The sequence below is a fragment of the Ramlibacter monticola genome (assembly GCF_016722785.1).
In the GTDB taxonomy this organism is placed as follows: Bacteria; Pseudomonadota; Gammaproteobacteria; order Burkholderiales; family Burkholderiaceae_C; genus Ramlibacter; species Ramlibacter monticola.
In genome coordinates, this window is sequence record NZ_JAEQNE010000006.1 from 292,232 (window position 1) to 349,902 (window position 57,671).

The 57,671-nt window shown below is 70.3% G+C and carries 45 protein-coding genes (2 of these 45 running past the window's edge); 24 read left to right on the forward strand and 21 right to left on the reverse strand.

Annotated features, from left to right (window positions below; translation table 11 throughout):
- The 16 genes from JJ685_RS22100 to JJ685_RS22175 form a co-directional block, all read left to right on the forward strand.
- On the forward strand, positions 1-757 hold the 3' portion of the coding sequence (locus JJ685_RS22100; protein ID WP_330901819.1) for a hypothetical protein. It extends 353 nt beyond the left edge of the window; the window shows 757 of its 1,110 coding nt (coding positions 354-1,110); its start codon lies off the left edge, out of view; its stop codon occupies positions 755-757.
- Positions 754-1,944, forward strand: a complete 1,191-nt coding sequence (locus JJ685_RS22105) for an NnrS family protein (protein WP_201676498.1) — start codon at positions 754-756, stop codon at positions 1,942-1,944. The genes JJ685_RS22100 and JJ685_RS22105 overlap by 4 nt, the downstream gene beginning before the upstream one ends.
- A 742-nt stretch (positions 1,945-2,686) precedes the next feature.
- On the forward strand, positions 2,687-3,199 hold the full coding sequence (gene nrfH / locus JJ685_RS22110; RefSeq protein WP_201676499.1) for a cytochrome c nitrite reductase small subunit: 513 nt from the start codon (positions 2,687-2,689) through the stop codon (positions 3,197-3,199).
- Between the two features lie 17 nt (positions 3,200-3,216).
- The gene (locus JJ685_RS22115; RefSeq protein WP_201676500.1) at positions 3,217-4,680 is read left to right on the forward strand and encodes an ammonia-forming cytochrome c nitrite reductase subunit c552; all 1,464 of its coding nucleotides are present in this window, start codon (positions 3,217-3,219) and stop codon (positions 4,678-4,680) included.
- A gap of 371 nt (positions 4,681-5,051) precedes the next feature.
- Entirely contained in the window at positions 5,052-6,278 is a 1,227-nt protein-coding gene (locus tag JJ685_RS22120) for an MFS transporter (protein WP_330901821.1), read from the forward strand.
- A gap of 16 nt (positions 6,279-6,294) precedes the next feature.
- Positions 6,295-7,713, forward strand: coding sequence for a NarK family nitrate/nitrite MFS transporter (locus JJ685_RS22125; RefSeq protein ID WP_201676501.1), 1,419 nt, complete (start codon positions 6,295-6,297; stop codon positions 7,711-7,713).
- Positions 7,714-7,732: 19 nt separating this feature from the next.
- Positions 7,733-11,515 carry a nitrate reductase subunit alpha gene (locus JJ685_RS22130; protein WP_201676502.1) on the forward strand — a complete coding sequence of 1,261 codons (3,783 nt, stop codon included), beginning with the start codon at positions 7,733-7,735 and terminating at the stop codon, positions 11,513-11,515.
- A complete protein-coding gene (gene narH, locus JJ685_RS22135; RefSeq protein WP_201676503.1) occupies positions 11,512-13,047 on the forward strand; it encodes a nitrate reductase subunit beta in 1,536 nt (511 codons plus the stop codon). Before JJ685_RS22130 ends, narH begins: the two co-directional genes overlap by 4 nt.
- Positions 13,044-13,721 (forward strand): nitrate reductase molybdenum cofactor assembly chaperone, encoded by a 678-nt coding sequence (gene narJ / locus JJ685_RS22140; RefSeq protein ID WP_201676504.1) that lies wholly within the window; start codon positions 13,044-13,046, stop codon positions 13,719-13,721. The genes narH and narJ overlap by 4 nt, the downstream gene beginning before the upstream one ends.
- Positions 13,718-14,491, forward strand: coding sequence for a respiratory nitrate reductase subunit gamma (narI, locus tag JJ685_RS22145; RefSeq protein ID WP_201676505.1), 774 nt, complete (start codon positions 13,718-13,720; stop codon positions 14,489-14,491). Before narJ ends, narI begins: the two co-directional genes overlap by 4 nt.
- Positions 14,488-15,288 carry a peptidylprolyl isomerase gene (locus JJ685_RS22150; protein ID WP_201676506.1) on the forward strand — a complete coding sequence of 267 codons (801 nt, stop codon included), beginning with the start codon at positions 14,488-14,490 and terminating at the stop codon, positions 15,286-15,288. Before narI ends, JJ685_RS22150 begins: the two co-directional genes overlap by 4 nt.
- Before the next feature lie 94 nt (positions 15,289-15,382).
- On the forward strand, positions 15,383-16,057 hold the full coding sequence (locus JJ685_RS22155) for a carbonic anhydrase (protein WP_201676507.1): 675 nt from the start codon (positions 15,383-15,385) through the stop codon (positions 16,055-16,057).
- Positions 16,058-16,161: 104 nt separating this feature from the next.
- Positions 16,162-17,376: an NAD(P)H-dependent flavin oxidoreductase gene (locus tag JJ685_RS22160; RefSeq protein ID WP_201676508.1), complete on the forward strand. Its 1,215-nt coding sequence runs from the start codon at positions 16,162-16,164 to the stop codon at positions 17,374-17,376.
- Entirely contained in the window at positions 17,373-19,787 is a 2,415-nt protein-coding gene (locus tag JJ685_RS22165; RefSeq protein WP_201676509.1) for an adenosylcobalamin-dependent ribonucleoside-diphosphate reductase, read from the forward strand. The genes JJ685_RS22160 and JJ685_RS22165 overlap by 4 nt, the downstream gene beginning before the upstream one ends.
- Positions 19,788-19,881: 94 nt before the next feature.
- Entirely contained in the window at positions 19,882-20,484 is a 603-nt protein-coding gene (locus tag JJ685_RS22170) for a nitroreductase family protein (RefSeq protein WP_201676510.1), read from the forward strand.
- Positions 20,481-21,029, forward strand: a complete 549-nt coding sequence (locus JJ685_RS22175; RefSeq protein WP_201676511.1) for a hemerythrin domain-containing protein — start codon at positions 20,481-20,483, stop codon at positions 21,027-21,029. The genes JJ685_RS22170 and JJ685_RS22175 overlap by 4 nt, the downstream gene beginning before the upstream one ends.
- 56 nt (positions 21,030-21,085) lie before the next feature.
- Here JJ685_RS22175 and JJ685_RS22180 read toward each other — a convergent pair whose 3' ends face one another.
- Together JJ685_RS22180 and JJ685_RS22185 are read right to left on the reverse strand one after the other, a co-directional pair.
- A complete protein-coding gene (locus tag JJ685_RS22180) occupies positions 21,086-21,916 on the reverse strand; it encodes a hypothetical protein (RefSeq protein ID WP_201676512.1) in 831 nt (276 codons plus the stop codon).
- Entirely contained in the window at positions 21,913-23,190 is a 1,278-nt protein-coding gene (locus tag JJ685_RS22185) for an acyl-CoA dehydrogenase family protein (protein WP_201676616.1), read from the reverse strand. The genes JJ685_RS22180 and JJ685_RS22185 overlap by 4 nt, the downstream gene beginning before the upstream one ends.
- A gap of 182 nt (positions 23,191-23,372) precedes the next feature.
- On the opposite strand from JJ685_RS22185, the gene JJ685_RS22190 reads away from it, so the two are divergent.
- Positions 23,373-23,933 carry a hypothetical protein gene (locus JJ685_RS22190; RefSeq protein ID WP_201676513.1) on the forward strand — a complete coding sequence of 187 codons (561 nt, stop codon included), beginning with the start codon at positions 23,373-23,375 and terminating at the stop codon, positions 23,931-23,933.
- On the opposite strand, the gene JJ685_RS22195 is transcribed toward JJ685_RS22190, so the two are convergent.
- The 13 genes from JJ685_RS22195 to JJ685_RS22255 all read right to left on the reverse strand — a co-directional run bounded on the left by JJ685_RS22195 (position 23,934) and on the right by JJ685_RS22255 (position 42,651).
- Positions 23,934-24,566, reverse strand: coding sequence for a DUF4130 domain-containing protein (locus JJ685_RS22195; protein ID WP_201676514.1), 633 nt, complete (start codon positions 24,564-24,566; stop codon positions 23,934-23,936). It abuts the gene before it with no gap.
- A gap of 134 nt (positions 24,567-24,700) precedes the next feature.
- Entirely contained in the window at positions 24,701-25,621 is a 921-nt protein-coding gene (cysK, locus tag JJ685_RS22200) for a cysteine synthase A (RefSeq protein WP_201676515.1), read from the reverse strand.
- A 36-nt stretch (positions 25,622-25,657) separates the two neighbouring features.
- Positions 25,658-30,115, reverse strand: coding sequence for a chemotaxis protein CheB (locus JJ685_RS22205; protein WP_201676516.1), 4,458 nt, complete (start codon positions 30,113-30,115; stop codon positions 25,658-25,660).
- 75 nt (positions 30,116-30,190) lie between these two features.
- Positions 30,191-33,430, reverse strand: a complete 3,240-nt coding sequence (locus JJ685_RS22210) for a CheR family methyltransferase (protein WP_201676517.1) — start codon at positions 33,428-33,430, stop codon at positions 30,191-30,193.
- Between the two features lie 69 nt (positions 33,431-33,499).
- The gene (locus JJ685_RS22215; protein ID WP_201676518.1) at positions 33,500-34,498 is read right to left on the reverse strand and encodes a chemotaxis protein CheB; all 999 of its coding nucleotides are present in this window, start codon (positions 34,496-34,498) and stop codon (positions 33,500-33,502) included.
- Positions 34,499-34,540: 42 nt separating this feature from the next.
- Positions 34,541-34,906, reverse strand: a complete 366-nt coding sequence (locus tag JJ685_RS22220; protein ID WP_201676519.1) for a hypothetical protein — start codon at positions 34,904-34,906, stop codon at positions 34,541-34,543.
- A gap of 126 nt (positions 34,907-35,032) precedes the next feature.
- Entirely contained in the window at positions 35,033-36,562 is a 1,530-nt protein-coding gene (locus JJ685_RS22225) for a malonate--CoA ligase (protein WP_201676520.1), read from the reverse strand.
- A gap of 38 nt (positions 36,563-36,600) precedes the next feature.
- Entirely contained in the window at positions 36,601-37,380 is a 780-nt protein-coding gene (locus JJ685_RS22230; protein WP_201676521.1) for an enoyl-CoA hydratase/isomerase family protein, read from the reverse strand.
- Positions 37,381-37,386: 6 nt separating this feature from the next.
- On the reverse strand, positions 37,387-38,382 hold the full coding sequence (locus tag JJ685_RS22235; RefSeq protein WP_201676522.1) for a Bug family tripartite tricarboxylate transporter substrate binding protein: 996 nt from the start codon (positions 38,380-38,382) through the stop codon (positions 37,387-37,389).
- Between the two features lie 61 nt (positions 38,383-38,443).
- Positions 38,444-39,850 carry a malonyl-CoA decarboxylase gene (locus tag JJ685_RS22240; protein WP_201676523.1) on the reverse strand — a complete coding sequence of 469 codons (1,407 nt, stop codon included), beginning with the start codon at positions 39,848-39,850 and terminating at the stop codon, positions 38,444-38,446.
- 46 nt (positions 39,851-39,896) lie between these two features.
- Positions 39,897-40,562: a GntR family transcriptional regulator gene (locus JJ685_RS22245; RefSeq protein WP_201676524.1), complete on the reverse strand. Its 666-nt coding sequence runs from the start codon at positions 40,560-40,562 to the stop codon at positions 39,897-39,899.
- 172 nt (positions 40,563-40,734) lie between these two features.
- On the reverse strand, positions 40,735-41,568 hold the full coding sequence (gene lgt / locus JJ685_RS22250) for a prolipoprotein diacylglyceryl transferase (RefSeq protein ID WP_201676525.1): 834 nt from the start codon (positions 41,566-41,568) through the stop codon (positions 40,735-40,737).
- A gap of 183 nt (positions 41,569-41,751) precedes the next feature.
- Entirely contained in the window at positions 41,752-42,651 is a 900-nt protein-coding gene (locus JJ685_RS22255; RefSeq protein WP_201676526.1) for a LysR family transcriptional regulator, read from the reverse strand.
- A 96-nt stretch (positions 42,652-42,747) separates the two neighbouring features.
- Between JJ685_RS22255 and ilvD the strand changes: the two genes are divergently transcribed.
- Positions 42,748-44,442 carry a dihydroxy-acid dehydratase gene (gene ilvD, locus JJ685_RS22260; protein WP_201676527.1) on the forward strand — a complete coding sequence of 565 codons (1,695 nt, stop codon included), beginning with the start codon at positions 42,748-42,750 and terminating at the stop codon, positions 44,440-44,442.
- A 650-nt stretch (positions 44,443-45,092) separates the two neighbouring features.
- On the opposite strand, the gene JJ685_RS22265 is transcribed toward ilvD, so the two are convergent.
- The 5 genes from JJ685_RS22265 to JJ685_RS22285 form a co-directional block, all read right to left on the reverse strand.
- Positions 45,093-46,073 carry a WD40/YVTN/BNR-like repeat-containing protein gene (locus JJ685_RS22265; protein ID WP_201676528.1) on the reverse strand — a complete coding sequence of 327 codons (981 nt, stop codon included), beginning with the start codon at positions 46,071-46,073 and terminating at the stop codon, positions 45,093-45,095.
- Between the two features lie 8 nt (positions 46,074-46,081).
- Entirely contained in the window at positions 46,082-48,373 is a 2,292-nt protein-coding gene (locus JJ685_RS22270; RefSeq protein ID WP_201676617.1) for an efflux RND transporter permease subunit, read from the reverse strand.
- A 106-nt stretch (positions 48,374-48,479) separates the two neighbouring features.
- Positions 48,480-50,129, reverse strand: coding sequence for a DUF1302 domain-containing protein (locus JJ685_RS22275; RefSeq protein ID WP_201676529.1), 1,650 nt, complete (start codon positions 50,127-50,129; stop codon positions 48,480-48,482).
- A 37-nt stretch (positions 50,130-50,166) separates the two neighbouring features.
- Positions 50,167-51,558 carry a DUF1329 domain-containing protein gene (locus JJ685_RS22280; protein WP_201676530.1) on the reverse strand — a complete coding sequence of 464 codons (1,392 nt, stop codon included), beginning with the start codon at positions 51,556-51,558 and terminating at the stop codon, positions 50,167-50,169.
- Between the two features lie 38 nt (positions 51,559-51,596).
- The gene (locus JJ685_RS22285) at positions 51,597-53,027 is read right to left on the reverse strand and encodes an aldehyde dehydrogenase family protein (RefSeq protein ID WP_201676531.1); all 1,431 of its coding nucleotides are present in this window, start codon (positions 53,025-53,027) and stop codon (positions 51,597-51,599) included.
- A gap of 218 nt (positions 53,028-53,245) precedes the next feature.
- Here JJ685_RS22285 and JJ685_RS22290 point away from each other — a divergent pair, with 218 nt between their 5' ends.
- Genes JJ685_RS22290 through JJ685_RS22315 form a run of 6 tightly spaced genes read left to right on the forward strand, consistent with a single transcriptional unit; the run spans position 53,246 to position 56,975 of the window.
- A complete protein-coding gene (locus tag JJ685_RS22290) occupies positions 53,246-54,397 on the forward strand; it encodes an amine dehydrogenase large subunit (RefSeq protein ID WP_201676532.1) in 1,152 nt (383 codons plus the stop codon).
- Entirely contained in the window at positions 54,397-54,942 is a 546-nt protein-coding gene (locus JJ685_RS22295; protein ID WP_201676533.1) for a MauE/DoxX family redox-associated membrane protein, read from the forward strand. Before JJ685_RS22290 ends, JJ685_RS22295 begins: the two co-directional genes overlap by 1 nt.
- Positions 54,942-55,544: a methylamine dehydrogenase accessory protein MauD gene (gene mauD, locus JJ685_RS22300; protein ID WP_201676618.1), complete on the forward strand. Its 603-nt coding sequence runs from the start codon at positions 54,942-54,944 to the stop codon at positions 55,542-55,544. The genes JJ685_RS22295 and mauD overlap by 1 nt, the downstream gene beginning before the upstream one ends.
- Positions 55,541-56,089 carry a methylamine dehydrogenase light chain gene (locus JJ685_RS22305; protein WP_201676534.1) on the forward strand — a complete coding sequence of 183 codons (549 nt, stop codon included), beginning with the start codon at positions 55,541-55,543 and terminating at the stop codon, positions 56,087-56,089. Before mauD ends, JJ685_RS22305 begins: the two co-directional genes overlap by 4 nt.
- Positions 56,086-56,541 (forward strand): c-type cytochrome, encoded by a 456-nt coding sequence (locus JJ685_RS22310; RefSeq protein WP_201676535.1) that lies wholly within the window; start codon positions 56,086-56,088, stop codon positions 56,539-56,541. The genes JJ685_RS22305 and JJ685_RS22310 overlap by 4 nt, the downstream gene beginning before the upstream one ends.
- A 2-nt stretch (positions 56,542-56,543) precedes the next feature.
- Complete coding sequence (locus JJ685_RS22315; protein WP_201676536.1) at positions 56,544-56,975, forward strand: c-type cytochrome; 432 nt, start codon at positions 56,544-56,546, stop codon at positions 56,973-56,975.
- 3 nt (positions 56,976-56,978) lie between these two features.
- On the opposite strand, the gene JJ685_RS22320 is transcribed toward JJ685_RS22315, so the two are convergent.
- Positions 56,979-57,671: the 3' portion of a helix-turn-helix transcriptional regulator gene (locus tag JJ685_RS22320; protein ID WP_201676537.1), read on the reverse strand. It continues 150 nt past the right edge of the window; only the last 693 of its 843 coding nucleotides appear in the window; the start codon falls outside the window, past its right edge — the gene reads right to left on this strand; the stop codon is at positions 56,979-56,981.

Genomic DNA, 57,671 nt, shown 5'->3' on the forward strand with positions numbered 1-57,671 from the left:
CCGCCAGCCCGCGGCCCACACCGCCCTGCTGCTCGCCAGCGCCGTCGCCTGGTTCACCGGCAACGTGCTGCTGGCCGTGGGCGCCAGCAGCAGCACCGTGCTGCCCTGGTGGTTCGCCTTCCTGGTGGTGACCATCGCCGCCGAACGCCTCGAGATGACCCGCCTGATGCGGCGCCGCCGCGGCGCCCAGCCCGCGCTGCACCTCGTGCTGGCCGCGCTGGCCTGGGGCGCCGCCTGTTCCGGCCTCGAGCCGCGCTTCGGCGGCGTGCTGTTCGGCGCCGCGCTGTGCGGCCTGGCCGCCTGGCTGCTCGCCTTCGACATCGCGCGGCGCACGGTGCGCGCCGAAGGCCTGTCGCGCTACATGGCCGTGTGCCTGCTCGGGGGCTACGTGTGGCTCGCCATCGGCGGCGTCGCCTGGGGCGCCACGGCCCTCGGCTATCCGGTGCGCGACATCGCCCTGCACGCGCTCGGGCTCGGCTTCATCGTCAGCATGATCATGGGCCACGCGCCGGTGATCCTGCCCGCCGTCACCCGCGTGAAGCTGCAGTTCGGCAACTTCTTCTACCTGCCCCTGCTCGCGCTGCACCTGTCGCTCGCCCTGCGCCTGGCCGGCGGCGCGGTGGACTTCCACCTCCGCGCCCAGGGGGCCCTTTTCAACGCACTGGCCATCGCGCTGTTCGCCGCCACCGCCGGCGGCTCCGCGCTGGCCTGGCGGCAGCGGCAGGGGCCGCGCCGCGTTTCCGACCCGAGACCATGAGCAGCTTCTTCCAGATCGAGGAACCGCCGCGCGCCGCCCCGCGTGGCTTCGCCCTGTGGCAACTGGGCTTCCGGCCCTTCTACCTGCTGGCCAGCGCCTTCGCCGCCGTGTCCATCCTGCTGTGGGGCCTGCAGTTCACCGGCCACCTCGCCGCGCCCTACCTGCCGGGCGCGCTGTGGCACGCGCACGAGATGCTGTTCGGATTCGCGCTGGCGGTGATCGTGGGCTTCCTGTTCACGGCGGGACGCAACTGGACCGGCCTGCCCACGCCCACCGGCGGCAAGCTCGCCGCGCTGGCCGTCCTCTGGCTGCTCGCGCGGGTGCTGGTGCTCACGCCCTGGGGCTGGCTCTCCGCCGTCGCCAACACCGCCTTCCCGCTCGCGGCGGCCGTCGCGCTGGGCATTCCCTTCGTGAAGGCGGGCAACCGCCGCAACTACTTCTTCGTCGGCGTGCTCACGCTGCTGGGGCTGGGGTCCCTCGCCGTGCACCTGAACCAGCTGGGCGTGGTGGCCCTGCCGGCCTGGGCCGGCATCCAGCTCGGGCTGGACGCGGTGCTGTTCGTCCTGTGCGTGATGGGCGGACGGGTGATCCCCATGTTCACGATCAACGGCGTGCCCGGCGCGGCGTCGCGGCGCCATCCCCGGGTGGAGCAGGTGGCACTGGGCTCGGTGCTCGCGCTGTTCGCGGCCGACGCCCTGCAGGCGCCGCCGCTGGTGCTGGGCGCCGTCGCGGCCGTCGCCGCCCTCGCCCACCTGGCGCGCTGGGTGCTGTGGCAGCCGTGGGTCACGCTGCGCACGCCACTGGTGTGGGTGCTGCATCTCGCGTACGCCTGGATCCCGGTGCACCTCGCGCTGCGCGCCCTGGCCGCCGCCGGCTGGGTCGCGCCTTCCGCTGCCATCCATTCGCTGACCGTCGGCGCCATCGGCGGCCTGGTGATCGGAATGATGACCCGCACCGCCCGCGGCCACACGGCCCGTCCGCTGCGCGCCGACCGGCGCGACGTCGCCTGCTACCTGCTGGTCGCCAGCGCCGCCTTCGTGCGCGTGCTGGTGCCGCTCGCCGCGCCCGCCTTCACCATGGAGGCCGTGCTGTGCGCCGCCACGCTGTGGTCGGCCGGCTTCGCGCTGTACTTCGTGAGCTACTGGAACGTGCTGACCCGCCCACGCCTGGACGGCCGTCCCGGCTGACGCGCATGCCCTGAATTCATTTCAGCCCTCTTGGTCCCGCACGGGTTCGCCCCTGCGGGATTTTTTTTTGGTCCTTCGCCGATTTGCGGGAAACGGGTGAATTCGCGTTCGGCGGGGAGCGCACCGTGGTTCGAATTGGCGCGGTCCTGCGCTGGTTCGATTCGTTGCCAGTGGGCCGGACCAGGACGGGCCTGTCCGCCTCTGCGACTGTCCCCCGGCGCGGATGAGAGCCCAGGCCCGTAAGCTCGCCGCGCCCGCGCCTCCTCCTTTATGTCGCCGAGCCGGACAGGCCCGCCCTGGTCCTACGCAGCGCGCGGATCAGGCAGCTTCCCTCGCGCACCTGCTTCTCGCGGTGCACCACTTGCGGTACGCGTCAACGAAGCCGCTGCGCCCGAACCCGGCGCGGCGCAGGACCAGAGCGGGGCTGTCCGGCTCGGCGACATAAAGGAGGAGGCGCGGGCGCCGCGCTCACCCGGGGTGCGGTTCTCACCCGCGCCGGGGGACAGTCGCAGAGACGGACAGCCCCGCTCTGGTCCGGCAAGAAGGCCGCTGCGCGCACCCGAGGATGCCCTCATCCGGCAGAAGTGAACCCTGGCCAGCAGCCCTGGAGATTGGCGAATAACTTTCAGCGGCTGTCACTGCGACAGCCCGGACGCCCCCCAGGCGACCGCACTTCCACCTTGATGCCCATCAACGTAGATCCCGCCCCCCGACCTATCAATGAAGGAACGGGGGAGCACACATGGGCACCGCTCTGGAAAGGCCGCAACGCGGCATCGGAGGCAGCTCGCCGCTGCTGCTCGCACTGGCTGTCCTGGTGGGCGCGGTGGCCGGCATCGGAGGCTACACGCTGTTCTACGCGGAAGGCTTCTCGTACCTGAGCTCCGAGCCGAAGGTGTGCGCGAACTGCCACGTGATGCAGGCGCAGTACGACGCCTGGCAGAAATCGAGCCACCACCACGTCGCCACCTGCAACGACTGCCACCTGCCGCGTGGCTTCGTCGCACCGTACTTCGCGAAGCTGGTCAACGGCTGGAACCATTCCAAGGCGTACACGCTGCAGGACTTCGCCGAGCCGATCGCGATCAAGCCGTTCAACAGCGAGATCCTGCAGGCCAGCTGCCTGGCCTGCCACCGCGACCTGGTGCACGACGCCGTGATGGCGCGCGGCCCCACGGAGGAAGCGAGCTGCGTGCACTGCCACGCGACCGCGGGCCACGGCGAGCGCACCGGACTCGGCGGACCGCGCACCTGAACCACGGAGGGACTCTCATGAAATCCGCATCCCGTCGGCGCGCCCAGCGCGGCCTCTCGAAAATCCCGGTCCTGTCGGCGGCCGCGCTGGCCGCCATCTTCGCCGCGGGCCTGGCAGCCCTGCTGGTGAACATCGCCGAGCGCAAGCAGGAGGCGAAGGTCACGACGACCCGGCTGGTCGAAGTGACGCAGGACACCACCGACCCGGCCAAGTGGGGCGTGAACTGGCCCAAGCAGTACGACGCGTACAAGCTCACCGCCCAGCCCACGCGCACGCGCTTCGGCGGCCACGGCGGCAGCGAGGCGCTGCCGCAGGAGAAGATCGACCGCGATCCGTGGCTCAAGCGCATGTTCCTCGGCTACGCCTTCTCGATCGACTACCGCGACCGGCGCGGCCACGCGTACATGCTGGTGGACCAGGAGAACACGCAGCGGCAGACCAAGCCGCAGACCGGCTCCTGCCTGCACTGCCACGGCTCCGTGATCCCGCTGTACCGCGAGCTCGGGGGCGGCGACGTGATCAAGGGCTTCGAGACGACCTACAAGATCCCCTACAAGGAGCTGAACAAGAAGCTGCACGACATGGGCCATGCCCAGACCGTGAGCTGCCCGGACTGCCACGATGCCCAGACCATGAAGCTGATCGTGACGCGGCCGGCCTTCCTGATCGGCATCCAGAAGCTGGCCGCCAGCCAGGCCTCCACGCCGTTCGCGCCCTCCATCGAGCGCTGGCGCGCCACGGACAAGTCCAGGCCCTACGACCCGAACGCGGACGCGACGCGCAACGAGATGCGCACCTTCGTCTGCGCCCAGTGCCACATCGAGTACTACTGCTCCTCCGCGATGCCGCTCACGGCGCCCTGGGGCAAGGGCCTGAACGTGGACCAGATCGAGATGTTCTGGAACGAGACGAAGATGCCCGACGGCGGCCGCTTCTTCGACTACAAGCACGCCGAAACGGGCGCGCCCATCCTGAAGGCGCAGCACCCCGAGTTCGAGCTCTGGAGCCAGGGCGTGCATGCGCGCAGCGGCGTCGCCTGCGCCGACTGCCACATGCCCTATGCCCGCGACGGCGCGACCAAGGTGTCCGACCACTGGGTGCGCAGCCCGCTGCTGAACATCAGCCGCGCCTGCCAGCCCTGCCACCGCATGTCCGAGGACGAGATCAAGACGCGCGTCGACCTGATCCAGACCAGGAACAACGAGCTGCTGCAGCGGGGCGGCGTGGCGATCACCGCGCTGATGGACGCCGTGCTGGCCGCGAAGCAGGACGGCGCGAGCGACGCGCAGCTCGCCCCGGCGCTGGAGCTGCAGCGCAAGGCCCAGTGGCGGCTGGACTTCATCGCCGCCGAGAACTCGATGGGCTTCCACGCGCCGCAGGAAGCGGCCCGCGCGCTGGCCGAAGCGATCGACTACGCGCGCCAGGGCGAGCTGGCGGCGCTGCGGCGCGGCGCGGCCAAGGTGGCGGAGGCCCGGAACTGAAGACCCAAATGAGAGAGCGGCCTGGGGCCGCTCTCTTTCCCGCCTGAAGCGGGGTGACGCTCGATGCGTCAGGGATCTCGCCGGGATCTGTGGCGAGTGAAGACAGGTTACGCCCGCCCCACCCCGGATTTCTTGCCCCAGATCAAGGTCGCCGCGGGACTACTCCCACGGAACTATCGAGGCTCGTTCTTCCGCCGCGCGCGGCTGGTCCACGGAGGGATGTTCCGAGTCGCCCTGCGCGACCACAGTGATGGTGTCGACAAGCACAACCAACGGAGCCCATCTTGTCCAGCGCAACCCTCTCCGCCGACGCACCTGCCGTCGTCTCGCGCGCGGCGCCCTCGGCCACCCGCCAGGCGTGGTCGGTCCTCGTGGTCAGCACCCTGTCCTTCACCGTGTGCTTCATGGTGTGGATGATGTTCGGCGTCATCGGCATCCCGATCAAGAAGGCGCTGAACCTCAGCGCCACCGAGTTCGGCCTGCTCACCGCCACTCCCGTGCTCACCGGCTCGCTGATCCGCGTGCCGCTGGGCATCTGGACCGACCGCTTCGGCGGCCGCATCGTGCTGGCCGCCCTGATGGCCCTCACCGTGCCGGCGATCTGGCTGATGGCCTACGCCACCCAGTTCTGGCACTTCCTGGCGATCGGCCTGTTCGTCGGCCTCGCCGGCGGCTCCTTCTCGGTCGGAACGCCCTACGTCGCGCGCTGGTTCCCGAAGAGCCGCCAGGGCTTCGCGATGGGCGTGTACGGCGCGGGCAACTCCGGCGCCGCGGTCAACAAGTTCGTCGCCCCGGCGCTGCTCGTCGCGTTCGGCTGGCAGGCGGTGCCGCAGGTCTATGCGGCCGTGATGCTGGGCATGGTGGTCCTGTTCTGCATGTTCAGCTTCAGCAACCCGCAGCACCTGGTGCCCAGCACCGTCACCTTCCGCGACCAGCTGCGCGCGCTGAAGGACCCGAAGGTGCTGCGCTACTGCCAGTACTACAGCATCGTGTTCGGCGGCTACGTGGCCCTGTCGCTGTGGATGGTGCAGTACTACGTCGGCGAGTTCGGCCTCGACATCCGCGTCGCCGCCCTGCTGGCGGCCTGCTTCTCGCTGCCCGGCGGCGTGCTGCGCGCCATCGGCGGCTGGCTGTCCGACAAGTACGGCGCGCACCAGATGACCTGGTGGGTCATGTGGGTCAGCTGGATCTGCCTGTTCTTGCTGTCGTATCCGCAGACCGACCTGACCATCTTCACCGTCGAAGGCGCGAAGAGCTTCCACATCGGCCTGAACGTCTACGGATTCACCGCGCTGATGTTCGTCCTGGGCATCGCCTGGGCGTTCGGCAAGGCCAGCGTCTTCAAGTACATCAGCGACGACTACCCGCACAACATCGGCGCCATCTCCGGCATCGTCGGCCTGGCCGGCGGCCTGGGCGGATTCCTGCTGCCGATCATGTTCGGCGCCCTCATGGACCTCACCGGCGTGCGCTCCAGCGCCTTCATGCTGATGTACGGCGTCGTGTGGGTCTCCCTGATCTGGATGTACTTCACCGAGGTGCGCAAGACCGAGGTGCTGGGCGAGCACGCGCCCGCTTCCCCTTCCTTCCATCACTGACTCCAGGAGCCTGTCCATGGCATTCGGCACCACCACCGTCCCGCTCTCGCGGCCGGGACGCACCCTGACCATCTGGACTCCCGAGGACAAGGCGTTCTGGGAGCGCGAGGGCGAGGCCATCGCCAAGATCAACCTGTGGATCAGCGTGCCCGCGCTGTTCCTCGCCTTCGCCGTCTGGCAGGTCTGGAGCGTCGTCGCCGTCGGCCTGCCGGCCCTGGGCTTCAAGTATTCGACCAACCAGCTGTTCTGGCTGGCCGCGGCGCCCGCGCTCTCCGGCGCCACGCTGCGCATCTTCTACTCCTTCATCGTGCCGCTGGTGGGCGGGCGGCGCTGGACGGCGATCTCCACCGCCTCGCTGCTGATCCCCGCCATCGGCATCGGCATGGCGGTGCAGGACAGCAGCACCAGCTATCCCACGATGCTGACGCTCGCGCTGCTGTGCGGCCTGGGCGGCGGCAACTTCAGCTCCAGCATGGCCAACATCAGCTTCTTCTTCCCGAAGGAGCGCAAGGGCTCGGCGCTGGGCGTGAACGCCGGCCTCGGCAACCTGGGCGTCTCGGTGGTGCAGTTCCTCAGCCCGCTCGTGATCACGGCCGGCGTGTTCGGCATCTTCGGCGGCGACGCGCAGACGATCGTCAAGAACGGCGAGACCGTGAAGGTGTGGACGCAGAACGCCGCCTTCATCTGGGTGCCCTTCATCCTGCTGGCCTCGGTGACGGCGTGGTTCGGCATGAACGACATCGCCGACGCCAAGGCCTCCTTCGCCACCCAGGCCACCATCTTCGGCCGCAAGCACACGTGGCTGATGTGCGTGCTGTACCTCGGGACCTTCGGCTCCTTCATCGGCTACGCCGCCGGCTTCCCGCTCCTGATCAAGAGCCAGTTCCCGGGCGTCAACCCGCTCGCCTACGCCTGGATGGGCCCCCTGGTCGGCGCCGTGATCCGCCCCTTCGGCGGCTGGCTGTCCGACAAGCTCGGCGGCGCCCGCGTGACCCTCTGGAACTTCGTCGTGATGGCCTGCGCGGTGGTCGGCGTGCTGTACTTCCTGCCGGTGAACGGCCAGGGCGGCAACTTCGCCGGCTTCTTCGTCATGTTCCTGCTGCTGTTCCTCACCACGGGCATCGGCAACGGCTCCACCTTCCGCATGATCCCGGTGATCTTCCTGAGCCAGGCGCTGCGCGGCGTGAACCGGTACGACCGCGACGCCGTCGCCCGCGCCACCAAGGAAGGCAACACCGAAGGCGCCGCCACCCTGGGCTTCACCGCGGCCTTCGCGGCCTACGGCGGCTTCTTCATCCCCAAGAGCTACGGCACCTCCATCACGCTGACCGGCGGCCCGGAAGCGGCCCTGATGGTGTTCGTGGGCTTCTACCTCCTGTGCATCGCCGTCACCTGGTGGTACTACGCGCGCAAGGGCGCCGAGATGCCTTGCTGATCAACCTGGGAAGACAAAAATGAGCCATTTCCTCGACCGCCTCACCTGGTTCGCGCAACCGCGCGAACCCTTCGCGGAGGGCCACGGCCAGACCACCAACGAAGATCGCAGCTGGGAGCAGGCCTACCGGGACCGCTGGGCCCACGACAAGATCGTGCGCAGCACCCACGGCGTGAACTGCACGGGCTCCTGCTCGTGGAAGATCTACGTGAAGGGAGGCATCGTCACCTGGGAGACCCAGCAGACGGACTATCCCCGCACCCGCTGGGACATGCCCAACCACGAGCCGCGCGGTTGCGCCCGCGGCGCCAGCTACAGCTGGTACCTCTATTCCGCCAACCGCGTGAAGTACCCGCTGGTGCGCGGCCGCCTGCTGAAGCTGTGGCGCGAGGCGCGCCGCACGCTGCCGCCGGTGGCGGCCTGGGCCCGGATCGTCGGCGACGACAGCGCGCGCCGCAGCTGGCAGCAGGTGCGCGGCCTCGGCGGCTTCGTGCGTTCGAGCTGGGACGAAGTCAACGAGCTCATTGCGGCGGCCAACATCCACACGATCGGCCGCCACGGGCCGGACCGCATCATCGGCTTCTCGCCGATCCCGGCGATGTCCATGGTCAGCTACGCCGCCGGCTCGCGCTACCTGTCGCTGATCGGCGGGGTGTGCATGTCCTTCTACGACTGGTACTGCGACCTGCCGCCCTCCTCGCCGCAGATCTGGGGCGAACAGACCGACGTGCCGGAATCGGCCGACTGGTACAACAGCAACTACATCATCGCCTGGGGCTCCAACGTCCCGCAGACCCGCACGCCCGACGCCCACTTCTTCACCGAGGTCCGCTACAAGGGCACCAAGACCGTCGCCGTCACGCCCGACTACTCCGAGGTCGCCAAGCTGGCCGACCTGTGGATGCACCCCAAGCAGGGCACGGACGCGGCGCTCGCGATGGCCATGGGCCACGTGATCCTGAAGGAGTTCTACTTCGACCGGCGCTCGGCGTACTTCGACGACTACGCGCGCCGCTATACCGACCTGCCCATGCTGGTCCTGATGAAGGAGCAGCAGCTGCCTTCCGGCGAGACCGCGCTGGTACCCGACCGCTACCTGCGCGCCTCCGACTTCAACGGCAAGCTGGGCCAGTCGAACAACCCCGAGTGGAAGACGCTGGCCTTCGACGAGGCCGGCAAGGTGGTCGTGCCCAAGGGCGCGATCGGCTTCCGCTGGGGCCCCGACGGCCGCCCCGACGCCGGCCAGTGGAACCTCGAGGCGAAGGAAGCCCGGGGCAATGCCGACGTCAAGCTGAAGCTCTCGGTGCTGGAGGGTGACAACGCCGACGCGCAGAGCGCGAAGGTGGCCTTCCCCTACTTCGGCGGCATCGCCCACGAGCACTTCACCGCCAGCGAGCATGGCAATGTGCTGGTGCGCACCGTGCCGGTCCAGCGCATCAGGCTGGGCAAGGCGGGCGAGGAACGCTACGCGACGGTCGCCACCGTGTTCGACCTGCAGGCGGGGCAGTACGGCGTCGCCCGCGGCCTGCCCGGCGAGTACGCCGCCGCGAACTACGACGAGGACGTTCCCTACACGCCCGCGTGGCAGGAGAAGATCACCGGCGTGCCGCGCCAGCAGGCGATCACGGTGGCGCGCCAGTTCGCCGACAACGCCGACCGCACCCGGGGCCGCTCGATGGTGATCATCGGCGCCGCCATGAACCACTGGTACCACGCCGACATGAACTACCGCGGCGTCATCAACATGCTGATGCTGTGCGGCTGCATCGGCCAGTCCGGCGGCGGCTGGGCCCACTACGTGGGCCAGGAGAAGCTGCGGCCGCAGACCGGCTGGACGGCCCTGGCCTTCGCGCTGGACTGGATCCGCCCGCCGCGGCAGATGAACTCCACCTCCTTCTTCTACGCCCACACCGACCAGTGGCGCTACGAGAAGCTGGGCGTGGAGGAGGTACTGTCGCCGCTGGCCGACCCCAAGCAGTTCAACGGCAGCCTGATCGACTACAACGTGCGCGCCGAGCGCATGGGCTGGCTGCCCTCCGCGCCGCAGCTGCAGACCAACCCGCTGCAGGTGGTGAAGGACGCGGGCGGCGGCGATGTCAAGGAGTACGTCGTCCAGTCGCTCAAGTCCGGCAAGCTGAAGATGTCCTGCGAGGACCCGGATCACCCGGCCAACTGGCCGCGCAACATGTTCGTTTGGCGCTCCAACATCCTGGGCTCCTCGGGCAAGGGCCACGAGTACTTCCTCAAGCACCTGCTGGGCACCTCGCACGGCGTGCAGGGCAAGGACCTGGGCCGCGACGAGGCCAAGCCGAAGGAAGTGGTGTGGCATGCGAAGGCACCGGAAGGCAAGCTGGACCTGGTGGTCACGCTGGACTTCCGCATGTCCACCACCTGCCTCTACTCGGACATCGTGCTGCCCACGGCCACCTGGTACGAGAAGAACGACCTCAACACCAGCGACATGCATCCCTTCATCCACCCGCTGTCGACGGCGGTGGACCCGGCCTGGGAAGCGCGCAGCGACTGGGAGATCTACAAGGGCTTCGCGAAGAAGTTCAGCGAACTGGCCGAAGGCCACCTCGGCGTGGAGAAGGAAGTGGTGCTGTCGCCGCTGATGCACGACACCCCCGCCGAACTGGCCCAGCCCACCGGCGTGGCCGACTGGAAGCACGGCGACTGCGACCTGATCCCCGGCAAGACCGCGCCCAGCATCGCGGTGGTCGAGCGCGACTATCCGAACGTCTACAAGCGCTTCACCGCGCTGGGCCCCCTGCTGGCCAAGGCCGGCAACGGCGGCAAGGGCATCGCCTGGAACACCCAGGACGAAGTGGAGCAGCTGGCGCAGCTCAATGGCACGGTGCCGGAGGCCGGCCCCACCCAGGGCCTGCCGAAGATCCAGAGCGACATCGACGCCTGCGAGGTGATCCTGCAGCTGGCTCCCGAGACCAACGGCCACGTCGCCGTCAAGGCCTGGGAGGCGCTGGGCAAGGCCACCGGCCGCGACCACACCCACCTGGCGCTGCACCGCGAGGACGAGAAGATCCGCTTCCGCGACGTGCAGGCACAGCCGCGCAAGATCATCTCCTCGCCGACCTGGAGCGGGCTGGAGAGCGAGAAGGTCTCGTACAACGCGGGCTACACCAACGTCCACGAGCTGATCCCATGGCGCACCCTCACGGGGCGCCAGCAGTTCTTCCTGGACCACCCGTGGATGACGGCCTTCGGGGAGCAGTTCTCCAGCTACCGCCCGCCGGTGGACCTGAAGACGACCGGCGAGATCGCCGGGATCAAGCCGAACGGCCATCCCGAGATCCAGCTGAACTTCATCACGCCGCACCAGAAGTGGGGCATCCACTCCACCTACAGCGACAACCTGCTGATGCTCACGCTCAACCGGGGTGGCCCGGTGATCTGGCTGTCGGAGGACGACGCGAAGCGCGCCGGCATCGCCGACAACGACTGGGTGGAGCTGTTCAACGTGAACGGCGCGATCACGGCCCGCGCGGTGGTGAGCCAGCGCGTCAACCCCGGCATGGTGCTGATGTACCACGCGCAGGAAAAGATCATCAACACCCCCGGTTCGGAGATCACCGGCGCGCGGGGAGGCATCCACAACTCGGTGACGCGCATCGTCGTCAAGCCCACGCACATGATCGGTGGCTACGCGCAGTTCAGCTACGGCTTCAACTACTACGGGACGATCGGCACCAACCGCGACGAATTCGTGGTGGTGCGCAAGATGAAGAAGGTGGACTGGATGGACGACGAAGCCAGCGCCCACGAAGAAGGAGTGCAAGCATGAAAGTCCGCGCGCAGATCGCGATGGTCCTGAACCTGGACAAGTGCATCGGTTGCCACACCTGCTCGGTGACCTGCAAGAACGTCTGGACCTCCCGCCCGGGCATGGAGTACGCCTGGTTCAACAACGTCGAGAGCAAGCCCGGCATCGGCTACCCCAAGGACTGGGAGAACCAGGGCAAGTGGCAGGGCGGCTGGGCGCGCAACGCCGACGGCAGCATCGAGCCGCGCCAGGGCGGCAAGTGGAAGCTGCTGATGCGCATCTTCGCCAACCCCAACCTGCCGCAGATCGACGACTACTACGAGCCCTTCACCTTCGACTACGAGCACCTGCAGACGGCGCCCGTGATGAAGGCCGCGCCGACGGCGCGTCCGCGCAGCCTGATCACCGGCCAGCGCATGGAGAAGATCGAGTGGGGCCCGAACTGGGAGGAGATCCTGGGCGGCGAGTTCGCCAAGCGGGGCAAGGACCAGAACCTCGCCAGCTTCGAGCAGGTGCAGAAGGACATGGTGGGCCAGTTCGAGAACACCTTCCTGATGTACCTGCCGCGCCTGTGCGAGCACTGCCTCAACCCGGCCTGCGTGGCCTCCTGCCCCTCCGGCTCGATCTACAAGCGCGAGGAGGACGGCATCGTCCTGATCGACCAGGACAAGTGCCGCGGCTGGCGCATGTGCGTCTCGGGCTGCCCCTACAAGAAGATCTACTACAACTGGCAGAGCGGCAAGGCCGAGAAGTGCATCTTCTGCTATCCCCGCATCGAGGCCGGCCAGCCCACCGTCTGCTCCGAGACCTGCGTGGGCCGCATCCGCTACCTCGGCGTGGTGCTCTACGACGCCGACCGCATCGAGCATGCGGCCAGCGTGGCCGACGAGAAGGACCTCTACGAGGCCCAGCTCAACGTGTTCCTCGATCCCAACGATCCCTACGTGATCGAGCAGGCCCGCAAGGACGGCATCCCCGAGGCCTGGCTCGCGGCGGCGAAGGTGAGCCCGGTGTGGAAGATGGCGATGGACTGGAAGGTCGCCCTGCCCCTGCACCCCGAGTACCGCACGCTGCCGATGGTCTGGTACGTGCCGCCGCTGTCGCCGATCACGGCCGCGGCGAACGCCGGCGAGATCGGCGCCAACGGCGAGCTGCCCGACGTCTCCGAGCTGCGCATCCCGCTGCAATACCTGGCCAACCTGCTGACCGCCGGCCAGACCGGCCCGGTGATCCGCGCACTGGAGCGCATGCTGGCCATGCGCGCCTTCCAGCGCGGCAAGCACGTCGACGGCGTGCGCGACACGAAGGTGCTGGCCCAGACCGGCCTGACCGAGGCGCAGGTCGAGGACATGTACCGGATCATGGCCATCGCCAACTACGAGGACCGCTTCGTGATCCCGTCCTCGCACCGCGAGTACGCCGAGAACACCTTCGACATGAAGGGCGGCTGCGGCTTCTCCTTCGGCAACGGCTGCTCCGACGGCGCCAGCGAGGCCAGCCTGTTCGGCGGCAAGAAGAAGCGGACCATCCCGATCGCGGTGGAGAAGGCATGAAACACGCCATGCACTACACCCTGCGGGCGCTGGCCCTGCTGCTGTCCTATCCCAGTGAGCAGGTGCGCGCGGTCGTCCCGGAACTCGTCGCCGCCATCGACGCCGAAGCCGCCCTGCCCGCGGCGCGACGCGCGGAGATCCGGGCGCTCGCGGTCGGCCTGCTCACCGCCGATCCGCTGGAAGTCGAGTCGCGCTACGTGGAACTGTTCGACCGCGGCCGCAGCACCTCGCTGCACCTGTTCGAGCACGTCCACGGCGACTCGCGCGACCGCGGCCCGGCGATGGTGGACCTGATCAAGACCTACGAGACGGCCGGCCTGCACCTCGGCGGGCGCGAGCTGCCCGACCACCTGTGCGTGGTGCTGGAGTTCGCCTCCACCCAGCCGCCCAGGATCGCGCAGGACTTCCTCGGCGAGATGGCGCACATCCTGCAGGCCGTCTTCAGCGCCCTGCGCCAGCGCGAAAGCGCCTACGCGACGCTGGTCGCCGCGGTGCTGGAGCTCGCCGGCCAGAAGGTGGAGGCGGTGCCCGTCGCCCCGGAGGAAAGCCTCGACGCCACGTGGGAAGAGCCCGTGGCCTTCGGCGGCTGCAGCCAGCACGGCCAGGCCGCGCCCGGCCAGCCGCAACCGATCCAGATCGTGCGCCGGAAGGCGGCGCAAGGAGAGCCCGCATGAAAGCCCTCGACTCCTTCCTGTTCGGGACCTTCCCGTACATCTGCCTGGCGGTCTTCCTGCTCGGCTCGCTGCTGCGCTTCGATCGCGAGCAGTACACCTGGAAGAGCGATTCCTCGCAGCTGCTGCGCGCCGGCCAGCTGCGCCTGGGCAGCAACCTGTTCCACGTCGGCGTGCTGTTCCTGCTGGCGGGCCACACCGTGGGCCTGCTGACGCCGCACTTCGTCTACGAGCCCTTCATCTCCCCGGGCGCCAAGCAGGTGCTGGCCATGGCCAGCGGCGGCATCTTCGGCCTGCTCGGCTTCCTGGGCGTGTCCATCCTGCTGCACCGGCGGCTCACCGACGTGCGCGTCCGCGTCACCTCGCGGCCGGCCGACATCGCGCTGCTGGTGCTGCTGTGGCTGCAACTGGCGCTGGGGCTCGTCTCCATCCACTCCTCGGCGCAGCACCTCGATGGCGGGCTGATGATGAAGTTCGGCGAATGGGCGCAGCGCATCGTCACCTTCCGTCCCGGCGCGGCCGAACAGCTGGCCGAGGCGAACTGGGTGTTCCGGGTGCACATGGTCCTGGGCATGACGATCTTCCTGGTGTTCCCCTTCACCCGCATGGTGCACGTGTGGAGCGGCTTCGGCAGCCTGGCCTACGTGTGGCGGCCCTACCAGGTCGTGCGCACGAAGCGCAGGATCCAGCCGCGGCAGCCGGCGCCGGCCGGCACGACCCGCTCTCCGAGCGCGCAGGCGATTCCCGAGTACGAACCGCGGAGGGCGGCATGAGCTGCGGCGGCGGCGCCTGCACCTGCGGTGGCGCGCCGCAGGCGCTTCCGTCCATCAACGGCATCGCGCTGCAGGCGGCGGACGAGACCCTCGAGCCCGCCGCGCTGCGCGAACGGGCCTGGACCGAGCTGCTGCGACAGGAGGCCGTGCGCACCGGCTGGCTGCCCGAGCGCCACGTGCTGCAGGCGCCGCAGCTGGCGCCGGAGGAGGAAGCAACCATCCACCGCATGCTGGAACGGGAGGTGCCGCTGCGCCTGCCGCAGGAGGAGGAATGCGCCCGCTTCCACGACGCCCGGCCGCAGCGCTTCATGGAAGGCAGCAGGGTCCACGTCCGCCACATCCTGTTCGCGGTGACGCCGGGAGTGGACGTGCGCGCGCTCGCCCAGCGCGCCGAGCAGGTGCTGCTGGAGCTGACGCACCGCGACGCCCCGCCGGAGCTCTTCGCCGAACGGGCCCGCGCGCTGTCCAACTGCCCCAGCAGCGCGCAGGGCGGCGACCTGGGCTGGCTCGCGCCGCAGGACTGCGCGCCGGAACTCGGCACGGTGCTGTTCGAGCAGGCGGTCACCGGGCTGCAGCCGAAACTGGTGCAGAGCCGCTTCGGCTTCCACATCCTCGACGTGCTGGCGCGCGAGCCCGGGCGGCCGCTGCCTTTCGAGCAGGTGCGCGAGCGCATCGCCAACCACCTCGCGCAGCGTTCGCGCCTGACCGCGATGCACCAGTACATCCGCGTGCTGGCCGGCCGCGCCCGGGTGGAGGGGGTGGAGCTCGAGGCGGCGGATTCGCCGTTGGTGCAGTGAGCGCCGCACGGCCGCCCGAAGGCGCTCGCCCCCTCCGCTTGCGGAGGGGGGAGGAGAAGGCCGCGCAGCGGACGAGCCTGGGGGAGGTTTTCCAATGAGCGATGAACTGCTGACCCGGCTGCGCCATTTCCATTCGGACTATTTCCCGCGCCACCAGCAGCGCTTCCAGGACCTGGTGGCGCAGGGGCAGCATCCGAAGACCCTGTTCATCGGCTGCAGCGACTCGCGCCTGGTGCCCTACCTCCTGACCGGCGCCGGCCCGGGCGAGCTGTTCATCGTCCGCAACGTGGGGGCTTTCGTGCCCCCCTACGACGGCTCGCACGGCCTGCACGGCACCACGGCCGCCATCGAATTCGCCGTCTTGAGCCTCGAGGTGGAGCGCATCGTGGTCTGCGGCCACAGCCACTGCGGCGCCATCCGGGCCTGCTACGAGGGCGCGCCGCAGGAGGCGGTGAACCTGCAGGCCTGGCTCAAGCTGGCCGACGAGGCGGTGCTGCCCGTGTGTGCCTGCCCCGAGGCGCTGCGCCGCACCGAACAGCGCGCCGTGGTGCTGCAGCTGGAACGGCTGATGGGCTATCCCATGGTCCGGCGCCGGGTGGAATCGGGCCAGTTGACCCTCCACGGCTGGCACTACGTCATCGAAGATGGCGAGATCCACGTTTTCGACGCCCAGCAGGGCGGATTCCTGGCGGCCGCCGACGCGCCGCATGCCGGAACCGGGCCGTACCGGCACTATGTGGAGCACGACGGGCAGGTGCTCTGCGACTGAACCGAAAAGCCCGGCGCAGTTGACTTGGAGCAACGTTAGTGCCCGCTCACGCCTGTAGCCTCCGCTCCCGTACCGGTTTTCACCGGACCGAACACGTGGAATTCATGGACAAATCCTCTGCGACTGAACTGGCCCGCGCCGCCGGCCTGAATCTGTGGACCTTGCGCGGCCGTACGCTGCTGCCCGTCGTCCAGGGCGGCATGGGCGTGGGCATCTCGGCAGGGCGCCTCGCCGGCACGGTCGCATCCTTCGACGCCATCGGCACGATCTCCTCGGTGGACCTGCGCCGCCTGCATCCGGACCTGATGGAAGCCACCGGCGAGCTCACCGGCCCCGAGGCCAAGCCGCAGATCGACGCGGCGAACAAGGAAGCCCTGCACCGCGAGATCAAGCGCGCGCGCGAGATCTCGCGCGGCCGCGGCCTCATCGCCGTGAACGTGATGCGCGCGCTCGACCAGTACGAGACCTACGTGCGCCAGGCGCTGGAAAGCGGCGCCGACGCGCTGGTGGCCGGCGCCGGCCTGCCGCTCGACCTGCCGGACCTGGCCCGCGACTTCCCCAAGACCTCGCTGATCCCGATCCTGTCCGACGCCCGCGGCGTGCAGCTGATCGTGCGCAAGTGGGAGAAGAAGGGCCGCCTGCCCGACGCGATCGTGATCGAGCATCCGAAGCTGGCCGGCGGCCACCTCGGCGCCCAGCGCGTCGGCGACCTGAACGACCGCCGCTTCGATTTCGACGTCGTGCTGCCCGAGGTGCGCGAGTTCTTCCGCAAGAGCGGCTTCGAGATCCCCCTGATCGCCGCCGGCGGCATCTCCTGCCGCGAGGACATCCAGCGCCTGCAGGGCCTGGGCGCCACGGCCGTGCAGCTCGGCACCGCCTTCGCCGTCACGTGCGAGAGCGACGCCAGCCAGGCCTTCAAGGAAGTGCTGGCCGGCGCCAGGCCCGAGGACATCGTCGAGTTCACCAGCGTGGCCGGCCTGCCCGCCCGCGCCGTGCGCACCCCCTGGCTCGACAAGTACCTGCGCATCGAGCAGCGCATGCAGAAGGCCGCGCACGAAAAGCCCCACTGCACCATGTGGTTCGACTGCCTGGCCCAATGCGGCCTGCGTGATGGAAAATCCGACTGGGGCCAGTTCTGCATCGACAAGGTGCTGTCCTATGCCTTCAACGGCGACGTCCGCAAGGGCCTGTTCTTCCGGGGCGCCGGCCGGCTCCCCTTCGGCAGCCAGATTCGCCCCGTCCAGGACCTTTTGAACTGGCTTTTGGGCAACCTGGTCCCACCTACCATGATGACCGCACCTGAATTCCAGGAAGCATGAAGAGAGATCCAGCACCCCACGAAGTCCCCGCATTGCCCCCGCAACCCATCAGCCTCGATGTGGTGCGGGAGAAGTACCTGAAGGAAGGCGAAAGCACCGAAACCGACCTGCTGCGCCGCGTCTCCCGGGCCCTCGCCAGCGTCGAGGCCGAGCCGCTGCGTGCCGAATGGGAGCGGCGCTTCTTCGAGAACATGCAGGCCGGCGCCATCGGCGCGGGCCGCATCATGAGCGCCGCCGGCACCGACCTGCAGGCCACCCTGATCAACTGCTTCGTGCAGCCGGTGGGCGACGCCATCCAGGGCCGCGACGACGAAGGCTTCCCCGGCATCTACGAAGCCCTGCGCGAAGCGGCCGAGACCATGCGGCGCGGCGGCGGCGTGGGCTACGACTTCTCGCGCATCCGCCCGCGCGGCGCCGAGGTCAGGGGCACCGGCTCGCTGGCCTCCGGCCCCTGCAGCTACATCGACGTGTTCGACCACTCGTGCTCCACGGTGGAGAGCGCCGGCGCCCGCCGCGGCGCCCAGATGGGCGTGATGCGCATCGACCACCCGGACGTGATGGAGTTCATCACGGCCAAGCGCACGCCCGGCCGCTGGAACAACTTCAACGTGTCGGTGGCCGTCACCGACGAATTCATCCGCACGCTGCAGGCGGGCGGCGACTGGCCGCTGGTGCACCGCGCCAGGCCCGGCGCCACGCTGGTCGCCCAGGGCGCCCACGTGCGCGGCGACGGGCTGTGGGTCTACAAGTCCGTGCCCGCGCAGCAGCTGTGGGACACGATCATGCGCTCGGCCTACGACTTCGCCGAGCCCGGGATCCTGTTCGTCGACACGATCAACCGCGAGAACAACCTGCGCTACGCGGAGAAGATCTCCGCCACCAATCCCTGCGGCGAGCAGCCCCTGCCCGCCTATGGCTGCTGCGACCTCGGCCCGATCATCCTGACGAAGTTCGTCCGCCATCCCTTCGGCTTCGGCGGGCCGCCGCACTTCGATTTCGAGGCCTTCAGCCAGGCCGTGGCCGTGCAGGTGCGCGCCCTCGACAACGTGCTGGACCTGACCTTCTGGCCGCTGGAACAGCAGCGCCTGGAAGCGCAGGCCAAGCGCCGCATCGGCGTGGGCTTCACCGGCCTCGGCAACGCGCTGGCCATGCTGCGCCAGCGCTACGACGCGCCCGAAGGCCGCGAGACGGCGGCGCGCATCGCCCGCGGCATGCGCGACGCCGCCTATGCCGCATCGGTCGAGCTGGCGAAGGAGAAGGGGGCGTTCCCCCTGTTCGACGCCGAGCCGTACCTGGAAGCGGGCACCTTCGCCAGCCGCCTCGACGAGCCGCTGAAGAAGCTGATCCGCAAGCACGGCATCCGCAACAGCCACCTGCTGTCCATCGCCCCCACCGGCACGGTCAGCCTGGCGTTCGCCGACAACGCCTCCAACGGCATCGAGCCGCCCTTCTCCTGGACCTACCACCGCAAGAAGCGCGAGAGCGACGGCCGCACGACCGAATACACGGTGGAAGACCACGCGTGGCGCCTGTTCCGTTCGCTGGGCGGCGACACCACCCACCTGCCGTCCTATTTCGTCTCCGCGCTGGAGATGCCCGCGGCCGACCACCTGGCGATGATGGAGGCGGTGCAGCCCTTCGTCGACACGGCGATCTCCAAGACGGTCAACGTGCCGGCGGACTATCCTTACGAGGACTTCCAGGGCCTGTACCTGGAGGCGTGGCGCGCCGGCCTGAAGGGCCTGGCGACCTACCGTCCCAACGACATCCTCGGTTCCGTGCTCTCCACCACGCCCGAAGCGAAGGCGCAGCAGGAATCCGCGACGCAGCCCAAGATCGACCCGATGCGCGCGGTGATCTCGCGGCGGCCCAACGGCCAGCTCTCCGCGGTGGCGGAGAAGGTCGAGTACTGGACGCAGCAAGGCCGGCAGACGCTCTACATCGTCGTGTCCTTCCTGCCGCTGGAGGACGGCCGCGAGCGCGCCATCGAGTTCTTCATGCCGGTGGGCCAGAGCGGCGAGTCGCAGCAGTGGATCACGGCCAGCTTCCGCCTGCTCTCGCTGGCGGCGCGCGGCGGCTTCCTCGACCGCGCGCTGGCGGACATGCGCAAGGTGGCCTGGGACCGCGGGCCGGTGCGCCTGGGGACCTACTCCAAGGCCGACGGCACCTCGGTGCCGATGTGGCACGACTCCGAGGTCGGCGCGATCGCCTATGCGGTGCAGAACATCATCTCGCGCCGCAACGGCGAGCCGGTCGCGGCCCTGGCCACGCCGCCGGCACCTCCGTCCGTGTCGGCCGCCCCCGGCACCATGGCGGGCACCAAGTGCCCCGAGTGCGGCGCGCACGCCATGATCCGCAAGGACGGCTGCGACTTCTGCACCTCCTGCGGCCACGTGGGGGCCTGCGGGTGAGCGCCGCACGGCCGCCCGAAGGCGCCCGCCCCCTCCGCTTGCGGAGGGGGGAGGAGGAGTCCGCGAAGCGGACGGATCCTGGGGGAGGTTCTCAGTGAGCTCCCCGCCGGACTCGGTGCTGGCGGGTGAATGGGCGGCAGCGCTCGTGCACGGCCGCCGCACCGTGTTGCCGGCCCGCCTGGGCGAGCCCGGGCCCGGTCCCGAGCAGCTGCAGCGCATCCTGCTCGCGGCCTCCGCCGCGCCGGACCACCACGACCTGGTGCCCTGGCGCTTCGTGATCGTTCCCGCGCAGGCCCGGCCCGCGCTGGCCGATGCCTTCGAGGCGGCCCTGCGCGAGCGCGATCCGGCGGCGACGCCCGAGCAGTTCGGCAAGGCGCGCGAGAAGGCGTTCCGGTCGCCGCTGCTGCTGCTGGCCATCGCGCGGCTGCGGGACGAGGATCCCGAGATCCCGGCGAACCAGCGGCTGGTCTCGGCCGGCTGCGCGATCCAGAACATGCTGCTGGTCGGCACCGCGCTCGGCTACGGCTCGTCGCTCACCAGCGGCAAGGCCCTGGAGTCGCGGGCCTTGCGTTCGCTGTTCCAGGTGGGCGCCGACGAGGAAGCCCTGTGCTTCGTCAGCTTCGGCACCACCGTCGGTCCGCGGCGCAACCGCGTGCGGGCCACGCCGGACCACTACGTCTCCGAGCTGAAGCCATGAGCCGCCCCATCCCGCTGCGCTCGCTGCTGTCGGCGCCGGCGGCGAGCTTCGAGCAGCCCTTCGAGATGCTGGAGGCCTGCCACGAGCGGGTGCACCGCATGCTGGACCTGCTGGGGCGCCTGCGCACGCACCTGGCCGGGCACGGCGCCGACGCGCAGGCTGCGCAGGCCGCGCGCGACGTGATGCGCTATTTCGACCAGGCGGCGCCGCTGCATCACCAGGACGAGGAGCTGCACGTCTTCCCGCCCCTGCTGGCGCAGGGCGACGAAGGCGTGGCGGCGGTGGTGAAGCGGCTGCAGGCGGATCACGTGGCGATGGAACGCAATTGGGCTGCGGCACGGGCGGTGCTGGTGCGCGTCGCCGAGGCGCAGCTGCAGCGCCTCGCGCCGGACGACGAGGCCGCTCTCGACACTTTCGCCGCGCTCTATGGCGATCACATCCAGGCCGAGGAAGGCATCGCCTATCCGGCGGCGCAGGCCCTGCTGGACCCGGACACGGTGGCAAGGGCCGGCGAGGAGATGATGCGCCGGCGCGGCGTCAGGTAGCGGCACGGCCCCCGCCTGTAGCGGCCCGGCCCGCCTCGCCCCACGGTGGCCGGGGCTCAACGCAGGTACCAGGTCGTGACGAAGTTCAGCTGCAGCTTCTTGTCCACCTTGTCGAGCGGCATCTTGACCGAGAACGCGAAGCCGAGCGGCCGGTCCTCGAGCCGCGTGGAAGCCAGGAACTTGGCCGAGCGTGTCACCTCGTCGCCGTTCGCGAAGTCGACCTTGAACTCGTAGCGCGGGGTGAAGGCCCACCTGCCCACCACGAAGGTGAGCGGGAAGAAGAATTCCGCGTAATGCTGCGGCGCCGCGCCGTTCTTCTCGGCGATCGACTTGTTGTACTCCACCGAGGGACTGAAGGTCACGGCGGGCGTGATGTCCCAGGCGAAGACCCCGAACACCATCGGCCGCCAGACATTGGCCCCCAGCGCAGGCTCGGTCGCCGTGGGAAAGCGCATCTCGAGGCCAGCGCCGAGACGCCTCGATGCGTCGAGCCGCACGGCCGTGCCCACCGCCAGCTTGAGGTCACCGATTCCCTGCTTGTCCGAGTCGCCCGGCGCAGCGCCCGCACTGTGGGTGCGCAGCGGCAGCTTGAGGCGCAGCGCCCAGTCCTGCGTGGGCGAGAGCCGCCAGGCCCAGAGCCGGCCCAGCGTGAGGTCGAAGTCGGAGCTCGAATCCCGGAAGCTGTTCCACTCGGTGTCGACCCAGAAGCGCGGCACGAGGAGGGTGGGGTCCTCCTCGGACCTCAGCTCCTCCACGAGCGCGCGGGGGTCGGACCCGCTGATGGATGGCTGCGCCGCGGCCTGGGGCACGGACAGGGCCGCCGCGAGCGCCGCGAAGACGACGCTCCCCTTCTTCGACGGGTGCGCCGCCCGTGGCCCTGGCGTCACCGGATCCGCACCGGCGCCACCAGCTGTTCCGGCGTCGTGAAGTAGTCCGCCCACTTCCCGCGCTGGTCCCCGGCCCGCCGCAGTTCCCCGCGCGCGATCGTGCGCAGGTGCACCTCGTCCGGTCCGTCCATGAGCCGCAGCGCCCTTCCCCACGTGAACAGCCACGCCAGCGGCGTGTCCGGCGACAGGCCCATCGCCCCGAACACCTGGATCGCCCGGTCCACCACCCGCACCTGCAGGCGCGCAGCCGCCACCTTGATCGCGGCGATCTGCTCGCGCAGGTCCGCCGGCGGCGCGTCCTGGTCCAGCGCCCAGGCCGTGCGCAGCACCAGCAGGCGCGCCATGTCGATCTCGATGCGCGAGTCGGCCAGCCACTCCTGCACGTTGGCCTGCTGGGCCAGGGGCTTGCCGAAGGCGCGGCGCTCCAGCGCGCGGTCGCAGGCCAGCGCCAGCGCCAGCTCGCACTGGCCGATGGTGCGCATGCAGTGGTGCACGCGCCCGGGCCCCAGCCGGGCCTGCGCCAGCGCGAAGCCCTCGCCCCACGCGCCCAGCAGGTGGGCCGCCGGCACGCGCACCTGCCGGAACACGATCTCGCAATGCCCTTCCAGCGCGGTGTGCTGCAGGACGGGGATGTTGCGCACGATCTCCACGCCGGGCGCGTCCAGCGGCACCAGCACCAGGCTGTGCGCCCGGTGCGGCTCGCCCTCCGCCGCGTCGCCGTTGCGGCAGACCACGATCAGCAGCCGGCAGTCCGGGTTGGCGGCGCCGGTGACGAACCACTTGCGCCCGCTCACCACCAGCGCGTCGCCTTCGCGCCGCACCTCGGTCTGCAGGTTGGTCGGATCCGAAGAGGCCACGTCGGGCTCCGACATCGCGAAGGCGGAACGCATCTCGCCGGCCAGCAGCGGCTGCAGCCATCGCGCGCGCTGGGCCGACGAGGCATGGCGCAGCAGCAACTCCATGTTGCCGCTGTCGGGCGCATTGCAGTTGAAGACCTCGGCCGCCCAGGGCAGGCGGCCCATCGCCTCGGCCAGGGGCGCGTAGTCCAGGTGGGACAGCGCTGATCCCGGGGCGTCCGCGGGCAGCTTCGGCAGGCACAGGTTCCACAGGCCCTCGTCGCGCGCCAGCGCCCTCAGGTCGGGCAGGAAGTCCGGCTGCTCGCCGCGCTGCGCGGAGGCCTGCCAGGCCGCGTTGCAGGGCAGCAGGTAGCGTTCCTGGAAAGCCTCGAGGCGCGCCAGCCACTCGCAGGCGCGCGGGGATGGCTCGAAATTCATCGTGGCCTGGGGGGAATCGAAGAAATCCATCTTGCGGGCCCGAGTCCTCATGCATACTGATTTGCGTCAATCGCCGGCCATCGTTCCCGCCGCGCCGCCCGGCGCGCCCAACAGGGCGCGCTGCGGTGCAGGGGGACAATGCGGCGCCACGAGAAACCTGGAGCGCCCCCCGCGAGCATGCCGTGCGCCTGCTGTCCGACCCCGATCTCCTCGTCCCGCTGGTCCTGGCGGTGTTCGCGCTCGTCGTGACGGGCGCGCTGTGGCGCCTGCGCTGGCAGCACCGGCGGCGGATCGCGCGGCGGCGCGCGGCCGCCTACCAGCTCATCGACTGCCTGAAGGCCTACACCGCCTGGATCGACTGGCACCGCGACGAGCCGCTGCTGCACCAGAACCCGGACGAGGGCGGCATCCCCGCGGCGCTGGCGCAGGCGGTGCAGATCAAGGACCAGCACTTTCCCGAACTCGGCACCCTCGTGCTGGACCTCCTGCGCACGCACCGCGAGCTGATGCAGTACCTGTGGGAGGAGAACATCCTGCGCATGAAGCACGCGTCGCCGCTGCGGCCGCACTACGCGGACCCGCGCTACCACAACATCCGCGACCGCCAGGACGGCCTGCTCGACAGCCTGTTCCTGCGCTGCCGGCAACTCGGGGGCGATTCGGGCTCCGGGTGGCGGCGCACGCGCAGCGATTTCAGCTTCTCGAGCGGAGACATGGGGATGCCTTCGCAGCCCGCGCCCTGATCAGAGCCAGGGCATGGCTTCGAGCACGTGGGCCCAGTCCCCGTCGGTCATGGGCCCGCCATGCTGCATCGGCGCGACCGCCGGTGCGCTGAGCAGCTTGTGCCCGTCCCAGCGCAGGCTGCGGTCGGGGGTGAGCAGGATCCAGCGACTGTCGGAGTCGCCCTTGGCGAGCCAGGCGCCGACCGTCTCGCCGACGTAGTGGGCCGGCTCGTACCAGGCCACCTGCACCGATTCACCGCGGATCTCGATCGTGCGGAACTCCAGCCGCGTCTTCATCTTCTGGATGTCGCGGCGCACGGCCTGCGCCATCTGCCGCAGCCGCGCCATGTCGCCATCGCCCAGGTCGTTCTTGAAGTCGGGCTCGTACACCAGCCGCCACAGCGAGCGGTAGAGGAGATCGAAGCGGAGGACGTCCCGGTGCAGAACGACCAGTTCGCTCATGCGGATGAAGGACTGCGGGATGATGGCGCGGGCCGCGCGATTGCGGATGGCGGCGCGGCCGGCGTCGAGGTCTTCCTCTTCGACCGACTGGCCCGGCGCGGCGGACCACTGCACGGTATCGGGTGGTACCTGCTGGGCCAGCAACCGGGTCGCCTCGTGGTGGAAGCCACTCACATCGACTTGGTGGGACAACGGTACCTGCACAACAACCCAATCCGACAACGGCACCATTGTGCGCTCCGCGCCACAGGCGCGGAGGCTCTTGTTGCATTTTTCTTGTGTGCCTGGCGGAACCCGATGCGGCGAGGAGGGTCTCGCAGCCGATTTCAGCCCGCCGGCAGGAAGCCCTCGACCGAGAGGTAGCGTTCGCCCGTGTCGTAGTTGAAGCACAGTACGGTGGCGCCGGCCGGGATCTCCTTGAGCTTCTGCGCGACCGCGGCCAGCGACGCGCCGGAGGAGATGCCCACCAGGATGCCCTCCTCGCGGGCGCAGCGCCGCGCCATCTCGCGGGCCGGCTCCGCGTCGACCTGGATGATGCCGTCCAGGAGCGCGGTGTCCATGATCTGCGGGATGAAGCCGGCGCCTATGCCCTGGATCGGGTGCGGCGAAGGCTGGCCGCCGGAGAGCACCGGCGAGGCCACCGGCTCCACCGCGAACACCTTCAGCTGCGGCCACTTCTCCTTCAGGACCTTCGCGCAGGCCGTGATGTGGCCGCCGGTGCCCACGCCCGTGATCAGGTAATCGACGCCCCCCGGGAAGTCCTCGGCGATCTCGCGGGCCGTGGTGCGCTCGTGCACCTCGACGTTGGCGGGGTTCTCGAACTGCTGCGGGATCCAGGCGTCGGGCGTCTGCGCCGCGAGTTCCTGCGCGCGCGCGATCGCGCCCTTCATGCCCTTCTCGCGCGGGGTCAGGTCGAAGCTCGCGCCGTAGGCGAGCATCAGCCGGCGCCGCTCGATCGACATGCTGTCAGGCATCACCAGCACCAGCCTGTAGCCCTTCACGGCCGCCACCATCGCCAGGCCGATGCCCGTGTTGCCGGAGGTGGGCTCGATGATGGTGCCGCCCGGCTTCAGCTTGCCGCTCTTCTCGGCGTCCTCGATCATCGACAGCGCGATGCGGTCCTTGATCGAGCCGCCCGGATTGGCGCGTTCGGACTTCACCCACACGTGGTGCGTGTCGCCGAACAGGCGGTTGATCTTGATGTGCGGCGTGCGGCCGATGGTTTCGAGGATGCTGTTCGCCTTCAACGCGGTTCTCCTTGCAGGTGAGGTGGGCATTGTGGCCTATCGGACCGGGATCCCGGCGGGGCCGGCGCTCGCCGGTTCGTCCTCCACGACGCCCACCGCCGGCGTCCGTCCGCACCGCGTGCGCTCGAACAGCGTACGGTACTTCTCCTCCGAGACCCGCAGCGCCCGCTCCGACTGCGCGCGCTCGACCAGGTCCGCGAGCTGGCGCGCCAGCAGATCGAACAGGTCGAAGTCCATGTCCGCCGCGCGGCGCGGCTCCCGCCAGTGGGTCGAGAGCAGCCCGATCGGCCGCCCCGACCGCGACAGCAGGGGCGTGGACTGCACGGCCCGCAGCCCGGACCGGCGGTATTCCTCCAGGTCGCGCGAGCCGGCCATCAAGGGGTCGCGCTCCACGTCCTCCACGTCCTCCACGTCCTCCACGATCGCGCGGCTGCCGCTGCGCAGCGACTGACCACGGGCGCTGGCGGAGCCGGCATCGACCTGCTGCCACCAGGCGCAGGATGCCGGATGCAGCTTGCGCGCGCCCAGCAGCAGCAGCCGCTCGCCGCCCGGATCCAGCAGTTGCAGGCTGGCGGCGTCGGCAGCCATCAGCTCCGTCGCGGCTTCCAGGATCGGCTCGAACAGGGTGTCCGCGCCCTGCTCGCCGACCAGCCGGGTGCTGAGGCGCTGCAGCGTGCGCGCACCGGAGAGTTCGGCGACCAGCCGGGCCTCGCTTTCGCGCAGCGCGGCCTCGACCCGCGTGCGCTCCACCGCCGCCCAGGTGCGCTGCGCCACCTCCTGCAGCAGCGTCAGTTCGTCGGCCGTCCAGGGCCGGGGCGCGCAATGGTCGACGCCCAGCACGGCGACCAGGCGGCCGCCCTTGCGCAGCGGGACCCCCGCGCGCGCACGGATTCCCAGGGCCCGGAAGGCCGCGCGCTCCGGCTGGCCCAGGCGCGCATCTTCCTCCACGTCGGAGTAGGAAACCGGGTGCCGCTGCGGCAGCGCGACAGGCTCCGCGCCGGGGCCGGCGCGCACCGTGACGCCGTCTGCCTCCGGCTCCCAATAGCTGGCGCGGCTGACGCCCAGCTGCGCGGCAAGCAGCCCCGTGGCCACCTGGTGGATCTCCGCCGCGTCGGTCAGCGGCCGCACCGCGTCGTTCAGACGCAGCAGGAAGGACTGGCGCGCCGCGCTCGCCTGCAGGGCCGCCGTCCGCTCGGCGACCCGCTGCTCCAGTTCCTCGTTGAGCGCCTGCAGCGCGCGCTCCGCCTGGCGGCGCGCCGTGACGTCGATGAACGCGGCCACCGCGCCCGCCACCCTGCCCTCCACCCGCAGGGGCCGGATGCTCACCAGCAGTTCCAGCCGGGCGCCGTCGGCGCGCAGCAGGACCAGCTCGCCGTCCTGCACCGGCTCGCCGCTGCGCAGCGCGCGCGCCATCAGGCCTTCCTCCGGCAACAGGGGTTCCGCCTGCGCGGAGAGCGCCCGCGGCGCGCCCGCCAGGGCCCAGAAGCGGTCCTCCACGTCCGGCTCGCGGCCCCAGATCTCGACGGCGCGTCGGTTCCAGTACTCGAAGCGTCCGTGGGCGTCGCAGGCATACACGCCCACCGGCATCAGGCCGAGCAGTTCGCGCACCTGCCGCTCGCCTTCGCGCCGCACCCGCGCCAGCTCCAGCTGCGCGCCGATGCGCGCGACCAGCTCGCGCGAGGAGAACGGCTTGGCCAGGTAGTCGTCGGCGCCGGCCAGCAGGCCTTCGACCGCGGCTTCCTCGTGGGTGCGGGCCGTCACCAGCACCAGCGGCGTCGCCTTCAGCGCCGGATCGTCGCGCAGCTCGCGCAGCAGGGCGAAGCCGTCCAGCCGCGGCATCATCACGTCCGCCAGCACCAGGTCCGGCGGCTGCTGCCGGGCCAGCCGCAGCGCCTCGGCGCCGTCCGCCGCCAGCGTCACCTTCCAGTGCGCGCCGAGGGTGCGCGCCAGGTAGTCGCGCATGTCGGCGTTGTCGTCCGCCACCAGGATGCGCGCGTCGGGCACGTGCGCCGCCGGCGGCAGCGCGCATGGGCCCAGCGGGCTGTCCATCACCTCGCCCCGCGGGAGCGGCCGCGCGGCGGCCGCATTCCAGCGCTCGGCCTCCTGCGCCAGCTGCAGCGCGGTGCGATGCGTTTCGCCGGCGCCCAGCGCCGCGACCGGCGCCGCGCGCCACCCGGGCTGCTCGAGGTGCAGCCAGACGGTGAACGTGCTGCCCTGCCCGGGCACGCTGGTGGCGCGCACGCGGCCGTGGAGCAGGCCGACCAGCTCGTGCACCAGCGCCAGGCCGATGCCCGCGCCCTCCTCCGTGCGCGCGGGGGTCCCGCGCACCCGGTGGAAGCGGCGGAACACCGCCGGCAGTTCCTCCGCCGGGATCCCCACGCCGGTGTCGGCCACCTCCAGCTCCACGTGCTCGTTGCGGGCCCGCAGCCGCACCGCGATCACGCCGGTGAAGGTGAACTTCAGCGCGTTGGACAGCAGGTTGGAGACGATCTTCTCCCACATGCGCGGATCCACCAGCACGGGCCGCAGCAGCGGCGGGCAATCGACCTCGAAACGCACGCCGCCGCGCTCGATCGCGCTGCGGAACAGGCCCGCGATGTCGCAGGTCAGCGCCGCGAGGTCGACGTCGCGGTAGTGCGCGCGCAGCCGCCCGGCCTCGATCTGCGTGAAATCGAGCAGCGTGTCCACCAGCTGCAGCAGTCGCCTCGCATTGCGCGTCGCCACGTCCAGTTCGCCCTGCGCCGCGCCGCCCTCGGTCTTCTGCGCCGCCAGCAGGTCCTCCAGCGGCGCCAGGATCAGGGTCAGCGGCGTGCGGAACTCGTGGCTGATGTTCGAGAAGAAGGCAGTGCGCGAGCGGTCCAGCTCCGCCAGCTGCGCCAGCCGCTCGCGCTCGCGCTCGCGCAGCTGTGCCTCGGCCAGGTTGGTGCCCACCTGCTGTGCCAGCAGCTCCAGGAAATCGCGGTACGCGGCGTCGAGCGGGATGCGCCGGCTCAGGCCGGCGACCAGCACGGCGCCGGGCCGCACCGGACCGATGTGCACGGGCAGCAGCATCGCCGCGCCGGTCCCTTCCGGCCACGGGCCGGCATGGAAGCCGGGCTGGCGCAGGCCGAGGTCGCCCACCACCCGCGGCAGCCCTTCGCGCAGCACGTCGGCGATCGGCCAGGTGCTGCTCCCGCTGGCGAGGTTCACCACGCGCGCGGCCAGGTGCGCCCCCGCGCGCAAGCCCACCACGAAGCCGAGGGTGGCCCGCAGGGCGGCCGCGTCGGCCACGTACAGCAGCGCGAAGGGCAGCTCGCGCGGGATCTCCGCCAGCACCTCGGCGATCCTGGCGCAGGCGGCAGGCACGCCCTCCGCCCCGGCGGCGGCAAAGGCGAGCGCGCGCAAGGCCTGCTGGCGGCGCGCCGCCAGCACGCGGGCGGTGGTCTCGCTGGCGATGGTCATCGCGCCCTGCACCATGTCGTGGTCGTCGTGCACCGGGCTGTGCGACACGGTGAAGTAGGCTTCCTCGAGGAAGCCATTGCGGCTCACCTCGAACGGCTGGTCCTCGGCATAGCGCGACTGGCCGGTCTGCAGCACCGCGCGGTAGGCCGCCACCTGCCCGGCCCAGGCACCGCCCCAGGTCGCCCGCGCCGGCAGGCCGGCCGCCGCCGGATGGCCCGCCCCGAGGATCGACGTCCAGGCATCGTTGTAGATCTGCAGGAACTCGCCGCCCCAGAAGATGCAGGTGGGGAAGCGCGAATGCAGCATGGTGGCGACGATGGCCTTGAGGCTCTGCGGCCAGTCGCGCACGTTGCCCAGGGCGGTGGCGCTCCAGTCCACGGCGCGCAGCGCCGCCCGCGCTTCCCCCTCGCCGGCGAGCAGCCTCTGGCGCGCCTCCTCCTCGCTGCGCGGGTGCGGGAAGCGGCCGCCGGCGACCACGTCGTTGAGGGTGCGGCCGATCAGCGCCAGCGGCAGCACCAGGTCGGCCGCGCCGGCCCGGCTGGCGGCGCGCGGCATGTCCGGATAGGCCGCCGTGTCCTCGCTCTGCACGATCACGGCGCCGCCGGCCGTGCGCACGGCACGCGCGCCCGCCGCGCCGTCGCGGCCCATGCCGGTCAGCACCACGGCCACGGCACGGCTGCCGCAGCTGTCCGCCACCGAGGCCAGCAGGGTGTCGAAAGGATGCTCCTGCAGCAGATCGCGGGTGAAGGCCGTCAGCGTGCAGGTGCGGTCCGGCAGCACCTCCATGCTCTGGTGCGGCGGGCACACGTACACGTGCCCGGGCAGCAGCGGCGTTCCTTGCGCGGCCCAGGCCACCGGCAGGCTCAGCCGGCGGCCGAGGATCTCGACCAGCGCGCTCTCGGCGCCGAGGTGCTGCGCCAGGACGATCGCCGCGGGCAGGCCGGCCGGCAGTTCCGCCAGGACGGCGCTCATCGCATCGAGACCGCCGGCGGAGGCAACGATCGCGACGATGTCGAAGGGTGCCGCCGGGAGCGGCGCGAGCTGGGCGTCCATGCGGTCCTCGCCGGACCAGTGTAGCCACGCAGGCGCCGCCAGGGAACCGGCGGCGCGCGCGGCCGCCCGGCTTTCCTAGTCGCCGGACTGCAGCAGCCGGCCCAGGCTCTCCTGCAGCGGCTGCGCATCGCGCCGGATCGCTTCGGCCAGCGCCTTCTGCTCGGGGGTCAGCCCGGTCTGGAGCAGGCGCTCGACGCGCCCATGGATATCCTCGGCCACCTGCTGCTGCTTGCCCAGGGCGACGCGCACCTGCTCCACGGTGTGGCCCAGCTTCTCGCTGGTGTCGCGCAGCTGCTGCGCTGCAGTGCGCGCCGCGCTGACGTCACGCGCGGTCAGGGTGCCCGCGATCACGCGGCCGGAGCCGTCGCGGATCGGCGAGACCGTCAGCGCCACGTGCGCCTCGCCGCCATCCTTGCGCCCGCGCACCGTCTCGTGGTTCTCGACGCGCTGGGCCGCCGCGATGCGCTCCAGCAGCTGGTCCTCCTCGCTGCTGCCGGGGCGCGCCAGGATGGACAGGGGCCGGCCGATGGCTTCCTCGGGCGAGTAGCCGAAGATGCGCTCGGCGCCGCTGTTCCAGCTCAGGATGGTCTGGTCCAGCGAGAAGCTGATGATGGCGTCCGTGGTGGAGCTGATCACGGCCGACAGCCACAGCCGCATCTCCTCGGCCTGCTTGCGTTCGGTGATGTCGACGAAGGACATCACCACGCCGGCGATGCGGTCCTCGAAGGTGCGATAGGGCAGCAGCCGCGCCAGGTACCAGCTGCCGTCCGCGTGCCCCACCTCGCGTTCGACCGGCACCAGCCGCTCCAGCACGCGCCTGGCGTCGGCGCCCAGCTCCGGATACTGCAGCTGCGTGGTCAGGTCGGTGAGCGGCCGCCCGACGTCGGTGGGGATGAGGTTGAACAGGCTCACCGCCGACGGCGTGTAGCGCATGATGAGCAGCTCGCGGTCCAGGAAGACGGTGGCAATGGCCGTGGCGTCCATCAGGTTGTGCATGTCGCTGTTGGCATGCCCCAGTTCGTCCACCTTGGTCTTGAGCTCCTGGTTGACGGTGGTGAGTTCCTCGTTGATGGACTGCAGCTCCTCGCGGCTGGTCTCCAGTTCCTCGGTGGCGGAGCGCAGCTCCTCGTTCATGGCCTGCAGCTCTTCGTTGCTGGCCTTGAGTTCCTCGGTGGAGGCCTCGTACTGTTCGACGGTATCGCGCAGGTGCGACTTCAGCCGCTCGATCTCGCGGTCCAGGTGCTGCGCCACCGGGTCGTTCAGGGCGGCGGCGCTGGCCTCCAGCACCAGCGGCGCCGGCTGCTCCTTGTGTTCCTGCAACAGGACCAGGAACATGCCGCTGCCGATGTCGTTGGCCGGCGAGACGCGGATCGCCACCGGTACCGCCTGGCCGCCGGGCATTTCCACCGGGATCGCGGGCAGTTCCACCGGACTGTGGGATTGCGCCGCCTGGAACAGCGCCGCGCGCAGCTCGATGCGCAGCGTGGCGGGCACGGCGCGCAGCAGGTTGCGCGTCGGCTCTCCGCCGCCGAACTGCAGGTAGCGGCCCGCGCCGGGCGACAGGTGCACGATGTCGTACTCGCTGTTGATCAGGATCGACGGCGGCGCCAGGTGCTCCAGCAGCCGCAGGTGCAGCTCGCCCCAGGACGTGACGCGGTCGGCCTGCGGGACCGCCCACCCCGCGCGGATGGCACTGGCCTGCACGAAGGCGCGGCCGGCGATCACCGGCCCTTCCTTCATTCCCGGCTGCGCCTGCAGGGCCTGCACCAGCGTGCTCGGGGCCGCGGGAAGGGCCAGCCCGGTGCGCGGCGTGCTGCGCTGGCAGTAGATGCGATGCTTCTTGTCCACCACCCCGAACAGCAGGGTGCCGTCCTCCACCGCCTCGGACGAACCGAGGAACAGTTTGCCGTCCGCCACCAGCGCGAAATGGAAGATGTCGAACAGCCGGCGCTGCGCCTCGCGCGTCAGGTAGATCAGCAGGTTGCGGCAGCTGATCAGGTCCAGCCGCGAGAACGGCGAATCCTTCAACACGTCGTGCAGGGCGAACAGCACGGTTTCGCGCAGCTCGCGCCGCACCCGGTAGCCGCGGTGCTCCTTGACGAAGAAGCGGCGCAGCCGCTCCTCGCCGAGGTCCGCCTCGATGGTCTCGGGATAGATGCCCTCGCGGGCGGCCGAGATCGCCTCCTCGTCGAGGTCGGTCGCGAACACCTGGATCAGCGGCGGGTCGTCGAGGGTGCGGGCGTGTTCCGCCAGCAGCATGGCAATGCTGTAGGCCTCCTCGCCGGTGGCGCAGGCGGGCACCCACACGCGCAGCGTGTCGCCCGGGCCCTTGCCGCGGAACAGGTCCGGCAGCACCTGTTCCAGCGCCGCGAAGCAGCCGGCGTCGCGGAAGAAATTGGTGACCGTGATCAGCAGGTCCTGCAGCAGCGCCGCCGGCTCGCCGGGGCGGGTGCGCAGGCAATCGAGGTATTCCGTCAGCGTGGCCACGCCGTTGACCTGCATGCGCCGGCCGATGCGGCGCAGGATGGTGGCCCGCTTGTAGTGTGCGAAGTCCCGCCCGGTGCGGGTCCGCAGCAGCGTCAGGATGTCGCGCAGGGCCGTATCGCCGTCGTGCCGCGCGATCTCCGCCGCGGGCGCGGCGTCTTCCGGCGGCAGCTGCAGCTGCGGCTCGAGGCGGAAGTACGACAGCAGCCGCCGGGGCATCTCGCTCGCCGGCAGGATCCAGTCCACCATGCCGGTGGAGATGGCGGCGCGCGGCATGGCGCTTTCCACCGATTCGTCCGGGTCCTGGGCGACCGTGAGGCCGCCCCGCTCCTTCACGCGCTTGATGCCCACCGCGCCGTCGGCGCCGGGGCCGGACAGCACCACCGCGGCGGCATGCGCGCCATGGGTGTCGGCCATGCTGCGCAGGAACAGGTCGATCACCATGCGGCCGTGCTGGGCCTCGCCGTCGGTGAGCACGAGCTTGCCGTCGATGGCGCGGGCGCCCCGCCCGGGCGGCACCAGGTACACGGTATCGGGCTGGAGGCGCAGCGAGCGCTCCAGCGGGAGCACCCGCAGGGTCGTGGAATGGCTCACCTGCGAGATCCACTCCTCGGTCGCCCCCGTGCCGGGCCCGTCGTGCCGCAGGACGACGAAGGCCAGGCCGCTGTCGCGCGGCACGCCCTGCAGCAGCACCTGCAGCTGCGGCAGCGCCGAGCGCGACGTGCCGATGCCGACGACGGGCAGGCTGTGGTACCCGTGCGAAGGAACGGCGTCGTCGATCTGGCTGCCGAGTGCTTCCTCGGCTTCGTCGGGGGTGAATTCGGTCGTCATCGGAGCGCCCTTGCCGGCCTACTGCATCGGCGGCCGCACTTCCATCATACGGTTCGCGGTGCGCGCCGGTCAGGGCTGTTCGCCCCGGACGGCACCCGCCATCGCGCCGAGTTCGCGCACCTGCCGGAGCAGCCGGTCAGCCTCGCGGCGCGCAGCCTCCGCCTGGCTCGGCGCGCCCGCGGCCTCCGAGATGGCCGCCATCCGCCGCAGCAGGATCTCGCGCTCCTGCAGGGCGCGCACGCTGCTGCGCAACGCCAGCTCGCCGTTGTCCGCCTGCGCGCCCTCGAGGCTGCGCACCGTGAACGCGTGCCCGGTGTGGCAGCGAAAGCGCAGGGGGCGCGAGTGCTTCACCTCGTACAGTCCGCCGCCGCAGTCGGGGCAGGCCAGCCCGGCCGGCTGGGCGATCGCCTGGAGGTTCTCGACCAGGTCCTCGCCCCGGTTGATTGACACTTCACGGACGACTTCCTCGGGGGCCGGCAGGTCCGGTCCCGGGGGCGCGCTCACCAGCCGGGCGAGCAGCGGGCCGATCCTGGCGGCGGGCAGCGTGTAGTCCACCTCCACGTGGTCGAGCGCGTTCTGCGGCATCGACGGCTCCTCGGCCGTCGCCGGGTCCTGGACGATGGCGATGCCGCCGCAGTCCTTGATCGTCCCGAGGCCGGCCGTGCCGTCGTCCATGAAGCCGGACAGGACGATGCCGATCACGCGCGAGCCCCAGGCCAGGGCCGCCGAGCGGAACAGCGGGTCCACGGCCGGCCGCGTGTGGTTTTCGCGCGGGCCGCGGTTCAGGCGCAGGTAGCGTCCGTCGACCAGCATGTGGTGGTCCGGCGGGGCGATGTGCAGCACCCCGTTGGTCAGCAACTGGCGGTCGCGCGCATGCACCGCCGGGTGCGGGCCCTTGTTCGACAGCAGTTCGGGAAGCAGGCTGGGCTGGGCACCCACGTGGAGGACGATGCACACCGGCGCCGCGAAGCCGGGCGGCAGGGTCTCGGCCAGGACCAGCAGCGGTGCGATACCGCCCGCGGAGGCGCCCACGACGACGAGGTGGCCGGAGAGGGATTCAGTGGCCATGGCCCATTTTGGGCTTTCCCCGCCCGCGAGGGGGACGATGTATCAGGAGAGGGGGGCGCCGGAGAGCAGGACCAGGCAGCGGGACCTCAGCTTGCGGACGCAAGCCGTGTGGTGCTGCCGCACCTCCTCCAGCCGTTCGCGGTCCGTCCCCTCCTCCTGGAACCGCAGTCGCCACAGCGCATGCACCAGTTCCGCGTGGGCGATCAGCAGTTCGACCCAGGGCGCGCTCAGTTGCGGAAGCGGCAGGCAGTAAAGCCGGATCTCCTCGATCTGCTCGCTCACGCGCCCATACAGTTCCATGTCAAGCCAGGTGTCGATCATGCGGCCGACGGACACCTCGTATTCTTCCAGGGCGGCTGCCAGCTGGAAGGCGATGGCATCGAGCGCGGGCGCGTGCGAGGCGGACATGATGGACTCGTTGAAAGTGTACAAAGCCCTCGCGAGGCAACCTCCGGGATTCCCTTATGGCGCGCGCCGGGGGCGTGGGAGCCGACGAATGGCGTCCGCGGCACCGCCCTGGCGTCCGTCGCCGCCCTAGGCGAACAAGGTCTTGTGCTCGTCGCGCAACAGGTTCTTCTGCACCTTGCCCATGGTGTTGCGAGGGAGTTCCTGCACGACGAAGCAGCGCTTCGGAATCTTGAAGTTCGCGAGCTGCGACTTCAGCGTGGAGATCACCTCTTCGCCGTCGACGCGGGCGCCGGGCTTGGGGATCACGATGGCGACGCCCACTTCGCCGAAGTCCGGATGCGGCACGCCGACCACGGCGCTCTCGGCGACGCCGGGCAGGTCGTTGATGTAACCTTCGATTTCCGCCGGGTACACGTTGTAGCCGCCGCTGATGATCAGGTCCTTGCTGCGGCCCACGATGGTGACGTAGCCCCGGGCGTCGATCCTGCCGACGTCGCCGGTCTTGAACCAGCCGTCGTCCGTGAACTCCTCCTTCGTCTTCTCCGGCATGCGCCAGTAGCCGCCGAAGACGTTGGGGCCCCGCACCTGGATGCCGCCGATCTCGCCGGCCGGCACCTCGTTGCCCTGGTCGTCGCGCACGCGCAGGCCGACGCCGGGCAGCGGGAAACCCACGGTGCCGCCGCGGCGCTCGCCGTCCTTCGCGTGGTACGGATTGGAAGTCAGCATGATCGTCTCGCTCATGCCGTAGCGCTCCAGGATCGTGTGGCCGGTGCGCTCCTTCCACTCGCCGAAGGTCTCCAGCAGCAGGGGCGCGGAGCCGGAGATGAACAGCCGCATCAGGCCGCAGGCCTCCGGCGTGAGCGTCGGCTCGGCCAGCATGCGCACGTACAGCGTGGGCACGCCCATGAACACGGTGGCATCGGGCATGCGCTCGATCACCTTCTTCGGATCGAACTTCGCGAACCAGAGCATGCGGCTGCCATTGAGCAGCGCGCCGTGCAGGGCCACGAACAGGCCGTGCACGTGGAAGATCGGCAGCGCGTGAATGAGGACGTCGCCCTCGCGCCAGCCCCAGTACGTCTTCAGCACTTCGGCGTTGGACCGCAGATTGCCGTGCGTGAGCATCGCGCCCTTGCTGCGGCCCGTGGTGCCGCTGGTGTAGAGGATCGCGGCGAGGTCGTCGTCGGTCCTGCGCACCGGTTCCTGCCGGTCGGACTGCTGCGCTGCGCGCTCCAGCAATGAACCGTTGCGATCGTCACCGAGCGTGAACACATGCTGGGTACCGGCCTGGAAGGCGATCTTGCTGACCCAGCCGAAGTTGCCCGGCGTGCAGACGACGACGGCGGGTTCCGCGTTGCCGACGAAGTATTCGATCTCGGCCTTCTGGTAGGCCGTGTTGAGCGGCAGGAACACGTAGCCGGCGCGCAGGGTCGCCAGGTACAGCATCATGGCCTCGACCGACTTCTCCACCTGCACCGCGACGCGGGCGCCCTCCTCCAGGCCCAGCGACTGCAGCAGGTTGGCGATCATGGCCGTGCCGCGGTCGAGGTCGCGCCAGCTGTAGTGCAGGCCGTTGTCCGTCTCCACGGCGACGCTGTCGAGGTCTTGCGGGAAAGCGGCGCGCAGCGCCGCGAACAGGTTGCGGTTATCCGTCATTGCGTGGTTCGTCAGGGGGAAGCAGGAAGCTCTTGGGGTCAGAAGCGGGGCGGTCGTTTGGCGAGGAAGGCCGAGATGCCCTCGCGGTGCTCGGCGCTGGTGGCGTAATCGTACGCCCGCTCCAGCAGGTCCTCCGGCAGGGGCGCCCCGGCCGCCTGCCCGGCCAGCCGCCGGAGCATTCTCTTGTTCATGCGCGCGGCCTGCGGCGCGAGCTGCGCCACCCGCGCTGCGCTCGCCTCCACTTCCAGCGTGAGGCCTTCGTTGGGCACGACGCGCTGCAGGAAGCCGCGCGCCTTCATCTCGCGCGCGTCGAGCTGCACGCCCTCGAGCAGCATCTCGCGCAGGGTGGACTCGCCGGCGCGCGCGGCGACCAGCTGCAGCTCGCGCGGCGCCATGGGAAAGCCGAGCCGGCCGATCGGCGCGCCGAAGCGCGCGGCGGTGCCGGCGATGCGGATGTCGCAGCAGCAGGCGATCTCCAGGCCGGCGCCCATGCAGGCGCCGTCGATGTGCGCGATCACCGGCACGTCGCAGGCGAGCACGGCCGCGAGCCCGCCCCACACCTCCTCCTCGTGGAAGCGCCGAAGCGCTTCCGGATCGAAGCGGAACGAGGGGTATTCGGCGATGTCGCCGCCGGCGCAGAAGCTGCCGTTCTCGCCGCTCACGATCACGCAGCGCAGCTGCGCATCCTGCTGGATGCGCAGGAAGGCTTCGCGCAGCTCGCGCCACATCGCACGCGACATGGCATCGAGCTTGCCGGGGTGCGACAGTGTCAGCCGCCCGATGGGGCCCTGGAGGGCCAGCCGCACCTGTCCTGCCATCTGGCCTCAGTCCGCCTTCACGTTGGCTGCCTTCACCACACCGGCCCAGCGCTTGACCTCGCTGTCGATGAAGGCGGCGAACTGCTGCTGCGACAGGTCCGGGAACTCGGCGCCCTGGCCGGCCCACACGGCCTTCAGCTTCTCGGACTGGATGGCCTTGCGCACTTCATCGTGCATGCGCTGCTGGATTTCCGTCGGGGTGCCCTTGGGCGCCCAGATGCCGTACCAGGTGGTGACGGTGTAATCGGGCAGGCCCAGCTCGGAGGCGGCCGGCACGTCCGGGAAGGCCGGCACGCGCTTGTTGCCCGCGACCATCAGGGCCTTGATGCGGCCGCCCTTGATGTGCGCGGCCGAGGAACCGAGGCCGTCGAACATCAGGTCGGCGCTGCCGGTGATCAGGTCCTGCAGGGCCGGGCCGGCGCCGCGGTAGGGAATGTGCGTGATGAAGGTCTTGGTCTGCAGCTTGAAGAGCTCGCCGGCCAGGTGGTGCGAGGTGCCGTTGCCCGCCGAGGCGTAGTTGTACTTGCCGGGGTTGGCCTTGATCAGCGCCAGGAACTCCTTGAAGTCCTTGACCGGGATGCGCTGCGGGTTCACCACCAGCACCTGCGGCACGCGCGCCACCAGGGAGATCGGGATCAGGTCCTTCTGCAGGTCGTATTCGAGGCGCGGGTAGATCGAGGGCGCGATCGTGTGGTGCACCGCGCCCATGAAGAAGTTGTAGCCGTCCGGCGCGGCGCGCGAGGCCAGCGTGGCACCCACGGTGCCGCCCGCGCCGCCCTTGTTGTCGATCACCAGCTGGTGCTTCGTCTGGTCGGCGAACTGCGCCGCCAGGGGCCGGGCGAATGCATCCGTGCCCCCGCCGGCGGGGAAGGGAACGATCATCTGCACGGGCTTGGCGGGCCAGGCGGAGCCCTGGGCGTGCACGTAGGGCACCGCGCCGACGGCGCTCGCGGCGGCCGCCGCGCGCAGGACAGCGCGCCGGGTGAGGCGGGGGGAATGCATGTTGTTTGTCTCCTTGGGAAAAGCAGCGTGCGACCGCCTCCCGGCAGGGTCGCACGCGAGCTCAACGATACAGGTCTTCGACGGCGCCTGCTATCGGGATTTCTCCTTGCGACAACATGGTGCGGTGCTTGTCGAGCCGCTTCACGTCGTAGAGGTAGTTCACCATGAGGCCGAAAGACTGCTTCAGGCCCTTGGCCGACGGATCGCCGGCCCAGTTGAGGCGTTCGACGCGGGCGCCGTTGCCGAGGTGGAAGCGCGCGACCGGATCGACCGGCTTGCCGTCCTGCAGTTCCTTGCCGAGGTAGCGCGCGGCCCAGGACAGCAGTTCCTGGCGCTCGGCCGACTTCGCCCCGAGCTCCAGCGGCTTGTCCCACGCGGCCAGCCTGTCGGCCGGCACCTGCTTCGCGACCCAGCCCCGGAAGCCGGGGATCGGCGACAGCGTGCAGAAGGTCTTGAGCTTGGGGAACTCCTCCTTCAGCGTCTCCACCACGCGCTTGATCAGCGAGTCGCCGAAGCTCACGCCGCGCAGGCCGGTCTGGCAGTTGCTGATCGAATAGAAGATCGCGGTGGTGGCCTTCGACAGGTCGGCGGCCGCGGCGGTTTCGTCCAGCAGCGGGGTGATGCAGTCGGAGATGCTGTCGGTGAGCGCGACCTCCACGAAGATCAGGGGATCGCCGTCGAGGCGCGGATGGAAGAAGCCGTAGCAGCGGCGGTCGCTGTCGAGGCGGTTCTTCAGGTCGCCCCAGCTGCGGATGTCGTGCACCGCCTCGTACTTGATCAGCTTCTCGAGCAGCGAGGCGGGCGAGTCCCAGGACAGGCGGCGCAGCTCGAGGAAGGCGACGTCGAACCAGGTCGAGAACAGCTGCTCCAGTTCGGCGTCCAGCGGCAGCAGGCGCTTGTCGGCCTTCAGGTGCGGCAGCAGCTCGGCGCGCAGGTCCACCAGGAAGCGCATGCCCTCGGGGAAGGCGGCGAAGCGTTGCAGCAGGCGCGCGCGCGGGGACAGCAGCGCGCGGCGCAGGCGGATTTCCGCCGCGCCCTCTTCCGGCGTGCCCTGGGCGGCTTCGTACTGTTCGCGCACGGAGCGGATCTTCTTCGGGTCGGGGCCGAACTGCTCGCTCATGAGGAGCCAGGCGTCGCGCTGCTGTTCCGCCGTCGCGGTGCGGTACCAGAGCGAGAAGGCCCTGGCGCGCCGGCCGCCCTCGACCTCGCTGGCGCGCGGGTCCACGATGGCCTGCAGTTCGGCCAGGGTGCGGCGCAGCACGCGCGGCGACAGCGCCTCCTGGCCGCGGCGCAGGGTCGCCTGCAGGCGCTCGCGCGTGCTGCGGCCTCCCGGCAGGGCGGGCGCCTCCAATGTCGGGGAAGAAGCCCCGGGTTTGGGCTCCCGCAGGGTGGCGCCGCCGGCGGCCCTCAGTTCGAAACCGGGCCGCCAGAGGGAGACGCCGCGTGCAATCCAGTCGACGGGACTCATGGCACCACCTTCGCTGCAATGTGGATGAACCGGACGCGAGCAACCCTCATGCCAACCTCGGCCGTTGGGCGCGCGCCAGCTCGCGCAGCGCGCTGCGCTGGCGTTGCAGGTGGGTGCGCATGGCGGCCTCGGCGCCCTCGGCGTCGCGCGCCTTCAGGGCGGCGAAGACGGCGAGGTGCTCGCTGAGGCTCTGCTCCAGGCGGCCGGGCGCATGCAGCTGCTGCAGGCGCGCCAGCTTGACGATCTTGCGCAGGTCGCCGATCACCATGGCCAGCCAGCGATTGCCGGCCAGCGCGATGATCATCTCGTGGATCGCGAAGTTGGCCTGGTAGTACTCGTTGATCCGCCTGGCCCTGGCGTGCTTCGAGAGCTTCTGGTGCAGGTCTTCCAGCACCTGCAGGTCGGCGTCGGTGGCGTGCTGGGCGGCCTCGAAGGCGCAGCGCCCTTCCAGCAGGGCGAGGACGGGGAAGATCTCGTCGAGGTCCTGCTCGGTCACCTCGTTGACGAAGCAGCCGCGGCGCGGCTCGTGCCGGACCAGCCCCTCCACGGTGAGCACCTTGAGCGCCTCGCGCAGCGGCGTGCGCGAGATGGCCATCTGCTCGGCGAGCCGCACCTCGTCGAGGAAGGTGCCGGGGGCCAGCTCGCCCGCGAAGATGCGCTCGCGCAGCTGCGCCGCGACTTCGTCGTGCAGGGAGTTGTGGACCAGGCGCATGGCGGGGCTCGCGATAATTTCCTGTAATTACGGATAATTATGGACCTCGCCGGCGCGGCGTGGGCGGATTCGATGTAGAAGGAAACCCCTGAAGCGTGTGGGCTCCGCCGCGCGTTTGCGGGGCGGAAGGGGACTACGCCGGGCAGCCGGTGCCCGGCGGGGCGCGCAGGCCTCAGCGGGCCGCGGGGCGGCCGGCGGTGTCGTCGCGGGTTTCGGCCCAGACCCAGATCAGCACGCCGGCGAAGATCATGGGGATGCACAGCCACTGCCCCATGCTCATCTTCATGGCGAGGATGCCCAGGTGGGCATCCGGCTCGCGGAAGTATTCCGCCGTGAAGCGGGCGACGCCGTAGCCGACCAGGAAGGCGGCGGAGACCTGCGCCTCCTTGCGCGGCTTGCGGGCGTAGAGCCACAGCACGATCCACAGCAGCACGCCTTCCAGCAGCAGTTCGTAGATCTGGGAGGGGTGGCGCGGCACGGCGGTACCGCTCTGCGGGAACACCATGGCCCAGGGCAGGTCGGGGTCGGCCGCGCGGCCCCACAGTTCGCCGTTGATGAAATTGCCGAGACGCCCTGCCCCCAGCCCCGGCGGCACGCAGGGAGCGACGAAGTCCATCAGCTGCCAGAACGGTTTGCCGCGGCTGCGGGCGAACCAGATCTGCGACACGATGACGCCGATCAGGCCGCCGTGGAAACTCATCCCGCCCTGCCAGACGAAGAGGATCTCCAGCGGATTGGCGAGGTAGAAGGCGGGTTTGTAGAACAGGCAGTAGCCGAGTCGCCCGCCCAGCACCACCCCCAGCACGCCGGCGAAGAGCATGTCTTCCACGTCCTTGCGCGACCACGCGCCGGGCCCCTGGAGGGAGCGGAAGGGTTCGTGCTTGAGGCGCAGGTTCGCCAGCAGCATGAAGAGGCCGAACGCGAGCAGGTAGGTCAGCCCGTACCAGTGGATGGCCAGCGGGCCGAGCTGCAAGGCGACCGGATCGATCTTCGGGTGGGTGAGCATGGGCGCGTATTGTGGCTCAGGGGACGCAGCGTCGGGGCGGAGGCGAAAACCCGACAGCCGAACGCAGAGGGCGCAGAGCAATCGCAGAGGACGCAGAAGAACATCCATTTGAAAGGAAGTCTTTTCTGCGTCTTCTGCGTACCTTTGCGACCTCTGCGTTCGGCTGTCTGGTTTTTCCCCCTCTCAGGCCTGCACGCACTCCACGAAGCGTTCCAGCACGGGCGACAGGCTGTCCCACACCAGCGTCGTCTCGCACGACGGCACCTGAGTGCCCTGCCGGCCCCCGAGCTGGCGGTACACCACGCCGCTGCGCTGGAACTGGCGCACGCTGTCCGGCACCCAGGCCAGGCCCAGCCCCGCCGAGACCAGGTTGACGATGGTCTGCATCTGGATCGCCTCCTGCGCCACGCGCGGCTCGCGGCCGGCGGCGTGGTACATGCCGAAGATCGCGTCGTGCAGCGACGGCACGATGCGGCGCGGGAAGATCACCAGCGGCTCCTCCAGCAGGGCCGGCAGCGACAGGCGCGCGGCCCGCGCGAGCGGGTGCGCCTCGGGCAGCGCCAGCACCAGCGGCTCGCGGGCCACCCGCAGGTGCTGCAGGCCGGCCGGCGCGAAATCCGGCGAGTGCAGCACGAAGCCGGCATCGATCTCGCCGCGCGCGAAGGCTTCCATCTGCACGTCGCCGGTCGCCTCGATCAGCTCCATCTGCACCTGCGGATGCCGCGCCCGGAAGGCCCGCAGCCACTGCGGCAGCAGGGCGAAGCCCACGGTGGAGACGAAGGCGATGCGCAGCCGCCCCAGCTCGCCGCCCGCCGCCGCGCGCGCCTGCGCCGGCAGGCCCAGCGCCCGCGCGAGCAGCTCGCGCACCTGCGGCAGCAGCGCCTCGCCGGCCGGGGTGAGGCGCACGCTGCGCTTGGTGCGCTCGAACAGGCGCGCGCCCAGCAGGCGCTCCAGCTGCGCGATGCCCTGCGTCAGCGGGGGCTGCGTCATGTGCAGGCTGCGGGCGGCGCGGCCGAAGTGCAGCGCCTCGGCCACGGCCAGGAACTGGCGCCACAGGCGCAATTCGATCAGCGGTTCACTCATACGCACCGCATATTAATCGCCAGTCAAAAATGGATTGGAAGGAATCACGGCGCGGGCGCATACTCCGGGCCTTCCCCGCATCGACGGACATCCGCCATGGACCAGAAAACCATCCAGCTGCGCCTGCGCAGCGCCAACATCACCGAGGGCAAGTCGCGCGCCCCGAACCGCTCCATGTACTACGGCATGGGCTACAAGGAGACCGACTTCGGCAAGCCGATGGTGGGCGTGGCCAACGGCCACAGCACCATCACCCCCTGCAACAGCGGCCTGCAGAAGCTGGCCGACGCCGCGGTGCAGGGCATCGAGGAAGCCGGCGGCAACCCGCAGATCTTCGGCACCCCGACCATCAGCGACGGCATGGCCATGGGCACCGAGGGCATGAAGTACTCGCTGGTCTCGCGCGAGGTGATCGCCGACTGCATCGAGACCTGCGTGCAGGGCCAGTGGATGGACGGGGTGGTGGTCGTGGGCGGCTGCGACAAGAACATGCCCGGCGGCATGATGGGCATGCTGCGCGCCAACGTGCCGGCCATCTACGTCTACGGCGGCACCATCCTGCCCGGCAAGTGGAAGGGCCAGGACCTGAACATCGTCAGCGTGTTCGAGGCCGTGGGCCAGAACGCCGCCGGCAAGATGAGCGACCAGGAACTGAAGGACATCGAGCAGCACGCCATCCCCGGCACCGGCTCCTGCGGCGGCATGTACACCGCCAACACGATGTCCTCGGCCTTCGAGGCGATGGGCATGTCGCTGCCCTATTCCTCCACCATGGCCAACCCGCACGACGAGAAGCAGAACTCGGCGAAGGAATCGGCCAAGGTGCTGATGGAAGCCATCCGCAAGGACCTGAAGCCGCGCGACATCGTCACGCGCAGGTCGCTGGAGAACGCGGTGGCGGTGATCATGGCCACCGGCGGCTCCACCAACGCGGTGCTGCACTTCCTGGCCATCGCCCATGCGGCGGGCGTGGAGTGGACCATCGACGACTTCGAGCGCATCCGCAAGCGCACGCCCGTGATCTGCGACCTCAAGCCCTCGGGCAAGTACCTCGCGGTGGACCTGCACGAGGCGGGCGGCATCCCGCAGGTGATGAAGCTGCTGCTGAACGCCGGTCTGCTGCACGGCGACTGCATCACGATCACCGGCAAGACCATCGCCGAGACGCTGAAGGACATCCCCGACCAGCCGCCGGCGGGCCAGGACGTGATCCGCACGATCGGCAACCCCATGTACAAGGAAGGCCACCTGGCGATCCTGAAGGGCAACCTCTCGCCCGAAGGTGCGGTGGCCAAGATCACCGGGCTGAAGAACCCGGTGATTACCGGCCCGGCGCGCGTGTTCGATGACGAGCAGTCGGCGCTGCAGGCCATTCTGGACGGCAAAATCCAGGCCGGCGACGTGATGGTACTCCGCTACCTCGGCCCCAAGGGCGGCCCGGGTATGCCGGAGATGCTCGCGCCGACGGGCGCGCTCATCGGTGCGGGGCTGGGCGAGAGCGTGGGCCTGATCACCGACGGCCGCTTCTCGGGTGGCACCTGGGGCATGGTGGTGGGCCACGTCGCGCCGGAAGCGGCGGCGGGCGGCACCATCGCCTTCGTGCACGAGGGCGACTCGATCACCATCGACGCGCACCAGCTGAAGCTGCAGCTCAACGTGACGGACGAGGAGATCGCGAAGCGCCGCGCCAACTGGACGCAACCGGAGCCACGTTACACCCGCGGCGTGCAGGCCAAGTTCGCGTTCAACGCGTCGAGCGCCAGCAAGGGGGCGGTGCTGGATCACTTCTGAGCGCGGGCCGGTGCCCCCCCAGAAAGAAGAAAGCGGCCCGCACGGGCCGCTTTTTCTTGGCTCTTCACCGAATTCGGGGAACCAACGCGAAGTGCGGCCGACGGCTACCACGGTTCGCCGGTTGCCTCCGACCCGGACCAGGACGTGACCGTCCGCCTCTGCGACTGTCCCCCGGCGCGGATGAAAAGCGTGCCCCAGTTTGGCGCCGCGCCCGCGCCTCCTCCTTTATGTCGCCGAGTCGGACGATCACGCCCTGGTCCTCCGCGGCGCGGGTGCAAGCGCACCGTCCATCAGTGAGCGCGCTTCGAGCGTCGGCGACCGCGTCAACCGAAGCCGCCCCCTTGCGACCGACACGCTGCAGGACCAGTCCGTGGCTGTCCGGCTCAGCGACATCAAGGAGGAGGCGCGGGCGCGGCGCCGGCACGAGCAACGGTTCTCATCCGCGCCGGGGGACAGTCGCTGAGACGGACAGACACGGGCTGGTCCGGCCCGAGCGGCGCGACGTCCACCGAACACGGCTCCCAGCGGTTGCCTACCAACTCAATACCCGGTCACGGGAGACTTTAGGCTTTGCCACCCCTGCCGATACATTCGCAGCGTGGGTGTTGCGCTGACCCGTTGAACGCACTAAGAACCCTATTCATTGCGGATCAGCGAACCGGCCCCTGGCGCGAAAGCATCACCTCGCGCCCCGACGGGTCGAGGACCAGCCCCGTCAGCGAGTCGACGCCGGCCTTGGGAGCCACACGCCGGAACGTGAGGCCGGCGTCCCCGCTGCGCAGCAGTGAGCCATCGACCGAGGCAGCGACCACTCCGCCGCCGTTGGTCTTTTCCTGGATGGCGACGATGGATGCGGCCGTGCCGCTGTCCACCCGGGTCCAGCCGCCCACGCCGTCGGCGCTGCGGTAGACGGTCCCGCGCAGGCCCGCGACGAGCACGCTGCCGTCGGCCAGGCCGGCACCTGTCCAGAACGATCCTTTGTAGCCGGTCGCGACGTAGCTCCAGCCCTGCCCGCGGTCCACGGACCGCAGCAGCGTGCCGCGCTCGGAGGTCGCATAGAGCTCGCCGCGCGGCGTGGCGAACAGGCCGTACAGGTTCAGGTCGGCCTTCTTCGCGCCCTCCGGCGTGGGCAGCACGACGGGCGTCCAGGTGCGCCCGCCGTCCCGGGTCGCCAGCACCAGCGACCACAGCCCCACGGCCACGCCCTCGCGGGCGTCGAAGAAGTGCACGCCGAACAGGGGCCTGTCCTCCTGCAGGGACTGGCGCTGGACGGTCCAGGACTCGCCGCCGTCGCTGGTGTGCAGCACCACGCCCCAGTGGCCGACCGCCCAGCCCTCGCGCGCATCGGCGAAGCTGACGGCGTTCAGCTGCACGTCCACCGGCACGCTGGCGGCCTGCCGCCACGATGCACCGTCGTCGTCGGAGAGCAGCACGACCCCGTGGTCGCCCACGGCCACCAGGCGCGCGCCGGCCCGGGTGCCGGCCAGCAGCTTGGCGCTGGCGGCGTGCGCCACGCGGGCGGCAGCCTGGATGCGGGGCACAGCCCCCTCGGCGGCCACCGCGTCGCCCGTGGCGCCGGCGAGGAGCGCGGCGGCAAGCAGCGCCGGCGCAAGGCGAAGGACATTTTTCATCGCATCTCCTAGTGCTGCAGGATGCCGGGCGCATGCACCGCGGAACGGCGCGGGAACAGCCGTTCCAGCCACACCGCGAAGGCGGGCAGCGCGGTCATCGCCATGACCATGTTGACCATGAACATGAAGGCCAGCAGCTTGCCCATGTCGGCCTGGAACTTGAGTTCCGAGAAGGCCCAGGTCGCCACGCCGATGGCCAGCGTGATGGCCGTGAAGATCGTGGCGGTGCCCACTTCCAGGATCGCGTGCTCCACGGCCTTGACCACCGGCTGGCCGTGCGCCAGGTGCAGCTGCAGCCGGTTGTAGATGTAGAAGGCGTAGTCCACGCCGATGCCCACCGCCAGCACCATCACCGGCAGCGTGGCGACGGTGAGCCCGATCTCCAGCTCCTTCATGAACCAGTAGCCGATGAAGGTGCCCACGGTCAGCGGCAGGCAGCAGGCCAGCACGGCGCGGAAGTCGCGGTACACCGCGAACACCAGCAGCACGATGGCCGCGTAGACGTACAGCATCATCGGCAGCTCGCTGTGCTCGACCTCCTCGTTGATGGCCGCCAGCACGCCCGCATTGCCCGAGGCCAGCCGGATCTTCACGCCCGGCTCCGACTGCGTGTCGCGGAAGGCCTTGACCGCCGCGATCACGCCGTTGATGGTGGTCGCCTTGTGGTCCGTCAGGAACAGGTGCACCGCCGTCATGCTGCAGTCCTTGCGCATCATGCCGCGCACCCGCGCGATCTCGGTGGCGAGCGCGGCGTAGTTGCCCGGGTCGATGGGCACGACGCCCATCTTCGGGTTGCCCTCGTTGTAGCCCTCGTTGTACAGGCGCAGCTGGCCCGCGAAGGACGAGATCGACAGCACCCCCGCCACCGGCTGCATGGCCCAGACGAAGCGGTCCTGGAACAGGCCCATGTTCACGTTGTCGCAGCTGTCCGGGGCCGCCTCGAAGACCACCGTCAGCCAGTCCAGGCCGGTGTCGTAGTTGCCCGCGATGGCCACGGCATCGCGGTTGAAGCGCGCGTCCGCCCGCAGTTCCGGCGCGCCCGGCTGCAGCGTGCCGATCACGCGGTCGCGGCTTTGCCACACCGCGCCGACAAACACGGCCGCCACCACCGCGAGGGTCCAGGCCGCGGCCTTCGGCTGCGCCAGCCGCGCCACCACCCGCAGCCAGCCGGCACGCTGCTCGCGCTGGCGCATGGCGTCGCGGGCGTAGCCGCTGTCGACGCGGAAGAAGGAGGCCGCGATCGGCAGCATCAGCAGGTTGGTGACGATCTTGAAGCCGACGCCGAGCGCCGCCGTGATCGCCAGCTCCCGCACCATCGGGATCGGGATCAGCAGCAGCGTGACGAAGGAGACGAAGGCGGTGACCAGCGCCAGCGTGCCCGGGATCAGCAGGCCCGTGAAGCTGGCCCGCGCCGCCTCCAGGCAGGTCTTGCCGTGCGAGATCTCCCGCACGATGAAGTTGATCTGCTGCACGCCGTGCGAGACGCCGATGGCGAACACCAGGAAGGGCACCAGCACCGCCAGCGGGTCCAGCCCGAAGCCGAACAGGCGCACGGCGCCGAACTGCCACACCAGCGAGGTCAGGGAGCAGACGATGGGCAGGATCGTGAACGGCACCGAACGGCAGTACCAGTACACGGCCAGCGCGGTCAGCAGCAGCGCCACCAGGCAGAACTCCAGCACCGCGGACGCGCCGGCGGCGATGTCGCCGATCTGCTTGGCGAAGCCGATGATCTGGACCTCGAAGCCGGCATCTTCGAACCTGGCCCGGATCTCTTCCTCGAGCACGCGGTTGTAGGCCACGTAGTCCAGGTGCGTGCCGTCCTTGTCGGTCTCCGACAGCTCCGCCACCACCATCGCGCTGGACTGGTCGCGCGACACCAGCGTGCCCACGAAACCGCCCTGCGCCGCGGCGGCGCGGATGCCGGCGATCGTCTCCGGCGTCAGCTGCGCCGGCGAGACCGTCCCCGCGATCAGCGGGTCGGCGCGGAAGCCGTCCTCGGTGATCTCGTTGACGAAGGTGTTGGGCGTCCAGAGCGACTGCACGCCCACGCGGTCCACGTTGGGCAGGAAGGTCACGGCCTGCGTCACCTCGTAGAGGCGCTGCAGTCCGGCCTTCGTCCAGATCTCCCCCTGGCGCGCCTTGACCACGATGTTCAGCCGGTTCGCGCCCAGCGTGTCGTTGCGGTACTGCTGGAACGTGGCGGTGTATTCGTGGTGCAGCGGCATCTGCTTGTCGAAGCCGGCTTCCATGCGCAGTTGCAGGGCGAACCAGCCCATGACCGCGGTGATCGCGGCCATGGCGAGCAGCAGGGCGGCGCGATGCCGGAAGCAGAACGCTTCCAGCCGCGCGAGCAGGCGGGCGCCCGCGCCGGGGGGAGTGGAGGTGCTCACGATGGGAGGACGCCTAGAAGTTGCGGGACAGGTACATGCCGAAGAAGTCGCGGTCGCCCAGCGGCTGGTCCAGCGAGCTCGCGCCGCCCCGGAACATCGCGTAGTTGAAGCCGAACTGCCACTTCGTCGGGTTCTGCGCGAAGTTCAGGTAGAGGTTGGCCGACTTGGCGCCCTTCATGAACAGGCCGGAGGCGTTCGGCGTGCGGCCGGAGAGCGCCTGGAAGTAGTAGACGCCCGGCGTCACCTGCCAGCCGGGCACCAGCGTGCCGTCGTACACCCAGCTGAAATCGAAGTTGATGCCGCTGGAGGTCTTGGTGCCCACCGGCACCGGCGCGGCCGTCGGGTCGGTCTCCTGGCCCCAGCCCCAGCCGCCCGCGGCGACGGGGTCGCCGCCATAGGTCGGCTGCAGGTTGGGATAGCGGATCACGACGGCTTCCGCCAGCAGGGTCGCGGTCTGGGCGCCCACCGCCTGCAGGAAGCCGCCGCCGGTGCCGTTCGGCGTCAGGCTCAGGAGGCCCGTCAGGTGCCACTGGAAGCGCTTCTCGTCCACCCAGCAGTTGCCGTTCTGCGACGTGCAGCCGCTGTTGGCATTGAGGGCGACCGCGTCGCGCGGCCGGTACGAGAGCTCGGTGCCGACGGCCCAGTCGCCGAGCGGGAAGTTCGCGCTGACGCCATACAGCTTGCGGTCCTCCAGGTAGGTCCACCCGAGGGCGCCATTGCGGTCCGCGTTGAAGCTGAAGTTCGGCGTCTTGTCGTGGTAGTTGAGGAAATAGGCGCCCAGGTTCAGCTGGGTGCCCGCCGGCTGGTACTTCACCGCCGCGCCCCACTGGCCCGCGTTCTTCGCGTCCACGTCCACCAGGCCGTAGGCATCGGCGCCCTTGCCGAGCCCGTTGACGACCGACCAGTAGCTGCCCGTCGGCGGGAAGTAGCTCTTGTTCCAGTTGGTCTGGACGTAGGCTTCGACGTTCACGCCGCGCGCCACGCCGCTCGCCACGCTCACCATCGGCGCCGGCAGGAAGACTTCCTTCAGCTGCGTGCCGGGCTGCGAGAGCCGCATGATGTCGACCGCGTTGGTGCTGTTGATGCCACCGGGCAGGAACAGGCTCTCGCCCCAGCTGATCACCTGGTTGCCCACGCGCACGCGGGCATGCTGCTCGCCCACCTCGAAGCCCTTGCTGACCCACAGGTCCAGCAGGCGCGCCTTGAAGGTCAGGTCGTCGCGCGCCGAGTCGGACAGGCCGTCGGTCAGGTTCGGCGGCGTCGTGGCGCTCAGGATGCCGGTGGTGTGCGTGGCGGTGAAGTCGCGCACCCAGTTGGCGCGCGCCATGGCCGTCACCTCGCTGGGCAGCTTGAGCAGCAGCTCGTGGTTGCCCTTGAGGTAGGTGGTGAAGGCATCGCCGCGCCCGTAGTTCAGGTTGCCCTGGTCGCCCAGCATCGAAGTGGGTGCGAGGCAGCCCGCGGGCGCACCGGGCCCGCTGGCCCCCTGGATCACCAGGTCGCACGCCGGCTGGCGCGTGCGGATCCCGGCGCCCACCGTGATGGTGGAGTCGAAGCTGCCCCGGATGCTTTCCGTCTCGAATGTGAACGCCTGGCTGCCGCCCGATGCCAGCAGTGCGCAGGCGAGTGCGATGGCGCGCGGCGCGCCGGCTCGTTTCTCTTGCATGGTCCCCTCTCGTTCTTGTGTTGCCGGATGCGGCCGCTCAGCGCTCGCTGATCGCGCGCAGGTTGTCGGAGGTGTAGAAGTTCTCGCGGAACCGCTGCTCCTTCGCCTCCACCACCCAGCGGAAGTCCTTGCCCGAGGCGAGCGGCGCCTGGTCGACCAGGTAGCGCCCTTCCGTCAGGTTGTACTGGACGAAGGCGGGGTTGTCGCAGCTGCCCGTCTCGTACACCGGGATCACGAAGGCCTCGCGCAGCTTCCACAGCTTGCCCTGGGCGTCGTAGTCGTCGGCGGCGACCAGCGACCAGCTGTCCTCGTCGATGTAGAAGGTGCGCCTGGGCGACACGTGCCGCACGCCCGCCTTGACGGTCGCTTCGACGACCCACACGCGGTGCATCTCGTAGCGGCGCTGCGCCGGGTCGATGGCGTCGGCCTTGGCGACGGCGTCGAACTTCACCGCCGGGTCGTACATGCCGAAGGCGTTGTAGCCCACCAGCATTTCCTTCTTGCCCACCAGCTTCCAGTCGAAGCGGTCGATGGTGCCGTTGAACACGCGCGGCTCGTCGATCAGGTACTGGTTCTCGAAGCCGATCTGCGGCGCGTCGTAGGCGTAGGTCGGCATGCGGCGCACGCGGCGCTGGCCGGGGAAGTAGTAGAAGGTCTCGCTCGCGGCGTTCGAGTAGTTCGCGAAGATGAGCGCCTGGCCGGCCAGCGCGGCGGGCGACTCGTACGCGAAGTAGGTGTAGTACTCCATCTGAGGCAGCTGCGACAGCGGCTTGGAGCCCTTGTTGCCCCAGGGGTAGAAGTAGGTCTGGTTGGAGGTCGCGGCCACCCACTCGCTGCCGCCCTTGCGCGGCGACAGCGCCGTGTACAGGCGGGGCATGTCCAGGCCCACGCCCGCGTACTTCATCTTGGTGTTCCACATCGCCTGCGCGCCGTTCTGCGGCACCGGGAAGGGAATGCCGGGCATCGCGGCTTCCTGCAGGCTCCAGCCATCCGCGCCCAGCTTCGCGCCGCCGGCGGCGTTCTTCTTCGTGTTCTCGGCCACGAAGTCGGGGCTGCCGCAGGTGCGGCGCGTGGGGTACACGTCCATGCGGTAGCCCTTCACCTGCTTGACCAGGGCGAGCTGGCCGGGCGAGAGCTTGTCCGCGTGCTTGTCGACGTTGGACGCGTCGACGGAGTACAGGGGCTTGTCGCCCTTGAAGCGGAAGAAGTCCTCGCGCCGCTTGCCCGGGGCCCAGCCGGGCTGGGCCGGGTCCGCGGCGGCATAGGCGGGGATCAGGCCGTCCTTGCTGGCGGCGGCCTCGCCGCCCAGGGGCGTCAGCTCCTTGCCGAGCCGGCCGGCATCGGATTGCGCGTGGGCCGGCGCGGCCAGCCCCAGGGTGGCGGCGGCCAGGGCCGCCCAGGCGAATCGGGTCTTGCGTTCGTGCGACATGGTGGCTCCGGAAAGGGGGGTCGGGTGGCGGAGGAGCTTCACTTCGGGATGCTGATCACCTGCGGCTGCGTGACGGCCTTCAGGCCCTCGGCGCCGAACTCCACGCCCCAGCCGGATTTCTTGCTGCCGCCGAAGGGCACCATGGGATGCACCATGCCGTGCTGGTTGATCCAGACCGTGCCGGCCTGCAGGCGGGCGGCGACGGACTTCGCCTTCTGCACGTCGGGGCTCCACACCGAGGCGCCGAGGCCCACGTCGAGCCCGTTGGCGCTGCGCACCGCGTCGTCGACGCTGCGGTACTTGATGATCGGCAGCACCGGGCCGAACTGCTCCTGGTCGACCAGGCTGGCGCCGTCGGCGATGTCGGTGACGAGCGTCAGCGGGTAGAAGTTGCCCGGGCCCTGCGGCGCCTCGCCGCCGCAGACGATGGTCGCGCCGCCCTGGCGCGCCTGCTCCACCAGCTCGGTGACCTTGCGGAACTGCATCGCGTTCTGGATCGGGCCGACCACGGTCTCGGCCTGCATGCCGTCGCCCATGGGCATGCCCTCGGCCAGCACCTTGAGCTCGGCGACGATGGCGTCGTGGCGGCTCTCGGGCACGTAGAGGCGCTTGATGGCGGCGCAGGTCTGGCCCATGTTGATGAAGGCGCCCCAGAACAGGCCGATCGCGATCTGCTTCGGATCGGCGTCGTCCAGCACGATGGCGGCGTCGTTGCCGCCCAGCTCCATGGTGGTGGGCGTGAGGTGGCGGGCGGCGGTGGCGGCGATCTTCGCGCCGGTGGCGCCGGAGCCGGTGAACATGATCTTGTCGACGGCGGGGTTGTCCACCAGCGCGGCGCCGACTTCGCCGTCGCCGCTGACCGTGTTCAGCACGCCGGCCGGCAGCACCTGTGCGATCAGGCGCACCAGCTCGAGGCTGCAGATGCTGGTGTACTCGGAGGGCTTGAGCACCACCGTGTTGCCGGCGCGCAGCGAGGGGATCATCTGCCAGATGGCGATCAGCAGCGGCCAGTTCCAGGGCGCGATGGCGGCCACCACGCCGAAGGGCCGGCGGTGCACCTCGTCGCGGCGGCTGTTGTCCTCGAAGGCCACTTCGACCGGCAGCTCCAGGCTGGCCGGCACGCGCGTCCAGGTCTCGCAGCCCCACAGCTCGAAGCGGGAGCCCGGCACGTTGCCGGGGCCGACGCCGCCCAGCGGCTTGCCCTGCTCGCGCGTGACCCACTGCGACAGGTAGTCGGCGTTCTCCTTGATCACGTCCGCCACCTTGTGCAGCAGCTCGCGGCGCGTCTCGTCCGGCAGGGCCGCCCACGCGGGCTGCGCCGCCTTCGCCGCCGCGACGGCGGCCGCGACTTCCTGGCGGGTCGAGCGGGGCACCAGCCCGATCGCTTCGCCCGTGGCCGGGTTCCTGGATTCGAAGCTGCTGGCGGAATGGACCTGGCGGCCATTCACGGTGTTCGTGAAGCTTTGCATGCGCTGTTCTCCTGGCCCGGGGGGCACGTTGATGTCAGCGGGAGTTTCTGGAATTCCGCGGCGGCGGGCATCGCGTAGATTCGCTGCGGGTTTCCCCTGCCGTCGCGGGCGCGCATGACACCACCCCCGACGCGGCATCGCGAAAGTTCGCGATTCGTCCCGCGCGGGCCCGGCCTAGACTGCGCTCGCGACGGCGACCCAGCCGTCCGGAGACCGACATGCCACTTCATCCGGCCCGAGGCGCACTGCCCCTGGGGCTCTCGCTCCTGATCGCCGCCGGCGCCGCGCAGGCGCAACTCGCCGTCGAAACGCTGGCGATGGAACCGCTGGCGCCGGCGGACGCCCATCGCATCTACCTGAGCGATCCCACCATGCCGCACCTGGTCGACGGCCGCATCCACGTGATCGACGGCGCCGCCATGAAGTACCTGGGCATGGTCGGGAGCGGCTTCGCAGGCAGCAGCGTCGTTTCGCCCGACCGCAAGACGCTGTACGTGGCCACGACCTATCTCAGCCGGTTGCAACGCGGCACCCGCACGGACGTCATCGAGGCCTACGACACCGGCGACCTCACCCTGCGCTACGAGATCGAGATTCCCGCCAAGCACGCGCAGTCGCTCCCGATCAAGGCGCTGACGGCGGCAACCGGCGACGGGCGCTTCCTGCTGGTGCAGAACGCGACGCCGGCGACTTCGATCACCGTGGTCGACCTGGCGCAGAAGCGCGTTGCCAGCGAAATCGCCAACCCCGGCTGCTGGGGCGTGATTCCCTGGCCCTCGGCACCGGCGAAGTTCACCACCGTGTGCGGGGACGGGACCCTGGCCACCTTCGAGCTGAATTCCGAGGGTAAGGCGCAGGAGCCGCTGGTCACGAAGTCCTTCTTCGATCCGGACCGCGATCCCGTCTTCATGCACTACGAGATGCTCGGGGACGAGCTGCTGATGGTCTCGTACTACGGCGCGCTCTATTCCGTCCAGCTGGCCGGCGCGGCGCCAACCGTGCGCGAGCCCTGGAACTTCATCGACGCCGCGGCCCGCAAGCAGCGCTGGGCGCCCGGCGGCTACGCGCTGTTCGCGCTCGACCCCGACACGCGCCGGCTCTACGTGGGCATGCACGACCAGCAGGCCGAAGGCTCGCACAAGAATCCCGCCAAGGAACTCTGGGTGCTGGACCTCGCCGCCCGCAAGCGGATCGCCCGCCTGCCGGGGGACCTGGCGCTGTCGATGGCGATGACCCGCTCGGCGCCGCGCCGCCTGTACCTCCTGAGCGCCGCCGACAACAAGCTGGTGAGCTTCGACCCGGCCAACCCGCGCGCCCGCAAGCGCTCCGCCCCCTTCGGCGAGACGCCCATCTACCTGGAGCTGCACTGATGACGCCCGCCCTCGACCCGGTGGTGGCGCACGCGACGGCCTCCGCGCTCGCCGCCGTCTTCCTGCTCGCCGGGCTCGGCAAGCTGCGCGATCCGGCGCTCTTCCGCGCCACCGTCGACAACTATCGGCTGCTGCCCGAGCCGCTGGTCGCCGCGTTCGCCTGGCTGCTCCCGCTGGCGGAATGCGCTGCCGGCGTGCTGCTGTTCGCGGACGGCACGCGCGCGACCGGCAGCTTGCTGGCCGCTCTGCTGCTCGTTCTCGTGTCCATCGCCATCGCCGTGAACATCCGGCGCGGCCGCACGCACCTCGATTGCGGCTGCGGCCTCGGCACGGAGGTCCCCATCGGCCCCGGCCTGCTCGTGCGCAACGCCGTGCTCGTCGCGGCGGCGCTGCTCCTGCTGCTGCCGGTGGCGCCGCGCGCGACCGTGTGGCTGGACCTCCTCGCCGCCCTCTTCCTCGCCCTCTTCCTCTTCGGCCTGCAGGCGCTCGCCACCGCGCTGCTCGCCCAACACGCCCGTCTCCAGTCCCTCAGGAATCTGCCATGATCGAAGCCCTCATCGTCTCCAACATCCTGCTGTGGCTGGCCGTGCTGGCCCTGCTGGCCACGGTGCTCGCACTCGGCCGCCAGATCGGCATCCTGTACGAGCGCATCGCGCCCATGGGCGCGCTGATGATGGACAGCGGCCCCGGCGTCGGCCAGCCCGCGCCCGTGTTCGCGCTGCCCGCGCTGGGCGGCGGCCAGGTGAACATCGGCGGCACCGGCCCGCGCAATACCCTGCTGTTCTTCCTCTCGCCCACCTGCCCGGTCTGCAAGAAGCTGCTGCCGATCCTGAAGTCGGTGCAGAAGGCGGAAGCGTCCACCACGCAGGTGGTGCTGGCCTCGGACGGCGAGCTGCCCGAACACGAGGAGTTCCGCCAGCGCGCCGACCTGGGCGCCTTCCCCTACGTGCTCTCGGCGGAGCTCGGCATGCGCTTCCACGTGAGCAAGCTGCCCTACGCGGTGCTGATGGATGCGCAGGGCACCGTCCGCGCCAAGGGCCTCGTTAACTCGCGCGAGCAGCTGGAGAGCCTGCTGGCCGCGCAGGAACTCGGCGTGGCCTCGGTCCAGCAATACCTCGAAGGCCAGCCGGCGAAGGCCAGCGCATGAACCGCCTGTTCGCATTCATCGACCGGCTGGCGGAGCGCAATACACGGACGCTCGCCAGCCGCACCTCCCGCCGCGGCATGCTGGCACGGATCGGCCGCGTGGCACTCGGCTCCGCGCTGGCGCTGCCGGTGCTGCCCTTCGACCGCACCTCGCAGGCGCACGCCGCCGGCGCGCACGGCGCCGCCGGCGGCAAGAAGAAGCCGGGCACCACGGACTGCGACTACTGGCGCTACTGCTCGGTGGACGGCTTTCTCTGCTCGTGCTGCGGGGGCAGCGCCACCACCTGCCCGCCGGGAACCTCGCCTTCCAAGGTGACCTGGGTCGGCACCTGCCACAACCCCGCGGACGGCCGCGACTACCTGGTCAGCTACAACGACTGCTGCGGACGCACGACCTGCGGCCGCTGCTTCTGCAACACCAATCACGGCGACCGCCCCGGCTACCGGCTCGGCGTGCACAACGACGTCAACTGGTGCATGAGCAACGACAGCTCCATGTACCACTGCACCGTGTCGGTCATCGTCGGCGTGGCGGAGAAGGAATGATGAATCGCAACTGCATCGCAACACTGGCGGCCGCGGCCGCCCTCGCCGGCACCGCGCCGGCCTTCGCCCAGGACACGGGCCCGGGACAGGCCTTCTTCGAGCGCCAGTGCGCGGCCTGCCACCAGAAGGGGGGCACGGGCCTGGCGGGCCTGGCGCCGCCGCTCGCGGGCGCGCTCGGGCCCGTGCTCGCGGCGCCGGAAGGCCGCGACTACCTGCTCCAGGTCATGGTGAACGGCCTCTCCGGCAAGATCGTCTCCAAGGGGCAGCTGTTCAACCTGGCGATGCCGCCGCAGGGAGGCTTCTCCGACCCCGAGCTCGCCGACGCCGCCCGCTATGTCGCCAGCCTGAACGGAAGCACCGCATCGTTCGCGGCCGAGGACGTGGCGCGGGCCCGCGGCACCACCGTCACCCACAAGCAGCTGCGCGAACTGCGCGAGCGCCTGCTGAAGTGACCATGCGCCCGGCCGCCCTGCTCTTGTCCGGCGCCCTGCTGGCCGCAGGCGGCGCCGCGGCCGCCGGCGACGAGGCCCGGGCCCGGCTGCAGTACCTGCAGCATTGCTCCGGCTGCCACCTCGTCGACGGCAGCGGATCGCCCACCAAGGGCATCCCCTCCATGCGCGGCATGCTGGGGCGCTTCCTCCAGGTGCCCGGCGGGCGCGAGTTCATCGTGCAGGTTCCCGGCGTCATGAACTCCGCGCTGCGCGACGCCGACGTCGCGAACCTGATGAACTGGCTGGTGCCCGCGGTTTCCGCCGCGACCCTGCCCGCCGGCTTCCAGCCGTACACGGCGCAGGAGATCGCGCGGCTGCGCAGCAGCCGGCCGGCGGACATCATGGCTTTCCGCGCCCGGCTGGTGCGGGAGATGAAGGACCCGGGGACGCCTTGAGGCTCAGGCCGCCAGCGGCACGCCGGTGATCTGCGAGAGTTCGCGCATCAGCTTCGCCGTGGAGTTCACGCCGAGCTTCTGCCGCATGCTGCGCAGCTGGTGGTCGATGGTGGAGCAGGAGCGATCGAGCTTGCGCGCGATCTCCTTGTAGCTGCAGCCGGCCAGCACCAGCTCCGCCACCCGCGTCTCCGCCGGCGTGAGCCCGGGCAGGCAGGTGCGCGAAGGCAGCGGCGAGGCGGCGTTCGAGGGCCCCTGCGCGAGTTCCTGCGCGGCGCCGAGGATGGGGCCCATCACTTCGCGCGCGAGATGGTCGGCGTGCTCGCAATCGTCCGCGGACCAGGCGAAGGCCCGGTGGCTGTCCACGCAGACCAGGCCCACGTCGCGGCCGCGGTCGCGCAAGGCGATCGCGATCTTGCTGCGGGTGCCCACCGAGAGCAGCGCGCTGCGCATGGGCGCGCTGATGCGGCGGTCGTCCTGCGCGTTGTGGAAGACGATCGCGCGCTCCGCCCCCCAGACCGTGCGGATGGCTTCCTCGCCGGTGTGGAACCGGGCGCCGAGCACGGAGGGCAGCTCGATGTCGTCGCGGCGCCGCTCGATGCGCGGGGTGTACACCGGGTCGGCGGCCCGGGCGAAGCCCCCGTCCACCCGGTCGGCGCCGGTCTCCGACAGCAACCAGCTCGTGCACACCGTCCAGCA

Bases quoted from the DNA above. Each gene is read 5' to 3' on its own strand.
- JJ685_RS22150 (WP_201676506.1), top strand. From the start codon at position 14,488: ATGAGCTGCGGCGGCGGCGCCTGCACCTGCGGTGGCGCGCCGCAGGCG.
- JJ685_RS22310 (WP_201676535.1), top strand. From the start codon at position 56,086: ATGATGAATCGCAACTGCATCGCAACACTGGCGGCCGCGGCCGCCCTC.
- narJ (WP_201676504.1), top strand. From the start codon at position 13,044: ATGAAACACGCCATGCACTACACCCTGCGGGCGCTGGCCCTGCTGCTG.
- JJ685_RS22165 (WP_201676509.1), top strand. From the start codon at position 17,373: ATGAAGAGAGATCCAGCACCCCACGAAGTCCCCGCATTGCCCCCGCAA.
- JJ685_RS22255 (WP_201676526.1), bottom strand. From the start codon at position 42,651: ATGAGTGAACCGCTGATCGAATTGCGCCTGTGGCGCCAGTTCCTGGCC.
- narH (WP_201676503.1), top strand. From the start codon at position 11,512: ATGAAAGTCCGCGCGCAGATCGCGATGGTCCTGAACCTGGACAAGTGC.
- ilvD (WP_201676527.1), top strand. From the start codon at position 42,748: ATGGACCAGAAAACCATCCAGCTGCGCCTGCGCAGCGCCAACATCACC.
- JJ685_RS22185 (WP_201676616.1), bottom strand. From the start codon at position 23,190: ATGAATTTCGAGCCATCCCCGCGCGCCTGCGAGTGGCTGGCGCGCCTC.
- JJ685_RS22160 (WP_201676508.1), top strand. From the start codon at position 16,162: ATGGACAAATCCTCTGCGACTGAACTGGCCCGCGCCGCCGGCCTGAAT.
- lgt (WP_201676525.1), bottom strand. From the start codon at position 41,568: ATGCTCACCCACCCGAAGATCGATCCGGTCGCCTTGCAGCTCGGCCCG.
- JJ685_RS22290 (WP_201676532.1), top strand. From the start codon at position 53,246: ATGCCACTTCATCCGGCCCGAGGCGCACTGCCCCTGGGGCTCTCGCTC.
- narI (WP_201676505.1), top strand. From the start codon at position 13,718: ATGAAAGCCCTCGACTCCTTCCTGTTCGGGACCTTCCCGTACATCTGC.
- JJ685_RS22220 (WP_201676519.1), bottom strand. From the start codon at position 34,906: ATGTCCGCCTCGCACGCGCCCGCGCTCGATGCCATCGCCTTCCAGCTG.
- JJ685_RS22205 (WP_201676516.1), bottom strand. From the start codon at position 30,115: ATGGACGCCCAGCTCGCGCCGCTCCCGGCGGCACCCTTCGACATCGTC.
- nrfH (WP_201676499.1), top strand. From the start codon at position 2,687: ATGGGCACCGCTCTGGAAAGGCCGCAACGCGGCATCGGAGGCAGCTCG.
- JJ685_RS22225 (WP_201676520.1), bottom strand. From the start codon at position 36,562: ATGACGGATAACCGCAACCTGTTCGCGGCGCTGCGCGCCGCTTTCCCG.
- JJ685_RS22270 (WP_201676617.1), bottom strand. From the start codon at position 48,373: ATGGCCGCGATCACCGCGGTCATGGGCTGGTTCGCCCTGCAACTGCGC.
- JJ685_RS22235 (WP_201676522.1), bottom strand. From the start codon at position 38,382: ATGCATTCCCCCCGCCTCACCCGGCGCGCTGTCCTGCGCGCGGCGGCC.
- JJ685_RS22240 (WP_201676523.1), bottom strand. From the start codon at position 39,850: ATGAGTCCCGTCGACTGGATTGCACGCGGCGTCTCCCTCTGGCGGCCC.
- JJ685_RS22115 (WP_201676500.1), top strand. From the start codon at position 3,217: ATGAAATCCGCATCCCGTCGGCGCGCCCAGCGCGGCCTCTCGAAAATC.
- JJ685_RS22210 (WP_201676517.1), bottom strand. From the start codon at position 33,430: ATGACGACCGAATTCACCCCCGACGAAGCCGAGGAAGCACTCGGCAGC.
- JJ685_RS22230 (WP_201676521.1), bottom strand. From the start codon at position 37,380: ATGGCAGGACAGGTGCGGCTGGCCCTCCAGGGCCCCATCGGGCGGCTG.
- JJ685_RS22215 (WP_201676518.1), bottom strand. From the start codon at position 34,498: ATGGCCACTGAATCCCTCTCCGGCCACCTCGTCGTCGTGGGCGCCTCC.
- JJ685_RS22295 (WP_201676533.1), top strand. From the start codon at position 54,397: ATGACGCCCGCCCTCGACCCGGTGGTGGCGCACGCGACGGCCTCCGCG.
- JJ685_RS22175 (WP_201676511.1), top strand. From the start codon at position 20,481: ATGAGCCGCCCCATCCCGCTGCGCTCGCTGCTGTCGGCGCCGGCGGCG.
- JJ685_RS22305 (WP_201676534.1), top strand. From the start codon at position 55,541: ATGAACCGCCTGTTCGCATTCATCGACCGGCTGGCGGAGCGCAATACA.
- JJ685_RS22130 (WP_201676502.1), top strand. From the start codon at position 7,733: ATGAGCCATTTCCTCGACCGCCTCACCTGGTTCGCGCAACCGCGCGAA.
- JJ685_RS22315 (WP_201676536.1), top strand. From the start codon at position 56,544: ATGCGCCCGGCCGCCCTGCTCTTGTCCGGCGCCCTGCTGGCCGCAGGC.
- JJ685_RS22125 (WP_201676501.1), top strand. From the start codon at position 6,295: ATGGCATTCGGCACCACCACCGTCCCGCTCTCGCGGCCGGGACGCACC.
- JJ685_RS22155 (WP_201676507.1), top strand. From the start codon at position 15,383: ATGAGCGATGAACTGCTGACCCGGCTGCGCCATTTCCATTCGGACTAT.
- JJ685_RS22105 (WP_201676498.1), top strand. From the start codon at position 754: ATGAGCAGCTTCTTCCAGATCGAGGAACCGCCGCGCGCCGCCCCGCGT.
- JJ685_RS22285 (WP_201676531.1), bottom strand. From the start codon at position 53,027: ATGCAAAGCTTCACGAACACCGTGAATGGCCGCCAGGTCCATTCCGCC.
- JJ685_RS22265 (WP_201676528.1), bottom strand. From the start codon at position 46,073: ATGAAAAATGTCCTTCGCCTTGCGCCGGCGCTGCTTGCCGCCGCGCTC.
- JJ685_RS22275 (WP_201676529.1), bottom strand. From the start codon at position 50,129: ATGCAAGAGAAACGAGCCGGCGCGCCGCGCGCCATCGCACTCGCCTGC.
- JJ685_RS22280 (WP_201676530.1), bottom strand. From the start codon at position 51,558: ATGTCGCACGAACGCAAGACCCGATTCGCCTGGGCGGCCCTGGCCGCC.
- JJ685_RS22245 (WP_201676524.1), bottom strand. From the start codon at position 40,562: ATGCGCCTGGTCCACAACTCCCTGCACGACGAAGTCGCGGCGCAGCTG.